The sequence below is a fragment of the Vibrio sp. 10N.222.55.C7 genome (assembly GCF_041473335.1).
In the GTDB taxonomy this organism is placed as follows: Bacteria; Pseudomonadota; Gammaproteobacteria; order Enterobacterales; family Vibrionaceae; genus Vibrio; species Vibrio crassostreae_C.
Genome location: NZ_JBFRSC010000027.1, coordinates 1 through 57,671 on the forward strand (window position 1 = coordinate 1; position 57,671 = coordinate 57,671).

Annotated in this window: 49 protein-coding genes and 3 pseudogenes (1 of these 52 running past the window's edge); 26 read left to right on the forward strand and 26 right to left on the reverse strand. The window is 45.3% G+C overall.

Annotated elements, in window-relative coordinates; all coding sequences use genetic code 11:
* Positions 1-355: 355 nt before the first annotated feature.
* Positions 356-1,063 (reverse strand): murein tripeptide amidase MpaA, encoded by a 708-nt coding sequence (gene mpaA / locus AB4482_RS09850; RefSeq protein ID WP_372180869.1) that lies wholly within the window; start codon positions 1,061-1,063, stop codon positions 356-358.
* 173 nt (positions 1,064-1,236) lie between these two features.
* Here mpaA and AB4482_RS09855 point away from each other — a divergent pair, with 173 nt between their 5' ends.
* The 4 genes and pseudogenes from AB4482_RS09855 to AB4482_RS09870 all read left to right on the forward strand — a co-directional run bounded on the left by AB4482_RS09855 (position 1,237) and on the right by AB4482_RS09870 (position 5,455).
* Positions 1,237-2,862: an ABC transporter substrate-binding protein gene (locus tag AB4482_RS09855; RefSeq protein WP_372180871.1), complete on the forward strand. Its 1,626-nt coding sequence runs from the start codon at positions 1,237-1,239 to the stop codon at positions 2,860-2,862.
* Positions 2,863-3,021: 159 nt separating this feature from the next.
* Positions 3,022-3,507: pseudogene (locus tag AB4482_RS09860) on the forward strand (LysR family transcriptional regulator); the annotation flags it as partial.
* Between the two features lie 10 nt (positions 3,508-3,517).
* Positions 3,518-3,741 (forward strand): annotated as a pseudogene (locus AB4482_RS09865) (GGDEF domain-containing protein); the annotation flags it as partial.
* Between the two features lie 208 nt (positions 3,742-3,949).
* The gene (locus tag AB4482_RS09870) at positions 3,950-5,455 is read left to right on the forward strand and encodes a bifunctional diguanylate cyclase/phosphodiesterase (RefSeq protein ID WP_102393945.1); all 1,506 of its coding nucleotides are present in this window, start codon (positions 3,950-3,952) and stop codon (positions 5,453-5,455) included.
* Positions 5,456-5,612: 157 nt separating this feature from the next.
* On the opposite strand, the gene AB4482_RS09875 is transcribed toward AB4482_RS09870, so the two are convergent.
* The 4 genes from AB4482_RS09875 to AB4482_RS09890 form a co-directional block, all read right to left on the reverse strand.
* Positions 5,613-7,025, reverse strand: a complete 1,413-nt coding sequence (locus AB4482_RS09875; protein WP_137001684.1) for a fructose-specific PTS transporter subunit EIIC — start codon at positions 7,023-7,025, stop codon at positions 5,613-5,615.
* 13 nt (positions 7,026-7,038) lie between these two features.
* On the reverse strand, positions 7,039-7,479 hold the full coding sequence (locus AB4482_RS09880) for a PTS sugar transporter subunit IIA (RefSeq protein WP_017071406.1): 441 nt from the start codon (positions 7,477-7,479) through the stop codon (positions 7,039-7,041).
* Between the two features lie 247 nt (positions 7,480-7,726).
* Positions 7,727-8,944 carry a mannose-6-phosphate isomerase, class I gene (gene manA, locus AB4482_RS09885; protein ID WP_372180872.1) on the reverse strand — a complete coding sequence of 406 codons (1,218 nt, stop codon included), beginning with the start codon at positions 8,942-8,944 and terminating at the stop codon, positions 7,727-7,729.
* A gap of 94 nt (positions 8,945-9,038) precedes the next feature.
* Positions 9,039-10,943: a fructose-specific PTS transporter subunit EIIC gene (locus tag AB4482_RS09890; protein WP_372180874.1), complete on the reverse strand. Its 1,905-nt coding sequence runs from the start codon at positions 10,941-10,943 to the stop codon at positions 9,039-9,041.
* A 378-nt stretch (positions 10,944-11,321) separates the two neighbouring features.
* On the opposite strand from AB4482_RS09890, the gene AB4482_RS09895 reads away from it, so the two are divergent.
* Positions 11,322-12,161: a helix-turn-helix transcriptional regulator gene (locus tag AB4482_RS09895; protein ID WP_009846231.1), complete on the forward strand. Its 840-nt coding sequence runs from the start codon at positions 11,322-11,324 to the stop codon at positions 12,159-12,161.
* Between the two features lie 564 nt (positions 12,162-12,725).
* Positions 12,726-14,504 (forward strand): sodium:solute symporter family transporter, encoded by a 1,779-nt coding sequence (locus AB4482_RS09900; protein ID WP_029236500.1) that lies wholly within the window; start codon positions 12,726-12,728, stop codon positions 14,502-14,504.
* A 155-nt stretch (positions 14,505-14,659) separates the two neighbouring features.
* On the opposite strand, the gene AB4482_RS09905 is transcribed toward AB4482_RS09900, so the two are convergent.
* Positions 14,660-15,433 carry a PTS sugar transporter subunit IIA gene (locus AB4482_RS09905; protein ID WP_017064943.1) on the reverse strand — a complete coding sequence of 258 codons (774 nt, stop codon included), beginning with the start codon at positions 15,431-15,433 and terminating at the stop codon, positions 14,660-14,662.
* Between the two features lie 7 nt (positions 15,434-15,440).
* Complete coding sequence (locus tag AB4482_RS09910; RefSeq protein ID WP_017064942.1) at positions 15,441-15,743, reverse strand: PTS fructose transporter subunit IIB; 303 nt, start codon at positions 15,741-15,743, stop codon at positions 15,441-15,443.
* Between the two features lie 338 nt (positions 15,744-16,081).
* Between AB4482_RS09910 and AB4482_RS09915 the strand changes: the two genes are divergently transcribed.
* Positions 16,082-17,947, forward strand: coding sequence for a fructose-specific PTS transporter subunit EIIC (locus tag AB4482_RS09915; protein ID WP_372180875.1), 1,866 nt, complete (start codon positions 16,082-16,084; stop codon positions 17,945-17,947).
* Positions 17,948-18,069: 122 nt separating this feature from the next.
* Here the strand turns inward: AB4482_RS09915 and AB4482_RS09920 are convergent, their stop codons facing one another.
* Together AB4482_RS09920 and AB4482_RS09925 are read right to left on the reverse strand one after the other, a co-directional pair.
* Positions 18,070-18,654 carry a TetR/AcrR family transcriptional regulator gene (locus AB4482_RS09920; protein WP_372180877.1) on the reverse strand — a complete coding sequence of 195 codons (585 nt, stop codon included), beginning with the start codon at positions 18,652-18,654 and terminating at the stop codon, positions 18,070-18,072.
* Between the two features lie 139 nt (positions 18,655-18,793).
* Positions 18,794-18,967: a hypothetical protein gene (locus tag AB4482_RS09925; RefSeq protein ID WP_017061661.1), complete on the reverse strand. Its 174-nt coding sequence runs from the start codon at positions 18,965-18,967 to the stop codon at positions 18,794-18,796.
* Positions 18,968-19,461: 494 nt separating this feature from the next.
* Between AB4482_RS09925 and AB4482_RS09930 the strand changes: the two genes are divergently transcribed.
* Positions 19,462-21,441, forward strand: a complete 1,980-nt coding sequence (locus AB4482_RS09930; protein WP_372180879.1) for a methyl-accepting chemotaxis protein — start codon at positions 19,462-19,464, stop codon at positions 21,439-21,441.
* Between the two features lie 89 nt (positions 21,442-21,530).
* On the opposite strand, the gene AB4482_RS09935 is transcribed toward AB4482_RS09930, so the two are convergent.
* The 6 genes from AB4482_RS09935 to AB4482_RS09960 form a co-directional block, all read right to left on the reverse strand.
* Positions 21,531-22,274: a GntR family transcriptional regulator gene (locus AB4482_RS09935; protein WP_048611702.1), complete on the reverse strand. Its 744-nt coding sequence runs from the start codon at positions 22,272-22,274 to the stop codon at positions 21,531-21,533.
* A gap of 119 nt (positions 22,275-22,393) precedes the next feature.
* A complete protein-coding gene (locus tag AB4482_RS09940; RefSeq protein ID WP_372128394.1) occupies positions 22,394-23,680 on the reverse strand; it encodes an OFA family MFS transporter in 1,287 nt (428 codons plus the stop codon).
* Positions 23,681-23,774: 94 nt separating this feature from the next.
* On the reverse strand, positions 23,775-24,728 hold the full coding sequence (locus AB4482_RS09945) for a PfkB family carbohydrate kinase (protein WP_372180880.1): 954 nt from the start codon (positions 24,726-24,728) through the stop codon (positions 23,775-23,777).
* The gene (locus tag AB4482_RS09950) at positions 24,718-25,740 is read right to left on the reverse strand and encodes an ADP-ribosylglycohydrolase family protein (protein WP_372128396.1); all 1,023 of its coding nucleotides are present in this window, start codon (positions 25,738-25,740) and stop codon (positions 24,718-24,720) included. Before AB4482_RS09950 ends, AB4482_RS09945 begins: the two co-directional genes overlap by 11 nt.
* Before the next feature lie 74 nt (positions 25,741-25,814).
* Positions 25,815-27,113 (reverse strand): nucleoside permease, encoded by a 1,299-nt coding sequence (locus AB4482_RS09955; protein ID WP_372128397.1) that lies wholly within the window; start codon positions 27,111-27,113, stop codon positions 25,815-25,817.
* 341 nt (positions 27,114-27,454) lie between these two features.
* Positions 27,455-28,618: an amino acid permease gene (locus AB4482_RS09960; protein ID WP_017061663.1), complete on the reverse strand. Its 1,164-nt coding sequence runs from the start codon at positions 28,616-28,618 to the stop codon at positions 27,455-27,457.
* A gap of 490 nt (positions 28,619-29,108) precedes the next feature.
* Here AB4482_RS09960 and AB4482_RS09965 point away from each other — a divergent pair, with 490 nt between their 5' ends.
* The 3 genes from AB4482_RS09965 to AB4482_RS09975 all read left to right on the forward strand — a co-directional run bounded on the left by AB4482_RS09965 (position 29,109) and on the right by AB4482_RS09975 (position 31,699).
* A complete protein-coding gene (locus tag AB4482_RS09965; RefSeq protein WP_372180881.1) occupies positions 29,109-30,344 on the forward strand; it encodes a MerR family transcriptional regulator in 1,236 nt (411 codons plus the stop codon).
* Positions 30,345-30,914, forward strand: coding sequence for a GNAT family N-acetyltransferase (locus AB4482_RS09970; protein WP_372128399.1), 570 nt, complete (start codon positions 30,345-30,347; stop codon positions 30,912-30,914). It begins immediately after the preceding gene.
* Between the two features lie 236 nt (positions 30,915-31,150).
* Complete coding sequence (locus AB4482_RS09975; RefSeq protein ID WP_017069794.1) at positions 31,151-31,699, forward strand: carboxymuconolactone decarboxylase family protein; 549 nt, start codon at positions 31,151-31,153, stop codon at positions 31,697-31,699.
* A gap of 114 nt (positions 31,700-31,813) precedes the next feature.
* Here AB4482_RS09975 and AB4482_RS09980 read toward each other — a convergent pair whose 3' ends face one another.
* Entirely contained in the window at positions 31,814-33,241 is a 1,428-nt protein-coding gene (locus AB4482_RS09980; RefSeq protein ID WP_372180882.1) for a PLP-dependent aminotransferase family protein, read from the reverse strand.
* Positions 33,242-33,365: 124 nt separating this feature from the next.
* Here AB4482_RS09980 and AB4482_RS09985 point away from each other — a divergent pair, with 124 nt between their 5' ends.
* Positions 33,366-34,265 carry a DMT family transporter gene (locus tag AB4482_RS09985; protein ID WP_372180883.1) on the forward strand — a complete coding sequence of 300 codons (900 nt, stop codon included), beginning with the start codon at positions 33,366-33,368 and terminating at the stop codon, positions 34,263-34,265.
* Between the two features lie 105 nt (positions 34,266-34,370).
* Here the strand turns inward: AB4482_RS09985 and AB4482_RS09990 are convergent, their stop codons facing one another.
* Positions 34,371-34,796 carry a DUF3010 family protein gene (locus AB4482_RS09990; protein WP_017071370.1) on the reverse strand — a complete coding sequence of 142 codons (426 nt, stop codon included), beginning with the start codon at positions 34,794-34,796 and terminating at the stop codon, positions 34,371-34,373.
* Positions 34,797-35,055: 259 nt separating this feature from the next.
* On the opposite strand from AB4482_RS09990, the gene AB4482_RS09995 reads away from it, so the two are divergent.
* A complete protein-coding gene (locus AB4482_RS09995; protein ID WP_372137552.1) occupies positions 35,056-36,693 on the forward strand; it encodes a methyl-accepting chemotaxis protein in 1,638 nt (545 codons plus the stop codon).
* 174 nt (positions 36,694-36,867) lie between these two features.
* On the opposite strand, the gene AB4482_RS10000 is transcribed toward AB4482_RS09995, so the two are convergent.
* On the reverse strand, positions 36,868-37,215 hold the full coding sequence (locus AB4482_RS10000) for a DUF3316 domain-containing protein (protein WP_017069799.1): 348 nt from the start codon (positions 37,213-37,215) through the stop codon (positions 36,868-36,870).
* A 209-nt stretch (positions 37,216-37,424) separates the two neighbouring features.
* Here AB4482_RS10000 and AB4482_RS10005 point away from each other — a divergent pair, with 209 nt between their 5' ends.
* Positions 37,425-38,294 (forward strand): LysR family transcriptional regulator, encoded by an 870-nt coding sequence (locus tag AB4482_RS10005; RefSeq protein ID WP_017064933.1) that lies wholly within the window; start codon positions 37,425-37,427, stop codon positions 38,292-38,294.
* Between the two features lie 114 nt (positions 38,295-38,408).
* On the opposite strand, the gene AB4482_RS10010 is transcribed toward AB4482_RS10005, so the two are convergent.
* Positions 38,409-40,070, reverse strand: coding sequence for a methyl-accepting chemotaxis protein (locus AB4482_RS10010; RefSeq protein WP_372180885.1), 1,662 nt, complete (start codon positions 40,068-40,070; stop codon positions 38,409-38,411).
* A 275-nt stretch (positions 40,071-40,345) separates the two neighbouring features.
* Here AB4482_RS10010 and AB4482_RS10015 point away from each other — a divergent pair, with 275 nt between their 5' ends.
* From AB4482_RS10015 to dgcA, 5 genes are all read left to right on the forward strand, one after another.
* Complete coding sequence (locus AB4482_RS10015; protein WP_371713949.1) at positions 40,346-40,858, forward strand: RNA methyltransferase; 513 nt, start codon at positions 40,346-40,348, stop codon at positions 40,856-40,858.
* A gap of 110 nt (positions 40,859-40,968) precedes the next feature.
* Positions 40,969-41,805, forward strand: a complete 837-nt coding sequence (locus AB4482_RS10020; RefSeq protein ID WP_372180887.1) for an SGNH/GDSL hydrolase family protein — start codon at positions 40,969-40,971, stop codon at positions 41,803-41,805.
* 95 nt (positions 41,806-41,900) lie between these two features.
* Entirely contained in the window at positions 41,901-42,791 is an 891-nt protein-coding gene (locus AB4482_RS10025) for a LysR family transcriptional regulator (RefSeq protein ID WP_017066887.1), read from the forward strand.
* A gap of 91 nt (positions 42,792-42,882) precedes the next feature.
* Entirely contained in the window at positions 42,883-43,890 is a 1,008-nt protein-coding gene (gene dgcN / locus AB4482_RS10030) for an N-acetyltransferase DgcN (RefSeq protein WP_017061677.1), read from the forward strand.
* A 57-nt stretch (positions 43,891-43,947) separates the two neighbouring features.
* On the forward strand, positions 43,948-44,934 hold the full coding sequence (gene dgcA / locus AB4482_RS10035) for an N-acetyl-D-Glu racemase DgcA (protein ID WP_372180888.1): 987 nt from the start codon (positions 43,948-43,950) through the stop codon (positions 44,932-44,934).
* A gap of 94 nt (positions 44,935-45,028) precedes the next feature.
* Here dgcA and AB4482_RS10040 read toward each other — a convergent pair whose 3' ends face one another.
* The 4 genes from AB4482_RS10040 to AB4482_RS10055 form a co-directional block, all read right to left on the reverse strand.
* On the reverse strand, positions 45,029-45,817 hold the full coding sequence (locus tag AB4482_RS10040; protein ID WP_102393449.1) for an HAD-IIB family hydrolase: 789 nt from the start codon (positions 45,815-45,817) through the stop codon (positions 45,029-45,031).
* A 78-nt stretch (positions 45,818-45,895) separates the two neighbouring features.
* Positions 45,896-46,051 (reverse strand): DUF3012 domain-containing protein, encoded by a 156-nt coding sequence (locus AB4482_RS10045; protein WP_017061679.1) that lies wholly within the window; start codon positions 46,049-46,051, stop codon positions 45,896-45,898.
* A 240-nt stretch (positions 46,052-46,291) separates the two neighbouring features.
* Complete coding sequence (gene hpf / locus AB4482_RS10050) at positions 46,292-46,648, reverse strand: ribosome hibernation-promoting factor, HPF/YfiA family (protein WP_017061680.1); 357 nt, start codon at positions 46,646-46,648, stop codon at positions 46,292-46,294.
* 337 nt (positions 46,649-46,985) lie between these two features.
* Positions 46,986-47,243: a hypothetical protein gene (locus AB4482_RS10055; protein ID WP_229648214.1), complete on the reverse strand. Its 258-nt coding sequence runs from the start codon at positions 47,241-47,243 to the stop codon at positions 46,986-46,988.
* A gap of 57 nt (positions 47,244-47,300) precedes the next feature.
* On the opposite strand from AB4482_RS10055, the pseudogene AB4482_RS10060 reads away from it, so the two are divergent.
* A pseudogene (locus AB4482_RS10060) lies at positions 47,301-47,528 on the forward strand (hypothetical protein); the annotation flags it as partial.
* A 413-nt stretch (positions 47,529-47,941) separates the two neighbouring features.
* Complete coding sequence (locus AB4482_RS10065; protein WP_017066892.1) at positions 47,942-49,372, forward strand: YfcC family protein; 1,431 nt, start codon at positions 47,942-47,944, stop codon at positions 49,370-49,372.
* 121 nt (positions 49,373-49,493) lie between these two features.
* Here the strand turns inward: AB4482_RS10065 and glgC are convergent, their stop codons facing one another.
* A complete protein-coding gene (gene glgC / locus AB4482_RS10070; protein ID WP_017069804.1) occupies positions 49,494-50,714 on the reverse strand; it encodes a glucose-1-phosphate adenylyltransferase in 1,221 nt (406 codons plus the stop codon).
* Between the two features lie 402 nt (positions 50,715-51,116).
* Here glgC and ompW point away from each other — a divergent pair, with 402 nt between their 5' ends.
* Both ompW and AB4482_RS10080 read left to right on the forward strand, forming a co-directional pair.
* Positions 51,117-51,758: an outer membrane protein OmpW gene (gene ompW, locus AB4482_RS10075; RefSeq protein ID WP_372180889.1), complete on the forward strand. Its 642-nt coding sequence runs from the start codon at positions 51,117-51,119 to the stop codon at positions 51,756-51,758.
* A 200-nt stretch (positions 51,759-51,958) separates the two neighbouring features.
* Positions 51,959-53,770 (forward strand): choice-of-anchor I family protein, encoded by a 1,812-nt coding sequence (locus AB4482_RS10080; protein ID WP_372180890.1) that lies wholly within the window; start codon positions 51,959-51,961, stop codon positions 53,768-53,770.
* 107 nt (positions 53,771-53,877) lie between these two features.
* Here the strand turns inward: AB4482_RS10080 and AB4482_RS10085 are convergent, their stop codons facing one another.
* Positions 53,878-54,597, reverse strand: a complete 720-nt coding sequence (locus AB4482_RS10085; protein WP_004733012.1) for an SDR family oxidoreductase — start codon at positions 54,595-54,597, stop codon at positions 53,878-53,880.
* A gap of 210 nt (positions 54,598-54,807) precedes the next feature.
* On the opposite strand from AB4482_RS10085, the gene AB4482_RS10090 reads away from it, so the two are divergent.
* Positions 54,808-55,713: a LysR family transcriptional regulator gene (locus AB4482_RS10090; RefSeq protein ID WP_136974130.1), complete on the forward strand. Its 906-nt coding sequence runs from the start codon at positions 54,808-54,810 to the stop codon at positions 55,711-55,713.
* 47 nt (positions 55,714-55,760) lie between these two features.
* Here the strand turns inward: AB4482_RS10090 and AB4482_RS10095 are convergent, their stop codons facing one another.
* A complete protein-coding gene (locus AB4482_RS10095) occupies positions 55,761-56,099 on the reverse strand; it encodes a helix-turn-helix domain-containing protein (protein ID WP_004741127.1) in 339 nt (112 codons plus the stop codon).
* A 105-nt stretch (positions 56,100-56,204) separates the two neighbouring features.
* Between AB4482_RS10095 and AB4482_RS10100 the strand changes: the two genes are divergently transcribed.
* Both AB4482_RS10100 and AB4482_RS10105 read left to right on the forward strand, forming a co-directional pair.
* Positions 56,205-56,972 (forward strand): SDR family NAD(P)-dependent oxidoreductase, encoded by a 768-nt coding sequence (locus AB4482_RS10100; RefSeq protein ID WP_065584096.1) that lies wholly within the window; start codon positions 56,205-56,207, stop codon positions 56,970-56,972.
* A 135-nt stretch (positions 56,973-57,107) separates the two neighbouring features.
* On the forward strand, positions 57,108-57,671 hold the 5' portion of the coding sequence (locus AB4482_RS10105) for a cupin domain-containing protein (RefSeq protein WP_372180891.1). The gene runs 90 nt beyond the window's last position; the window shows 564 of its 654 coding nt (coding positions 1-564); the start codon lies at positions 57,108-57,110; its stop codon lies off the right edge, out of view.

Here is a 57,671-nt window from a genome sequence, read left to right on the forward strand (position 1 = left end):
CAAAGTGCGATCCCGCCCTGGTGTAAACCCCAATCGCCATCACCTCTAACGATAAATATTAATTTAGAAATAGTGCTGTTTTAGGATCATTTTCTTGGAACGTTTTTGTCCAGACACTTGTCATGATTTTTTATAACGAGTTAGATTCATAGCGACGAGCCCCGAAGTTCATTGATAGTGAAGTTTTCATCGCGCTAATCATGTCGATTGCCTTTCTCTAAAGATAAGTTGAAATGATGCAAAGGAAGAATTCGGCATAGATTATGAATGGGATTGATTCAGTAGACGGAATATATGATTCACTAGTAATTAGGATGAATTACTGTTCGCATGTGTATATGTAGCCTACTCCAGACTAATTTCCCTCACACCCCAACACCGCCACAAATGCATCCAAATACTGCTCTATCGTCAGATCAGCAGAAACGGGCGGTAGCTCTACGGTAATACACGGTAGGTTTCTTTCTTGGCACCATGTGCCGAATGAGCCTGGGGTTTCGTAATCGACGTCTTCGACGAGTGGTAGGTTGAACTGCTTGCCTAGCCAAGAGGTGAGTTCTGATTGGGTTGGGTCGTCGACCATAGCGAGTGGTTCGTGGAAAGAGATGACGAACTTGGGTTTGCGTTGCTCAATGAGGTTGATGAGCGACTGCACTTCAGGTTCAAGCTGGTCGGCTTGCCCCGTTTTTACTTTTACATCTCTGACTGGGGTGTGAGAACTCCAGCGATAGACAGTGCCGTTTTCTGTCCAGTTTTGAGTTGGGAAGGCGCGGTTTAGATCGACTTGGTTTGCGTTGGCACGAGTACCCAATTGATTGCCGTCTGGGTTCATCGACAGAATCACATCGTGTCGTAAGTTGGCCGCTGGCAAGCTTCTTAGGGCGCAAGACAAACCTGCGATTGAAGCGGTTTCATCGCCGTGTGTGCCTGCTAAAATCAGCCCGCGAGATTCGCTTTCTACTTGTGCGGGGAAATAGAGCAAAGGGGCACCCAACACCGATTTTCCATATGACAGCGGCTTTATCGAAAACGCAGCTCTTTCCGTTCTTGGAATTAAACTCACCTTAATCTCCTGATTGATCAAGTACTATCAAGTATTCACTATTGGCTATATTAATCGTTAACTAAGTCCATTAGATGAACCCCTTTAAATAAACCATAGCGTCAAAACTCGTCAACCGTCGCATTGTTAATTTTATTACTTGCTTCAAAGATAGGCTAGGAGAGCAAACAAACATGGATTTTAAAAAACATTCAACGGCTTTACTCATTTCATTTTTATTGACCCCTTTTATATCAGTGACTGCCGTTGCTGAAACCTTACCTGCTGGTGTTTCGCTGGCAAAAGACCAACATTTAGTTCGTGCTAACGATGCAGAAGCGGCGACGCTTGACCCTGCGAAAGCAGAAGGCCTGCCAGAAATGCACATTCTACGTGACCTATTTGAAGGTTTAGTGATTCAAGATCGCGATGGCAATATCACCCCAGGTGTTGCACAGTCTTGGGAAACCGAAGACAACCAGACGTTTGTATTCCACCTACGTAAAGACGCGAAATGGTCGAATGGCGATCCAGTGACGGCCGATGATTTCGTGTATGCGATAAGACGCGCGGTCGATCCGAAACTCGCGTCTCCAAACGTGTGGTACCTCAAGCTCACCAAAATCAACAACATTGCTGACGTAGCAGAAGGTAAGAAGCCAGTTGAAGAACTCGGTATTTCCGCTGTCGACAAGCACACGGTGAAGTTCGAACTTGATAGCAAAGTGCCATACTTTGTTGCGATGACGGGCCACACATCCATGATGCCCGTTCATAAGGCAACGCTAGAAAATAGCGATAAGCCGTGGAGTGACCCTAAGCAGTTTGTCGGTAATGGCGCGTTTGTTTTAGACGAATGGGTGGTTAACGAGCGCATTGAACTGAAGAAGAACCCGAAATATTGGGACAACGCAGATACGCACTTAACTGAAGTGACTTACATTCCGTTCGAGAACCAGAATGCGTCGATCAACCGTTATGCGGTGGGCGAGGTCGATATCACTTCTGATGTGCCGACACACATGGCGCAGCAGCTTAAAACCAAATACCAAGATGCGTTTACCGCAGTGCCTTTGCTGTGTACTTACTACTACGCGTTCAATACCACGCGTCCTCCGTTTGATGACGCGAGAGTGCGTAAAGCGGTGTCGTACTCCATGATGCGTGACGTTATCACCAATGGTGTCACTCAGGTGGGTAACTTACCGGCTTATACCTTTGCCCATGAGTACACGGCAGGCTTTGATGCGACTCAGCCTGAATACAGCACATGGACTCAAAAGGAGCGCGACCAAAAGGCCAAAGAACTGCTGAAAGAAGCGGGCTACGATGAGTCTAACCCGTTGGATTTCAAATTGCTCTACAACACCAGTGAGTCGAACAAGTCCATAGCAGTGGCGATTGCATCAATGCTGAAAGGCAACTTAGGCGCACAAGTTGAGCTTGAAAACCAAGAGTGGAAGTCTTACTTGGTGTCTCGTCGCCAAGGTGATTTTGATGTGATGCGCGCCTCTTGGTGTGGGGATTACAACGAAGCATCAACCTTCTTGAGCCTGTTACGTTCTGGTTCTTCGGGTAACTTTGCTCGCTATAGCAATGACAAGTACGACGCAGCAATGGACAGCGCCTTAGCCGCAACCAGCGAACAAGACCGCCAAGGTTTCTATGACCAAGCAGAGCAGTTACTGGCAGAAGACATGCCGATCGCACCAATCTACTACTACATGCAGGCCCGTCTAGTGCGACCAAGTGTCGGTGGTTTTGCTAAGAACAATGTAGAAGGGCGTATCTACTCTAAAGATCTCTACATCAAAGAGTAATTGATCTTCTGACATATCAAAAAAACCTGAAATAGAGAAAAGGGACGTTGATCATAAATATCTGATCAACGTCCCTTCGTCATTAATCTGTAACGGTAAGCGCAAAAAACTGAAACCTGATTGAAGTATTTTTCACTTTTATTTCAATCAGGTGAAGCCATGTTACCCCCTCTACGTGCCCTTGTTGCGTTCGAAGCTGTTGCCCGCCTCGGTTCTATTGGCGCTGCCGCGCGAGAGCTTTGTGTTACACAAGCTGCGGTGAGTCAGCAGCTTAAAAGTTTAGAAATCTTTCTCGATACCACACTGTTTGAACGCAGTTCTAAAGGCGTAAAGCTGACGTCAGCTGCCCAGCACTATCAACCGATTGTTGCGGGTTCATTAGCACACCTGAAATTACAGACTCAAATCCTCTTCGGGGAAAAAGAAACCGACGTGCTCAGCTTGCGCGTAAACCACACCTTTTGTCATAACTGGCTGTTACCTCGCCTGCCATCTTTTTATCAAAAATACCCTTTTATCAGGCTCGATATTCAGCTGGTGGACTGGCCATCAACCAACCCTTGTCAGAATGTCGATATCGAGCTGACCAACGGCAAGGTCGAAAGCGAAGACACCCATTGCGAGCGACTGTTTCAGGAGCATAGGTAACTGGTGTGCAGCCCTTTCAGAGAAATTACGCTCAGCAATTCAGAAGATCAAACTTGAGCAACAACCAACTCTAACAATTAAGTCTAGTTTTGGTATTAGCTTGCTATCAGAAAAGGAAAAGTGGAAAGACTGTGCGATCGCGCGCTTTATCAAGCAAAGCTAAAAGGACGAAATACAATTGTGATTGAAGAGTCATACCCGGCATCAACAAAAGCGATCGGCAGCTCTTAGTTTGACTAAGAGCCAACATCCACACAAATTATTTTTGGCATGTTTAGCCCTAAAAGGCTTTCGTCGTGCAAAGTGATGACGAAAATCGGTAAATAAAAGTCAAAAATAAAAACGCGAGCGGTAGATTGCGATTTATGTTGGTGCTACGTTATGAGCAATTTATAACATATAAGTCATGACACATTAGACTGAGAGATAGCAGCTAACGATGAACAAGACAAAAAGATATCCGGCCAGCATAGTATTCAGCTACCTAATACTTTCATCTTTATGGGTTTTATTTTCTGATCTCGCGGTTGAATCATTATCAAATGACTTGCGTGAACATGCCTTAGCACAGACAGTCAAAGGTCTGGTATTTATCATTCTAACGTCTGCTCTGTTATGGGTAATGGTTCGGAAAAATAATCGCGATTTAGAGAGCGCCAACGATCTTGATAGTGTCACCGGACTTCATAGCCCTTCAGTCTTTTATCGATATTTAAATAAAAGACTGAAAAATTCTCAAGCCAGTGACCATTATGTCCTCTTCTTATTAGACATTGATAACTTCAAATCTGTCGCTGACCAGATCGGATTCGAGAATACTAATTCATTTTTAAAAGATATCGCACGATCTATTGAACTTCCTATAGAGCATCAACCGCTTTCATCACGAGTGCACTCAGATGGCTTCGCGTGCTTGGTTAAACTCAACCACACGGAGCATATTGAATCCTACATTGCCCTCGTACATCGTAGATTTAACCAGTGTGCTTATCGTTATGATATCCACGCCACTTGTTGTATTGGCGCTGCTCTATTCCCCTCGGATGGGAATAATGCCAAGCAACTCATGGCATCTGCTACCCACGCCTTAACTGAAGCAAAGAAAAGCAAGGACACGATTGAATTTCATGACCCAAAACTCACTGAGCTTGAACGTCAACGTCAAGAAATGGTGCAAGAATTACGTAAAGCGATTGATGACAAAGCGATTGATATTGTGTTTCAGCCTAAATTCAACATTGAAAGTAGACTCGTCGCAGGTGTGGAGGTGTTGTCTCGTTGGACGCATGAGCGCTATGGTGTCGTTTCACCGGATATCTTTGTCGCGCTAGCAGAAGAGAATTATTTTTGTCGTGATTTGACTACGTTAGTTCTAGAGAAGACTGCGTCACAACTTAGGGCTAATGGCTTGCTAGGGAATGAGCTTAATAGTGTCTCGGTCAATATTTCAGCGGTAGAGCTAAATAGCGTTGATGACATGAACCATCTGGACGAATATCTACGAAAGGATCCCGAGTTTGCTCGCTTACTTTGTCTGGAAATCACTGAAACCGCTATTTTGAAAGATATAGATCAGTGTGCAATCGCTGTTCAGAAGTTAAAAAAACAAGGGGTGTCCTTTTCGATAGATGATTTTGGTGTTGGCTACACGTCTTTTGGTATATTTAGCAAATTGGATGTAGATGAAATCAAAGTCGATCGCAGTTACATCAGTGGGTTAGAAGATGATTATCGTTCTAGAGCTATAACGTCTGGTATCATTGATATAGCGCGAGGGTTTGGCATTAGTGTTGTGGCTGAAGGGGTTGAAAATGCTCAACAACTGTCAATTTTGAAAACGTTAAATTGCGAACAAGCCCAAGGTTATTATCTGGGCTACCCGATGCCATATAAGCAGTTGAAAGAAAGTCTCACCTCTGAAATAGAACCATGTTCAACAACATAACTTAATACTTTTTCATCTAGGCTACAGAGATACAGATGACTTGTATCGAGAAGGATGCTGTTGGCCTAACTATAAGAAATCCCCATTCGCTGACAAAACGAATGGGGATTTTAGTTACTAGGGGGTAGTAATTTTATCTTCTAACTTGTTTCAGGTTTTAAATAGCCACCATAGTCGCGGCTTTCTTCATTGCTTCTTTGGTTGAACACTCAATCACGTTCGCGTTAGCAAAGCGGTGAGCGTCTTTCACTTGAATATCGTGAGCCAAGATAACCAGCTTCGCGTTCGCCACATCTAGGTCGGTGATGCGGTTCTGAATACCGTTTTGACCTTGAGTTTCTACTTTGATTTTCAGACCCGCTGCCGCACCTGCTTTTTCTAGTGCTTTGGCTGCCATGAAGGTGTGTGCAACACCAGAAGGGCAACATGTTACTGCTACGATGTCGTACTCGCCTTCGCCTGCTACAGGAGCTGCTTGAGCTTGTACTGGTGCTTCAACCATGTCTTCTTCTGTTTCTACCGCTACCGGTTTCCAGAAGCCTACGATAACGGCTGTGGTTAGCGAGCCAAGCGCAATACCGACGACGTACATTGGAATGTTGCTTGATACTGGCGCCGTGATTAGACCGCCCCACGGTGCGTGCAGTAGAACGTCTGTCATGAAGCCGAATACACAGCCCACGATACCACCGGCAACGATTGAAGGAAGTACGCGCATTGGGTCATTCGCTGCAAATGGGATAGCCCCTTCAGAGATACCGATAGAGCCCATGATTGCTGCTGCTTTACCTGCTTCTTGCTCTTGTTTAGAGAACTTGTTTTTGAATAGGAAAGTTGCCAACGCCATGCCTAGAGGTGGAGTACAAATCGCGATGCCAACGCCGCCCATTAGCCAAGGTTGTGTGTCTACTTGAGTTTGAGCAAATAGGGTCGCGACTTTGTTGATAGGGCCGCCCATATCAAACGCCGTCATACCACCAAGGATTGTGCCCAGAACCATCTTAGATGCACCAGCCATTGAAGCTAGGAACTCGTTCATTGAATACATGAACAGTTTGATTGGCTCACCGATGCCCCACAGTACGATACCTGCAGAGATTAACGTACCTAGAAGCGGGTAGATGAAGTACGCACCTAGAGCCGTCATGTTCGCAGAAAGTGGGATCTTCTTAAGTTGGAACACCACGCCACCGGCGATAAAGCCTGCCACGATACAGCCAAGGAAGCCGCCGCCCATGTCAGCCATGATGCCAGAAGAGATCATCGCAGGTGCTAGTGCTGGTTTATCTGCAATTGAGTAACCAATAAAGCCGCCAAGAATGATTGGGAAAAGAACAAGGCCTTTGATACCGATATTAGAGATGTCTGCCAGCAAGCCGTCTGCTGGTACGGCACCTTTGCCTGATGCCATTACCGCTAACGCCAACAGAACACCACCGGCTACGATGAAAGGCAGCATGTGTGAGGTTCCGAAAAGCAGGTGGCCTTTCATGGTACTAAGGAGTTTTTTAAAGTCGCTACTACTGTTTTTATTATTAGTATTCGTAGCTTGAGTTGTTAGGGTGCTCATAATTTTCTATGCCTTATGAATTAATTAAAATATTAAGGATCTGTTGTTCGTCTTTTGCGTTATGGATATCTTGAATAAATTCATCGCTGAATTTTCCAAATAGTTCTTGTAATACATAAATATGATGGTCAGCACCGTTGTCTGGTGAAGCAATCATAAAAAATACGGTTGGATTAATGCCGTCTTCATCGCCATATTCGATGCCTTCGCACTTTACACCGACAGCGATTGCCGGCTCAGTGACCGCCTTGCTTTTTGAGTGTGGGTAAGCGATGCCGTCCATCGAGGTAATGCTTTGAGATTCACGAATTTCGATGTCTGCCAAGAAGGCTTCTTTATTACTGATTCGGTTGTTCTCAAATAACATGCTTGCCAATTCTTCAAACAGTTCTTTTTTATTATTCGCTTGAAGGTTGTTATTAATTAAGTTGACGTTAGTTAGCTGTGTGATCATTTATTAACTCATTCACTATTGAAGTTCTTGAATTAAAATTAATGGATTAACCCGATTCGCGAAATAGCAAATAAAAGCCCTTCACTGTACATTTGTACCAAGCAAAATTAAGTGTGATTTGCATCATTCATCCAGTGTGAGATGAGTCATATTTAATGGTGTACTTCGGTGTTGAAATAACTTTCTGTAGGAAGAAAAATGCCCCGCAAAGCAGGGCATGATCAGTGTTTGTATCTACTCGGGAGAGCTAACTGTAAGCACGCGCCACGCGTCCAACGCAATCGAGTTTGTAACTCTCAGCGTAAGCGGGAATGAACACCGATTGGCCTTTCTCTATTACGCAGGTTTCACCACATTGATGGGTTAGCACCATGGATTCATCGAGTGGCAGTAGGATCTCGGCACCTTCGGTAGTGATCTTCCTCTGATGTGAGTTTTGCACGATAGAGAACTTAAAATCTTCGACTGGAATTTGATATTCCATCACATCACCTTGCTCAATCGGGCTGAGCAGTAATCTATCCGCAGGCTTTTCATTGAATTGAGTACAAGAGACTAATTCATTGATATCCATGTACTTAGGCGTCAACCCTGCGCGGAGTACATTGTCTGAATTCGCCATCACTTCTAAGCCCGTACCTTTAATGTAAGCGTGAGGTGTCTCGGCATCCAGATACATGGCTTGTCCGGGCTTTAAGGTGAGCACGTTCAATAGCAGCGGAGCAAACAGGCCGACATCCCCTGGATACTGCTGTTCTAATTCTGAAATCAACTGGAACACGGGTGCATCAGAAAGCTTGGCCTTCATCAGCAACATGGTCAGCGCCATGCCTTTTTGTTCTCCTTGCAAAGACAATAAGCTCGCGAAGAAGCTGGCTAATCCATTGGGCGTTTGGTCGCCCGCGAGATCGTTAACCATCGAATGAAGCTCTGCAATGTCGAGATAATGGAAGTGTTCAAGGATCTCGTTGATCGACCTAAAGCCATTCATCGCGGTGTAGTCGGTTAATGCATACACCAGCTCCGGCTTGTGGTTGGGATCCTTGTAGTTGCGGTTGCCAGCCGTCATCGGAATGCCTTGCTGCTCTTCAAGAGCATAGCCAGATTCGGCTTGCTGCTTGTTCGGGTGAACTTGAACAGAGAGCGCTTTCTCAGCCGCTAATACCTTAAACAGATACGGAAGTTCACCAAAACGACTTGCGACTTTCTCACTTAGAAACAGGTTTAGGTTCTTGGAAATAAGGTTCGACAACGTGGTTTGCTGACCATTGTCAGTGACCATCGAACAACCATTAGGGTGAGCACCCATCCAGATCTCCGCTTGCGGCTCACCAGACTGGTTATCAGTACCAAACAGTTGGGTGAACGAAGAAGGGCTACCCCATGCGTAGTTCTGAATCACGTTAGTCATAGGGTAGAAAAAACGTTGGACGAACGAATCGTTCGCTAAAGAAAAATCAGACATCGAAATCACCATGAAGGGAAACATGGCTTGAGCTCTACTCGGCTTAATGAAATGCGAGACTAGAGTGGGCTCAAGCCATTGGAGTTGAAATGGCTTAAGCCGCTGCTGTTGCTAGCTTGGCTTTGCGTAGATTTTTAAGTGCGATACAAGTAACCGCAGTTACGCCTGCACCAGACGCCATGCACAACAGTGCTAGCAGTGGGTAGTTCATTGCGCCAAGTAGAGCGACCACTGGACCACCGTGAGCAACACTGTTGGTGATACCAAACGAGAACGCCATTACCGCAGCAGTCATTGAGCCAAGCACGTTGGCTGGGATAACTGACATTGGATCTTGAGCCGCGAATGGAATCGCACCTTCAGAGATACCCACCAAGCCCATCGCGCCTGCTGCTTTACCTGCTTCAATCTCAGAAGATTCGAATAGGTCGAACTTACGGCCAAGTCTGGTTGCGATAGCCATACCAAGGGGAGCGACAGGGATTGCACACGCCATTGCACCCATGAACTGAGTTTGACCGCTGGCAATCATGCCGACTGAGAATAGGAACGCCACCTTGTTGAACGGGCCGCCCATATCAAAGCCGGCCATGCCACCAAGGACAATACCAAGCAGAACCACGTTGCCTGTACTCATGCTGGTTAGCAGTGCAGTAAGAGCATCCATCAGCCCAGCGATAGGTGCGCCAATAACAAAAATGAACAAACCTGCGATGAACAAAGAGCCAGTGATCGGAGCGATCATGATAGGCACAAGCGGTTGAACGAATTTGTGGTAGTTAAACGAGGTGATCCATTTAACGAAGTAACCCACTAATAAGCCTGCGATGATTGCGCCAATGAAGCCAGTACCAGCGTCAGCGCCATAGAAAGAGCCGTTGTTAGCAATCCAACCACCGATAAGGCCAGGGGTTAGGGCAGGGCGGTCAGCAATCGCATAAGCAATGTAGCCAGCCAAGATTGGGATCATCAATGTGAAGGCAACCACGCCCACTTCTAGGATTTGGTTCCACATGCTGCCAGCAGGAATCGCCATGCCAGATTCACTTGGCTCGCCGCCAATCGCCAGTGCAAGGGCAATCAAAAGACCGCCCGTCACCACGAATGGGATCATGTGAGATACGCCATTCATCAAGTAACGGTAAAGGTCTGAACGTGCTTGCGAGGCTTTCTCTGCAACAGATTGGTTGGTCGGTGCTTGTTCTGCTTGGTAGCTTGGCGCGTTGAGTGCTTGCTTAATCAAGCCTTGCGCATCTTTGATTGGTGCTTTTACGTTGGTGCTGATAACGCGTTTTCCGGCAAAGCGAGCCATGTCGACCTGTTTGTCACAAGCGACGACAATCGCATCTGCGCGTTCGATCTCTTCTTGAGTCGGGCTGTTCTTTACACCAATAGAACCGTTGGTTTCGACCTTGATGTCGTAACCAAGAGCCGCCGCGCCTTTCTCTAGCGCTTCGGCGGCTAAATAAGTGTGTGCAACGCCAGCTGGGCAGCCTGTCACACCAATGATGAAGCCTTGTTTCTCAACGTTGTTTTCCGTTTCTGAAGGTTCAGGTTTGGTAAGCAGTAGTTCCAATGCGGCTTGTTGAGATTCAGCATTCATGAAGCTTTCGATAAAGCCTTCTTCGATCAGTTTTGAAGAAAGTTCTGCCAGTACTTCGATGTGGTGATTGTCGCCGCCATCAGGAGAGGCAATCATGAAAAATAGCTTTGATGGCTGACCATCATCTGCGCCGTACTCGATACCCTGTTGATGGACACCGATAACAACCGCGGGTTTGATCACCGCGCTGCTTTTGGCGTGAGGCAGAGCAATACCTTCTTCAAACCCGGTATTACCTTGTTCTTCACGAGCCTTAATGTCGGCAAGAAACTGTGCTTTGTCTGAGATTCTGCCTTGTGCGTAAAGCACGTCTATCAGCTCTTTAAATACGTCTTCTTTTGAATTAGCGCTAAGCGAAAGCTTAATCAAATCTTGATTGATCAATGTCGTGATCATAATGAACCCCTAATCTGTTTTTATTTTGTTAGGGGTATTCTGGAATCTACGGCTTGCCTTCTGTAGTGAAGAAAAAACGCATTTACTGGATGATTGTTGCGTTATAAGTGGAGTGTGATTTTGATCGGTCGAGTGGCCGTTTTTAGGGCGGTGTTGACAGAGTTTAAGATGTGTTGAGGCTTTTATTTATAAGGGCTGTAGCGTATTTGTTTATCAGGTCAGAAACGTGCTGGGTCAGTTTCGTTACTGGAAATTTATTTCCGTGACTGGATTTTTGTAACCTAGATCTCAAATTGTGATTTTGCTCAATAGCGCTATGTTTCACTAAGGGGTATATCTATTCCCGTAGCCTTATTGCTGCCCACTAGAGTTCGAATAATGATATTTCATGACTTAATCTCGTCTGTATTAAATGAGCGAGAACCGTTTCATAACATCTGGTTTGCTGGAGATTTTCACACGCCTTCCGCATGCAGTTATCAGGTGAACTTTCCACGTTTAGAGTTGGTGTTAGACGGAGAGTACATTAATGAAATGGAGAGTCATGATCGCAAGATCACTAACGTTATTGCCAAAGCCGGAGACGCTATTTTCATCCCACCCAACTGCTGGAATAAACCCAATTGGGATACTGACTGCTCAGTGTTGAGTATGTTGTTTGGTCGTCGTCAGCTTGGTTTAAGTTTGGTGAGTAAGCGCAAAGGGGAAGAGAGCTTTTACGATATCCAAAAGCACAGTATTCAGACTCGCTCTGGGTTTGCGATTGATAACATTCTGGAGGCGCTCAGCTCGTTAGCGAGAGAGAGTAACAAGCAGCCGATGGATGAGTTATTGCTGCAAGCTCTACTGCAATACAGTAAAACCATGCTGGAAGCGCCCGTAGAAAAATCTCATAGCCGAGTACAGGATGTGTATCAGGGGATTTGTATCTACATTCAAGAGAACTTCCACCGTCAGATTACCCGAGACAGCATTGCCTCGCGCTTTAGCATTTCATCCAATCACTTGTCGCGAATGTTCCGTCAGCAAGGCCACATGACGCTAGCAGAATACATCACCCGCGTGCGGGTCGATCGCGCTAAGTTTATGCTTAAGAAGTACAACTTCAAACTCAATGAAGTGGCACTACGTTGTGGCTTTAAAGATGTGAACTACTTCTGTCGAGTGTTTAAGAATCGCACCGGTAGAACGCCGACTGAATATCGTGGATCAATCTAATCCTCCTTCAAATGACCTTTTCTGATCAGAGCTTGTACGACTGAAATTTGTATGACTAGATCATCACTGCTGGCTCTAAGCTGTGGTGGTCAACTTGCTTTGTTTTTTCCTCTACCGTTTATTTCTATACCTTATTTCCAAACCTATCTTTAGGCACGTTCTCTATTTATCCCGTTTCACTAAATAAACCCAATTAATAACATTAAGGCTTCGCTTTGCGAGTTGCTTATTGTTTTTCGTTGCCTATTTATTGAATTAAACGTGTGAGAGTTGATGTATTAACGCGATGCATTTAATGGATGATAAGTAAATTAAAAACCACTTATCGAGACGATAAAATCTTGTTGTTGTTGTCCGGCTTACTGATTTAAATGTTTTTAAGTTATTGATTTTAAATGCTTACTTCGCTTCGGCTTATTCTTTGTTTACTAACGTGTAATTCATGTCTCGAAATCAAATATTCAGGTTTATACGCCCCATCACAACCTTGACTTATAATACTACAAATTAAAAATTCTATAGATAATATGATCTTCAGATATTCATCATAAAGAAGACTTATACATGGAACTCAATACTCTGATCGTAGGAATTTATTTCCTTTTCCTTATAGCAATAGGTTGGATGTTTAGAACGTTCACCAGTACAACCAGTGATTATTTCCGCGGGGGCGGTAACATGCTTTGGTGGATGGTTGGCGCGACTGCGTTTATGACACAGTTCAGTGCTTGGACCTTCACTGGCGCAGCGGGTAAAGCGTATGCCGATGGTATGGCTGTCGCGGTTATCTTCTTAGCGAACGCATTTGGTTACCTGATGAACTACCTGTACTTCGCTCCGAAATTCCGTCAACTGCGTGTGGTAACGCCAATTGACGCGATTCGTATGCGTTTTGGTAGCTTCAACGAACAAGTATTTACTTGGTCTGGCATGCCGAACAGTATTGTTTCTGCAGGTATCTGGCTGAACGGTTTGGCGATCATCGCATCGGGCATCTTTGGCTTCGACATGACGACAACCATCGTTCTGACTGGTCTTGTTGTACTTGTTATGTCGGTGACAGGCGGCTCTTGGGCGGTTATCGCGTCTGACTTCATGCAGATGGTTATTATCATGGCGGTAACCGTAACGTGTGCTGCAGTGGCTATCGTACAAGGTGGTGGCGTTACTGAAATCATCAACGATTTCCCTGTAGCAGAAGGCGCATCATTCGTTTCTGGTAACAATCTGAACTACGTAAGCATCTTCGGAATTTGGGCATTCTTCATCTTCTTCAAACAGTTCAGTATCACCAACAACATGTTGAACTCTTACCGTTACCTAGCGGCAAAAGACTCAAAGAACGCGAAGAAAGCGGCACTGTTGGCATGTATTCTGATGACCATCGGTCCAATCATTTGGTTCATGCCACCTTGGTTCGTTGCAGGACAAGGCGTTGACCTTGCAGCGCATTACCCAGACGCAGGCTCTAAAGCAGGCGACTTCGCTTACCTTTACTTCGTAGAGCAATACATGCCAGCGGGTATGGTGGGGCTTCTAATCGCAGCGATGTTTGCGGCAACTATGTCTTCTATGGACTCAGGCTTAAACCGTAACTCTGGTATCTTTGTAATCAACTTCTATCAACCGATTCTTCGTCCAAACGCGACAGAGAAAGAGCTAATGATTGTGTCTAAGTTGATGTCTACCTTCTTCGGTCTAGCTATCATCCTTATCGCGCTGTTTATCAATTCGCTAAAAGGCTTGAGCTTGTTCGACACCATGATGTACGTGGGTGCACTTATTGGCTTCCCAATGACCATTCCAGCATTCTGTGGCTTCTTCCTTAAGAAGACTCCGGACTGGGCAGGTTGGGGTACGCTAGTGGTCGGTGCGATTGTGTCTTACATCGTTGGTTTCGTGATTACCGCTGAAATGCTACAAAACTTGTTCAACCTAGAGCCTCTAACAGGCCGCGAATGGTCTGACTTGAAAGTTGCAGTAGGTCTGATTGCGCACCTAGTGTTTACTGGCGGCTTCTTTGTTCTTTCGACATTGTTCTACAAACCACTAGAAGCGTCTCGTCAGAAAGATGTTGATACCTTCTTCAACAACCTTGCGACACCATTGGTTTCTGAATCAACAGCACAGAAGAAACTGGACAACAAACAACGTCACATGCTGGGCTCACTGATCGCAGTGTCTGGTGTGGCAGTGATGGCGATGTTTGCTCTACCGAACCCATTCTGGGGAAGAATGATGTTCGTACTGTGTGGCGGTATCGTATTCGTAGTTGGTTTGCTGTTGGTGAAAGCTGTAGACGACTCGGTTGAGGATGCGAAACAAGCGAAAAAAACAGCTTAAGTTAGCTAACCAGTTAAACAAGTAATTAAACATAAAACGGCTGAGCTCTAATGCTCAGCCGTTTTTTATTGTATGAGAAAATGAGCTTATAACGATTGGATAGGTGTCACAACAGGGGATTAATGGATGCTTTGAGTTTGACCAGAAGAGATGAATTAGATAAGGCGTGACGAGATGTACATCAACAAGGCTTGTAGGTCGACACTGCTTCGAGTCTTTTGCAGACGTTCATTGACCTGATCGTGAAGCAGGTTTCGAGTTAGGTTGGTCGCCGCGACAATGTGCTCACGCTGTGGCTTGGTTGGCAGAACAAGAGCAATGGCCACATGCACTTCGCCGATACGTGATGCCCAGTCAATTGGGTCGTCACTGACGATAACCGCAATCGAGAGATCTTGAGTCGATTCAAACATCACATGCGGCAGTGCGATACCTGGTGACACGCAGGTTGAAGAGCGTTCCTCCCGCTTAATAAATGCCAGAATCAGTTCATCTGGATCTTCTGGATAAACAAGGTGAGCGAGCCCTTTTAAGCACTCAAATTTGGTCAGTTGGGTTTGCGCCTTAGCGTGGTGCCATTTGATATCACAAGGTGGGCATATTTGTGGCATTCGCTGAATTAGATCGCTAGAGAACTCATGGCTCACCTGTGAGCCAACCATGTCGTAATGCTCTGCAATTATGTCTTTGAGAACGAAACAGGCAAGCTCCGCATCAATACCGACCGCGGTTATCTGGCACAAATCACCACGAAGTAAACCTACTTGCAGCATCGCGACGGATTTGGAGAGATCAGCGGTTCGATTTTGAGTGATGTTGATAATGCGGATGTTGCTTTTGAATTTCTTCGCTAAGCGAGTCAGCGGCTGCGCGACATGTGAGTTCGCGGCAGGATCGTTAACGAAGAAGGTGATCTGGTATTCGTTCATGAAAAGTTTAAGTTCGACAATGCTTAATAAAGACTTTATCGATACTCAACAATACCTCTTCCATGGGAATGAATAAGGTTTTAGCTGGGTCAAATCGGTTTGGTTGTTCGATGTCGATATCAGAGACGATCAACACTTTGTCTGCGAGGGTAATATCTTGGGCGGTCAGTAAGTTTTCAATACCCATAGCGCCTTGCGTCTCAACCTTGATTGAAACGTTGAACTTAGGGGCTGTTTTATTTAGAGCATCAGCTGCCATATAGGTGTGCGCAATGCCTGTAGGGCACGCAGTTACCGCTACAATTCTCATTATTATTCTCGGCTTAATCTCGTCTCTGTTACGTTACATAAGCTACCTTTCACAAGCTACCTTGCAAAAGCTATCTTGTATGGGAACTTCAGTATAGAAAGCTCGCATAGAGGAGGGACGATATGTTTATGGGTTCTGGGGATTTTATGGATTGCCGTTTTTTATTCCAAGGTGAAAGTCACACTCTGAGCTCTTGGTTACAATAATCCAGTTAATGCACCTTTCGTCCTATATATTGAGTGCCTTCACACCGTTAATCTTTTCATCTTATTAACCTTATTCCTAGGTTAACAGACACTAATTACTTCAGTCTGAATGCAGGCGAGGCAGAGCAACATATGGATATCACCAATATTATCGAGCCCGAGATTATCTGCTTGGAACTACAAGCAGACTCTAAACAGGCGGTATTTGAAGAGCTTGTCGAACTGCTCGACCGTGCCGGTAAGCTCTCTAATAAACGTGAATTCCTTGACGACATCTGGAAGCGTGAAGCCATCGGTAATACTGGCTTTGACGATGGCATCGCCATTCCACACGCGAAAAGTGCTGCCGTAGCTAAACCTGCGGTGGCGGTAGGTATCAGCCGTTCTGGCATCGATTATGGCGCAGACGGCGGCGAGCTGTCGGATGTGTTCTTTATGCTCGCTTCACCAGACAACAACGACGACCACCATATCGAGGTACTGGCTCAGATTTCGACCAGGCTTATCGAAGATGGCTTTGTTACAAAATTAAAGGCGGTGGAGTCTGTCGAGGAAGCTCAAGAGCTGTTTCTCGAAGCCAATTTTGAACCGTTCGATAGTTACGCCTCTAGCTATCATGAAGTGTATGTCGAGCCACTCAGCCCTTGGGCACAATCTCTTAATCGCCTCAAAGAACACTTGTTATACGGCACCTCACACATGATTCCTTTCGTGGTTGCAGGTGGTGTGCTTTTGTCTTTGTCGGTGATGATGTCGGGTCATGGCGCGGTTCCTGAAAGTGGCGTGTTAGCAGATATCGCACAGATGGGCATCGCGGGGTTAACCCTGTTTACCGCCGTGCTCGGTGGTTACATCGCGTATTCAATGGCCGACAAACCGGGTTTAGCGCCCGGAATGATCGGTTCTTGGGTTGCGGTCAATCAATACAACACAGGTTTCCTCGGTGCGATTGTGGTCGGCTTCTTTGCTGGTTTTGTGGTGAACCTACTTAAGAAGATCAAACTGCCAGACAGCATGATCTCGCTGAGCTCTATCTTCATCTATCCACTAGTCGGCACCTTTGTTACCTGTGGTGCGGTGATGTGGGTGATTGGTTCTCCTATTGCCCAAGTGATGCTAGAGATGAACCAAATGCTGACTGGCATGGCAGGCTCAGGAAAAGTGGTGTTGGGTAGCATTTTGGGTGCGATGACGGCCTTTGATATGGGTGGCCCGATCAATAAAGTAGCAACGCTGTTTGCCCAAACGCAGGTGAATACCCAGCCATGGTTGATGGGCGGCGTCGGTATTGCGATTTGTACGCCTCCATTAGGCATGGCTCTTGCCACTTTTATATCACCTAAGAAATTCAAACGAGACGAACGCGAAGCCGGAAAAGCCGCGGGTATCATGGGAATGATTGGCATCAGCGAAGGTGCGATCCCATTTGCAGCCGCTGATCCTGCGCGAGTGCTGCCTGCTGTGGTTGCTGGTGGCATTGTCGGTAATGTGGTTGGTTTTATGTTCCATGTGGTCAACCATGCACCATGGGGCGGCTGGATTGTATTGCCAGTGGTTGATGGCAAGGTTGGCTATATCGTCGGCACACTAGCAGGTGCTCTAACGACGGCTCTGATCGTGATACTGCTGAAAAAGAACGTGGTCGAAGGCGAAGCGAATTCGAATCAGTTCACGGGAGGCTCGGTAACGGAAGAAGGGCAAGCGGAGGTATTGGCGATCACTTCTTGTCCATCTGGCGTTGCCCACACTTTCTTAGCAGCGAAATCCTTACAAAAGGCGGCGCATCATCTTGGGGTTCGGATTAAAGTCGAAACGCAGGGTGCCAACGGAATAGGCAATCGCATTACCCAGAAAGACATTGAAAGGGCGAGATTGGTGATCTTTGCTCACGACGTGGCGATTAAAGAAGTAGAACGCTTTGCGAACGTGAAAACCTTAGATGTCAGTACTAAGGAAGCGATGCTTAATGCGCAAGCGTTGATCATGAGAAAGGTGTAATCCTTAAACCGCAAAGTTTATCATCTATAAAGTTAACTAGATCAAAACTAAAAAGACTCCGCTCAGACCTGTTAAGGCGAAAGTGGAGTCTTTTTGCATGGCTTCTAAAACAAGTTCAGCTTTTAAAAAGGATGATACTTAAATACGTCTTCGACCATTGAGTTGAGTAAATCGATATCGTCACAGGTTTTGGCGTAGGTACGCAGGCCTGCGATTTGGACCTGAACATGACGAGCAAGTTGAGTCGGATCGCGCTCTTTGCTGATCTCACCCAATTCTTGTGATTCTGCAATCAGCTTGGCGAACTCGCCTTCCATGATTTTGAGTGATTTCTTTGCTTCTTCTAATAATTCGGCGTGTTCATCAGTCAGTTCTGCTACCGTTTTTGCCAGCATACACATGCCATTTGGCGAACTTTGTTTTGATTCGACCACAGCACGTTTGACGAAGCTTTCGAGCGCTTTGATTGGAGAGTCTGTTTCACTGCGGAAGCGGTTCAGATTCAGGATGCCAAGTTCGGTATAGCGAGCAAGCGTCTCTTTAAACAAACCTTCTTTGCTGCCGAACGTCGCGTAGATGCTGCCCGGACGCATATCAATCACGTCTTGCAGGTTGCGCATAGAAGTCGCATGAAAGCCCTTTTCCCAATACAGGTTCGTTGCTTTATCTACTACGTCTTGTCTATCGAACTTAGCGGTCTTAGCCATAACATCTACTTCATTAATCTGAACATATGTTCAATATTTTATGCTGAACGCCCGTTCTAGTAAAGGTGTGTTTAGCTGCTTTGCGCAGGCTTAGAACATCAAAGAGTTAATAAAACATCCAGATCATCAGGAAATAATCTTAATCATCAATAACTTCTACGGTCTTGTGCTGAGCGCCGTAGTAGGTGCCTTCATCGATGGTGTACATCAATGTTGCTTCGCACTCTGGACAATCGAATTCCTCATTGGGTTCAATAGCCGCTTCTTCTACCCATTCCCAACCGATATGTTCTTCGCAAGCGGGACAATCCATAAAATATCTCTCAGTTATTGTCGCATATTTATTGCGAATCTCTACTTTAATAATTCGGCATTATACATATTTAGTTAACGAGGAATAGACAGTTAATCAGCGCAGAATAGGGAGTTGATTAGTTGTGAATCAATCGCTGGTGAGCGTTGAATCTATAGTTAGTTCTGAATAGATTGTTTTCTCTGAGCACATAATTGGTGCAGGCCTACCCCTTTTGGGTAGTTAAAGTGTGTCAGATTTCAGTCGCTTACGTCAATAAAATGTTGTCGCATGTGTTTTGGGTATCGTTAGGTCGCTTAGCTAACAGTTTTATCGGTAAATCAATGAATTTTGTAAGGTTAAATGTTACCTTCATCGCATCGCGATCTGTGTGGCACGGTAATTGATGCACATTGATCAAGTTGAATAATTATACAGTCACAATTGAGGCGCATCTTATTAAGGGTGTGCGAGTTAAATGACTGAAAAGATTTGTTAGCTGCTAGGAAATGAAAATGAAATTAACCGATATGTCTTTTAAGCAAAAAATCATCGCTTTGCTTATTTTACCGATCTTGGGATTTCTATGGCTTAGCGTTTCTGCGATTTCAAAAGGCGTAGAAACCACCAGTGAATTGTCTTCATTAAACCAACTTACCCGTTTGTCGGTTGTGTACAGTGAACTTGTGCATGAGTTACAAAAAGAGCGTGGAATGACGGCTGGGTTTATCGGCTCACAGGGCACTAAGTTTGTCAGTGAACTACGTGCACAAAGAGCCAGTGCAGATAATAGACGTAATCTGAAAACCGAATACTGGCAATCTGCTGAAATCGATTTACCGCAGATCACTCGGCTGAACACTGAAATAAGCCAAAGCCTAAATCAAATTACTTCTATTCGAAATCGAGTGGATTCTCAATCGATTCCTCTGTCTGAAGCTTTGGGTTACTACACCAAACTGAATGCAAAGCTGCTGAGCGTATCGGCGTTAATTGCTGAGCTTAGCTCTGATGCTGCCATCACCACTGAAACCATCGCTTACTACAACTTTTTACAAGGTAAAGAGCGAGCGGGTATCGAGCGTGCTGTCCTAAATAATACCTTCTCTAAAAATGAATTTGGCCCAGGCATGTTGGTTAAATTCATCTCTTTGGTGACTGAGCAAAATACCTATTTCTCAAACTTTGAGGTATTGAGTAACCCAGCTAACGTTCGTTTCTTTGAACAGCAATTGAATGATCGTTCGGTGACAGAAGTAGAAAAGCTTCGTGGTTTGGCTGAATCTAAGATGAGCGGTTTTGATGTTGATCCTGTGTACTGGTTCTCGCAATCTACCGCTCGTATTGTTCAGCTAAAGAAAACAGAAAACCGCCTAGCAGAGTCGCTTATCGCACTGACAGAGAAAAAAATGTCAGAGGCGCAGTCTGCGATGATGATGAGTATTGGTCTGTTTGCTTTGATAACCTTGTTCGCGACCTTCGTGAGCTATAAGGCGATCAGCGACCTGACGATGAGAGTAAAAGATCTTACAGTGATGTTGTCTAAGGTTCGTAATGACAACGACTTAACAGTTCGCGCTAAGTTCGTTGGCAACAGCGAGCTTGGACAGATCTCTTCGGCACTCAACGAAACGCTAGAGAAGTTTTCAAACGTTATCGACAACCTGTCTCAGTCGAGTCTGACCTTAGCTTCAGCCGCTGAAGAAACCTCACAAACCTGTCACTACAATTCGAACACGCTAGTGCAACAACAAGACCAAATTGGCTTGGTTGCGACGGCGACAGAAGAGTTATCAGCAACGGTAAATGAGGTGGCGGCTAAAACTCAGCAGACAGCAAGTTCCGCTAAACTGGTCGATGAGCAGTCTCAAGAAGGTTTGAGTACGGTTCAAAACTCTTACCACTCTATCGAAAAACTGGCATCTGAAATTAATGATCTAGCGGAAAAGATCACGCACTTACACGAGAGCAGTAATAACATCAACAGTGTGATTGATGTGATTAAGTCCGTCGCTGAACAGACTAACTTGTTAGCATTGAACGCGGCAATTGAAGCGGCAAGAGCGGGTGAGCAAGGTCGTGGATTTGCGGTAGTGGCTGATGAAGTTCGCACGTTAGCACAGCGTACTCAGCAGTCGACAGCTGAAATTGAAGGTTTCATCAGCTCGTTACAGTCTGATGTGCAAACCGCGTTTAATGTGATTGATAACAGTCAGAAGATGTCGTCTAAAGCGGTTGAGGATTCAAAAGAGGTGGAACACACCTTACAAGGTATCTCAGCATCGGTGAGCGAGATCTTTAGCATGACTGAGCAGATCGCAACCGCTACCGAAGAGCAAGCGGTAGTGACTCAAGATATTGCTCAAAACGTCATGGCAGTAGAGCAGAAGTCGACAGAATCTACGACAGGTGCAACGCAAATAGCTGCAACAGCCAAAGAACAAGCTCAGTTAGCAGCTTCATTGAAAGATATTGCGAGTACGTTTAAGAGCTAGCCAGAAGCGTTCAAATAAATCTGATTAGCAAAACTAAAAAGCCCGTGAATCTCTGGATTCACGGGCTTTCTTATGGAAGGTATCTTGAGTTAGTCTTCACTCACAAACACATACATATCACCACGACAGCGGTTGATGCTGTATTCAATCGGAACGCCTTTCTTATCGTAAGCGGTTTGTTCGATGAGCAGTACAGGTACAGTTTCGTCGATGTTAAGCTTTTCTAGAAACTCTTCAGTTGGCATCTTAGCGGAAACTCGGCTCTGAGTTTTTGTCGGCGAGATATCTTGGCTGCGGAAGTAATCGTAAAGAGACAGCTGAATTTCATCTGGATCGTGGATCAGGTGAGCAGGGACGTAAGACTCTTCGATAGAGACAGCTTGCTCGTCGATGTAACGAACGCGCTTTAATAGAAAGACTTGATCGTTCTCTGCAATTTTAAGCATCTTGGCGATTTCTGAAGAGCAAGGAACCACATCTTTCTTTATCCACAATGTGTCGGGTTTTTTGCCTTTTAGAACTACTTGCTGAGAGAAGCCTGTCGCCTCTTTACTTGAGTATTCAACAGTCTCGCTGATCATAGTGCCCAAACCACGAGAGCGAACTATCACACCTTCCTTATCTAGAATATCCAATGCTTTGCGGACCGTAATTCGAGATACACCAAGCTTGTCGCTGAATTCACGTTCCGTTGGGATAAAGTCACCGCCCTTCAACATTTGTTGCTCAGTCGCGAGCTTTACTGAATCGGCAATCTTCAGATACAGAGGTGATTTATCTTTCTGGTCGATTCGTTCCTGAATCAAGGTAAGCAGTGGTTGATAAGCGCTCATAAAGGTCTGTTTTAGCTTTTATATTTAACCGAAGTATACCCGAAGTCTGAGTCCACACTTAATAGAAATGTGAAATCTGAGGGCGAAACAAAGATTCCACCACTCAGGGAGTTATTGAGTTAGCTTGAACGTCCCAACTGGTAACTGGAGGCGCCCCCATTTTCGCTGCATGGTTCTGTAGAAATAGGTTTGACACGGAAGGTCAGTACCGTAGCCATGCTCACCAATACAGCACAGATCAAATAGGCGATCGAGTAACTGCCGTACCAATCCACCGATATTGCCGCCAGGATAGGGCCGATAAAGCCGCCAATCCCCCAAGCGGTATAAAGCACACCGTAGTTGGCACCAAAGTTTTTCAGGCCGTATAAGTCCGCCATAATTGAAGGGAATACCGCTAATAAAGTGCCGTACCCAATGCCCGCTAACGCAGCACCAACCATTAGTGCTGAGCTAGAAACAAACTGGCTGAACAGCAGCATATTGATGGTTTGCAGGCTCAGTGCGATCGCTAACGTTTTCAATGCGCCAATCTTGTCGCTCAGAAGTCCAGAAATCAATCGGCCTGCCGAATTGAATATCGATAAAGTCACGATCAAATACGCGCCTTCTAAGATATTGGCTTGCTCAGCAGCGATAGAGGTGATGTTGGCGATGATCATTAAACCTGCGGCCGCGCCGAATGCGTAAGTGAACCACAATAAATAGAACTGTTTGGTGGCGAGCATTTCTTTCCACATGTAATTGCGGCTGGCCGTTGATGCAGGGGTTAATGCGTCAGGCTGTGATGAGCTGACTTTAGGCTCATAGCCCTTTGGCGGATTCTTGATAGAACAGGCCAGTGGAAAGGCGATAAGAATCAAACCTGCCCCAAGTATTTGAAGGCTTTGCTCTAGACCGAATTCTGAGATTAGATAGCTAGTAAGAGGTGCCAAGTAAATAGCAGCCAGCCCGAATGCAGTGGCGAGTAACCCATTGACCATACCTTTTTGAGAAGAGTGAAACCACTTCATCGCGGTTGGATTCAAACACGCATAAGCGAATCCAATACCGGCACCAGTGACTAGACCAAAGCTCACATTAAGGTTCCAAGGCGTTAGGGAGAGGCTCGCCAAGATCATTCCCGCGCCAGCCATAAAAGAACCCACCATTAATACTTTTTGTGGGCCGATTTTATCTTGAATACGACCAGCAATGAGTAGTGCCAATGAAAGGGTGATTATAGTGATGGTGTAGGGCATCGAGGCTTGAGTGTTGTTCCAACCGAGTTCTAGTAGCGAGTTCTTAAAAACGCTCCAGGTATAGAGCACGCCGATACAAAGGTTGATCCCACAGCTCGCAAGCAGAATCCTCGTTGCTTTGTTATTTGCATTGGAAAAACGGTTCATAACAGAAGAATGATTCATATTAGAAAGGCCAAAAAAGCTAGATAGAAGAAAGACAGGCATAACAAAAAGGCCCAGTAATACTGAGCCTTGTGTCTACATGACTTAACAGGAATTAGTATTGGTTAAGGTAGTGAGTTATCTCGTCAACGCTTGGTGCGCAGTCGCCGCCCACATGACTCACCACATAAGACGCAACCGCATTGCCAAGTAAGATCGCGTCAGGCAGTTCCCAGCCAGAAGCCAAGCCCGCTAACACGCCACCCGCATGGGTATCACCTGCGCCAATAGTATCTACCACGGTCGCTTTAAATGGTGCAACGTTCCCGTAGCCATCTTGAGTAGCGAACAGAGCACCATCACTGTCGATACGCAGAATCAGTGGGCAGCCATACTGGTTATGCCATTGTTCTACAAACGCGTTTATCTCTTGCATACCGAGCACTTCGGCTTCTTGGCGATTTAAAGATATGGTCGGTTTCAGCTTGATTAGGCGATCAAATAATGGTTTTGGAATGTCTCCAATACGAGGACCGAAATCGATGAATAGTTCAATACCGCTTGGCAGTGTTTCAAGCCAAGTAACGATTTGTTCTCCACAAGCTGAAGACAACTGGTATCCCGAAAGGTAGATGATCGCATTGTCTTGAAGCTTGAGTTGTTCAAGCGCTTGTTGATTCCAGTTGTTCTCAACGCCACTGACGGACAGGAAAGTACGTTCGCCATCGGGTTCAACTAACGCTAAGCACCAACCATTGTCGCCACTTGGATCTTGCAGGCTACTTGTTAGGCCTTTCTCTGCCATCGCGGCAGTGATGATGTCCGCCCATTTACCTTGGCCAATCGGTAGAGCATTAATAGATTCAACGCCGAGCTTTTTTAAAGCAATCGCGATGTTGAGAGCGCAACCGCCGACATGAATGCCTTTCTCTGTGAGCTCGACATCAGTGCCACGTTTCGGTAGCGCAGGTGTCTCTGTCACGATATCGACCACGGCAGCGCCGATTAGGCACAACTGTCGCTTGTTTTGTAGAGTTGGAATCAGCTGAACTAAAGAACTATGAGGCATACCCTTGCTCCTTAATCTCTCTTAAGCGTAGGAAGGTTTCAGCGTAACCGGTAAAGTCGAGTTGGTTTTCGTCATCGAGCTGTTTTTTCAGTTCGATATCGATAGCTTGAATACCATTCAATGCGCCACAAATTGCAGTTGCCATTGCACCAATTGTATCGGTATCACCGCCTAAGTTGGCACATAGAATTGCACAGCGGTTTGGATCGGTTTGTGCTAGCTCAACCATTGCGATGGCAGCCGGAACTGACTCAATCGTGCTTACACCTGCACCGACTAAGTTGTAGATCTTTTCCATGCGTTCTTCAATGCCGCTGTTTTCTGATGCCACCATAAGTGCAAGCTCAATACGAGCGCCCATTGAAGCACTGAACGTGGTGATGTTCTTGGTTTGTGCTGCGTTAGCAATCGCAGGTAGTTGGTCTTTAATTGCGCTCCAGCTGTGCCCTTCAATCGCTTTAGATACAGACCAAGCAATGGCAACCGCACCCGCAATCGCTACGTCTGATTTATGTGTTGGGCTTGAAGCCAGAGCGACTTGGTCGATAAAAGTATCAAGGCTGGTGGTTGGTATAAGGCAGCCCATTGGCGATACACGCATTGCTGCGCCATTAGTTACACCGTTGTTTTCAAGCTCATCAATTGAAGTGCCTTCTTTAATCGCGCGCATCGCAGCTTTCGAGCTTGGGCCGAAAATATTTTTATTGAATGCATCAAAGCCTTCAGCCCAACTTAATACGTTACGAGCAATGATCTCTGGTGAGATTTCGCCATCGCATTCAATGATAGCGTCTGCAAGAGCCAGCGCCATTGAGGTGTCATCCGTGAACTGGCAAGCATCGAAGTAACAAGCGGCGTTGTTTTCTGCAGGCCCCGGCAGGAATGAGTCAATCCAACCAAAATGCGCTTTTACTCGGCTTCTTGGCCAAAGCTCTGATGGCATTCCCATCGAATCACCCAGTGCTTGACCATAAAATGTGCCTAAAATTCTGTCTTGTTTTGAAATGTTCATCTTACTTCACCAAAAATAGGTTATCTAAAAGCTGCTCAGTCAGAAGCTAGGAGAGAGACCGAGCAGGTATAAAGTTACGCTTGAGCTTTTTCTACTGGAGTTTGCTCTGATGGGGTTCCATCTGATTTGTTGTCGATATTAATCTCTTTGATCTCGCCGTTTGGTTCACGGAAGAAGTACATAAAGATGACTAGGATGATGGCGATCATGATGGCTCCGAAGCCCCACATACCAGCCCAATCAAATGTCAGGCCATTCTGTGGTTCGTCGTAAGCAAACATCTTCTCCATCAACACGCCACCTAAGCGGTAACCGAGCAAGCTACCAATACCTTGGCAACCTAATGTGATAAGGCCTTGCGCAGCGGTACGCATGTGAGCCGGTGCTTTTTTGTCGACATAGATGTAAGCCGTTACGAAGTAGAAGTCGTAGCTCACACCGTGCAATAGGATGCCTGCGAACAGCAGTGAGTAGAGGTACCAAGTGTCTGCGCTACCGTAAACGAAGAATCCATAACGAACCGCGGCAGTAAATAGACCAAGAAGTAATACCTTCTTAATACCAAATCGTTTTGTGAAGAATGGTAGTGCCAGCATAAAGAAGATTTCAGAGAACTGACCCAGCGTCATCCAACCTGTCGCATTACTCATTCCTACTTCAGTTAAGTAGCCATTAGCGAAGATGTAGTAGAACGCTAGAGGCATGCTGAACATGAAAGAACAAACGAAGAATGCTAGGAAGTTTTTGTCTTTTAGCAGCACGATAGCGTCTAGGCCAAGCATCACTTTAAGGCTGAGTTTACCGGTACTTTTCGGTGGTGTATCTGGCAGTGTTAGCGCGAAGATACCCAGAGCCAAAGATGCTAAAGCGGTCAGAATAAGTGGGATATTGCTTGATGAAATATCACCATAGCCTAACCAACCTGGTAGGAAGCCGATAGCGATACCTGACGCAATCCAACCGATCGTACCCATAACACGAATGCGCGGGAAGTCACGTTCTACGTCTTCAACGTTAGAGAAAGCAATGCTGTTGGTCAGTGCAATCGTCGGCATGTAGGTCAGTGAGTAAAGCAAAAGTAGTGGGAAGAAGGTGGCGAACTCGGTTTGCTGAGCCGCTAAGTACATCAAACCTGCACCTGCTATCAACATCACAGAAAGTACTTTCTGTGCAGCGAAGAATCGGTCGGTGATTGAACCAACTAAGATCGGTGAAATGATCGCGGCGATCGCGGTACATGCGTAAGACCATGCGATCTCAGTTGGTGTGAATCCATTGGTATTGAGTATTTGCCATAGGGGAACAAACCATGCTCCCCAGATAAACCATTCAATGAACATCATTGAAGACAGTTTGAAGTTATTCGATTTCATTATTATGTCCTTTAGTACTGTAGGGTACGCGAATGATGGTATTCCAAAATATAATACCAATACAATACCATTGGGGTTGTTTTGTGATCTAATTATCAGATGTATCAGCAACGCAGTTACTTTATATGATCATAGAACATGGTGTTTTGAGCTGGTGCTGAGATCTAAATATGACGAGTTGTTTATCTAAATTATTGTTTCTAAATACGTTGTTTGAATGTCTCTGACGATGTGTGTCGATAAGGAGGAAGGAATAACGTGGGTAGGGAAATTAGGCATAAAAAAGAGCAGCCAACGCTGCTCTTTCTGGTCTTAGTTTGGGTATATTACTCAGTGAATAGTTAACCCATAAACCAAGACACGAAAATCAACGCACCAAAACCAAATGTCGCCATTAATGCCGTGTCGCCACCGGCTGCTGTGTAGCTGCCTTCGGTTTGTAGGTGAGGGAAGTCAGGTCTGCGAACCTTAACTACCATTGCGAGTGGGCCCCAGATAGCTAGGAACACCAGGACCATGCCTGCATAGTCCAGCATGCTTACAAACTGGCTAGCGAACAGCTCAGCTAATACCAAAGGTAAGATGAAGGTTAGCGCATAAGCCAACGCTTTGTTGTTGGTCACCGCATCTTTGTTTTGGTCGTAAAGCGCCATCGACACGCCGAGGAAAGAAGTCACCAAGGCCAGAGCAGAGAACAGAGCGATCACCACTTTCAACCAAGCAGATTGGCCGCTGAACGCAGAGATCAACTCAGAGATATTGTGGAACTGGCTTATCGCGTCTGTGCCAAGGTTGCCGATAATCGCGAATAACCAAGTTAGGTAGCAAATTAATGGAATCACTGAGCCTAGCAGAATCATATTGCGGATCTGCTTTTGAGTTGCTTCACGGTTGTAGATAACCAGTGACGGGATCACCACCATAGAGGCAAAGCTAGTAAAGATAACTGCGCTGTATTGCACCACGTCGTTGGCCGTGTATTGGCTGGTTTGAGTTAGGTAATCAAGGCGAATGTTGCTAAATAATGACGCGATAACGATAAACAGCATCACGACCATCAAGATGAATAGCCCGCGATTCAGTTTGTCGATATAAGACTTGCCCGAGACGACGATAGCACCCATCAATAGGCTGAAAATGGTATACGCAACGGATGCTGATACATCGACACCAACGTCGAGCAGTAGCTTATGAATGATGTCACCGACACCCAAGATATAAGCGATCAACATGCATACTAGCAACAGGTAAAAGAGTGCATTGATAAAGTGTTTACCTTTGCTGCCCAGAGTGAGATAAGCAACACTGCTCATGCCACTGTTGTCTTTAGTTTTAGTGCATGCTTCTGCCAGGAGGAGTGCAGAGTATGTGGTGCCGATAAAGATAAGTAGCATCAGCACTGAGCTGATCATGAAGCCAAATTGGGCCAACACCATGGGAATAGCGAGCATGCCAGCCCCTAATGCAGTTCCTGACAGAATCAAAGAACTGCCGAATAATTTCATATTCAAGAAAAACAACCTCAAGCGATCCAATTAAATTTTGTTTGGATTGTAAATAATTGTTTCCAAGACTAACAAAATACTCAGTAAAGTTAGGGGGTAATTTCTAATAAATTTTGAATTTTTCTAAAAAATTTAAGCAGGAATTTCTGGTGTATATGTGTGGTTGATTTAAGTATTCACTCGGTGAGTTTATTTATCGTTTAGTTAACGTTCGTCCATTATTGAATGATTTAGAAATTGGCAAAATTCAGTTAAAAAGAAGTATGTTTATGAGCTAATTGTTTTCAATTCATCAAGTTTAATACTTCTCCTTTCCTGAATCCCTTTCAGGCAATGTCGATGACTAACCGTTCTATGGGTAAAAGACACGCTCAGATCGCTTTATCAATTTGAAGGTAAATAGGTAAAGAACGAGAAAAGTGTCGAAAATTCTGTTGACCTGATTACAACTTCATAGTTTATCTTTACTACTGAAATGAGGGAGAAGTGGATGTATCGCATATCTGAATTAGCGGAGCTCGTTGGCCTGAGCCGTTCAACGCTTTTGTACTATGGAAAGTTGGGTTTGATAGAAGCTCAACGCACCAGTAATGGTTATCGAAGTTATTCCGAACGCGACTTGCAGCGTGTGAAATTGTTGCAGCAGTTACAAGCGGGTGGACTGACGTTGAAAGAGTGTCAGGCGTGTTTGGATGCCAAGGTTGACCGCTCCTTGTTACAAAACCGACTCGAACAATTGGACGAAGAGATCGCTCAGAAACAGCGTTCGAGAGATCTTTTATCGGCCTTGTTAGGCGAGAGTGGTTTGCAAGATTGGCATGAATCGATGGACAAGGTGGCGCCTGATGCGCATCTCGATTGGCTCATTAAGCAAGGCTTTGATGAGAAGCAAGCACTGCGACTGAAATGGCTTTCAAAAGACATGAACGATCATGACCAGTACATGGCGGATTTTGAGGTGATCTTTGAGGGTTTACAGCGTTTAGGGCCAGGAACAGCGGAAGATACTTTAGCGGCGTTGGTACACGTTTCGGTTTCTCCTAAACGTGTGCTTGAGATCGGTTGTGGTAAAGGTATTGCCACCTCTGTGTTAGCGAAAGCCTTAGTAGAACATCAAGTGGATGTGCAAATAACGGCGGTAGATAATGATCAACCGAGTTTAGATGTTCTGACTCAGCAAGCACAGGTTCTTGGCTTAGAAAGCAACGTCAAAACCGTATGCGCGAGCATGATGGATCTGCCGTTTGAAGCTAAGTCGTTTGACCTAATTTGGTCGGAAGGCAGCGCTTACATCATGGGTGTTGAAAAGGCGCTAAAGCAGTGGCGAAATTTACTCAGTGATGACGGCATATTGGTCGTTAATGATTTGGTGTGGAATACCGAACAACCTAACGAATCGAGCAAAGCGTTCTGGCAAAAAGAGTATCCAGACATGACGACGGTATCCGAGCGAATTAAACAGGCACAAGCTGCGGGTTATGAAGTCTTGGAGCACTTTGCACTGAGCGATGCTGGTTGGCTTGCGTATTACCAGCCCTTTCAAAAGCGAGTAGAAGCGCTTAAAGCAACGATGCCGAACTCAAAAGCGCTCGTAGATTGCGACAATGAAGTTAAACAATTTTTCGATAGCAACACATCAAAGAACGGCTTGGATCAACAGCCTTCGAAAGGTTCTGAACAACGTGATTTTGATTATCAGTTCTTTGTGCTCAAGAAATTAAAGTAAGTGAGTAACACCATGAAATTTAGACAATATAATTCAAGCGAAATCGAAACGATCACTCAAGTTTTCACTCAAACCTTTACGGATTCAGAAGGTGAGAACGAAGGTAAAACCGTGGGTATGCTTGCCAACGACCTTTTAACGACTACAGCCCCGACAGAGCTACTTTGCTTTGTCGCTGAAGACGATTCTAGTGAGTCGGATGCGGATAGCACGATTGTGGGTGCGATTATCTTTACGCCGCTTTCATTTGATGATGAAACCAAGGCATATTTGCTTTCGCCAGTGGCGGTGAGCACTCAGATGCAAAAGCGTGGTATTGGTCAGCGCCTGATTAACTTCGGTTTGCAGTTTCTAAAAGAGCAGGGTATTGAGCTTGCAGTGACGTACGGTGATCCTGACTACTATTCAAAAGTGGGCTTTGGGCAAATTACCGTTGAGCAGGTCCCAGCGCCCTTTGAATTGAGTTTCCCTCACGGTTGGTTGGCTCAATTGTTAACTGGTGGTGAAATCAAAGTAACAAGTGGCAAGTCGAGTTGTGTTAAAGGCTTGGCTCACGCAGAATATTGGTAGCCGCTTGCAAAAAATTGAGAAAAAGAGAAAGCCCATCAGGTGTTGCCTGTTGGGCTTTCTCGTTATGAACAAAAGATATCCGTCAGGCTTCAATGTACAGTTTGAACGAGTGTTCAACATAACACTTGAACGATCGTTCTTGTTTGATCTATATTGTTTTCACACCAACGGAGAACATTCATTAATTGCTCCGTGATTGAATAACTTTAGAACCGAAAATTGATAGGGATAGAGCAATGAGCAACTTCAAAATTCACTCAGTAGAATCCGCGCCAGAGCAAAGCCAACCTATTCTTGAGGGCGCTAAAAAGCAGATGGGCAGAGTGCCGGGCTTGTTTGGTGTATTGGCTGAATCTCCAAACACACTTAAGGCTTACACTCAGCTTCATCAGGCGTTTAGTGACTCATCTTTCGATGCTGAAGAGCTAACGGTTGTTTGGCAAACCATCAACGTTGAACACGAATGCCACTACTGCGTTCCTGCACACACTGGCATTGCACATTCAATGAAGGTCGATCCTGCAATCACCGAAGCACTGCGTAATCGCACAGATTTACCCACTGAAAAGCTGCAAGCCCTGCATGATTTTACGCTGAGCATGGTACGTAACCGCGGCAATGTGCCTGAAAGTGAAATGGCAGCATTTTTCGAAGCGGGCTACGGTCAGCAACAAGTGCTAGAAGTGATTCTTGGCCTGTCTCAGAAAGTGATCAGTAATTACGTAAACCACGTTGCTAAAACGCCAGTCGACAAAGTTTTTGAACAGTTCGCTTGGCAAGGGTAATCGTATTTAACTAACCATCGTATTTAAGCAACTCAAGATATGATAATGATGAAAGCCCCATTCAGTTGAATGGGGCTTTGTTGTTTTGGTCTAAATGGTAATTAGAAAGGTAACCTAACGTACGTGCTCAGCGATTATCTTGGCTAGTGTCACAACCCCTTCTTTCCACTCTTTGCTCTCTTCAATATTGGCAACAGTAAAGCGCAAGCAGTGTTTATATTGGCCGTTGGTGCCAAATACTGTTCCGGGTAAGATCCCGAGTTTATGCTTCAAACAATCTTGATAGACCGCGTAGCTATCGACCGATTCAGGCAGTGTTATCCAGTTTAAAAAAGAGCCTTCCGGTTTTGATAGGTGGTATTGCCCGACAAGGTGAGGATAGCTATCTAGTGCTTGTATTAACAGGCTTTGAAATTGCTTTTGATTGGTTTGGTAGAGCCGTTTCATTTTGGATAAATGACTGCGGTATTTTCCAGTAGTGAGGAATTGCCCCACAGCGGATTGCATCAGATTTGAGCTGCCCATGTTGTCGCATAAAAGGTACTTTTCGACCAAAGGTTGGTAGCGACCCGATAGTAACCAACCGATTCGCAAGCGTGAGTCTAAGGTTTTAGACAATGAATTGACGTAGATGACTCTATCTTGGTCATCAAGCTCTTTGAGGCTAGCGATTGGTGTATCGAATGCCAAGCTACCGAACACATCGTCTTCGATAATTGGTAAAGATCCGGTGATCTCCAGTAATGCTTTTCGATTCGCCAATGGCATCCGTGAACCCGTTGGATTGGTAAAGTTTGGCGTTAGCAGTAAGGTTTTCACTTCCCATTGAACCAGTGCACTTTGTAGCGAAGGAATGTCGATTCCGTGGCTGACGCTGCTTGGTATTTCAAGGGCTTGCAAGCCAAGTGATTCAAGTAAAAGTAGATTACCGAAATAACAGGGCGACTCGACCGCCACAATGTCGCCGGGCTTGGTGAGCGCACGCAGTGCCAAACTGATCGCCTGTTGAGCACCATGAGTAATCGCAATCTCTTTCGATCCCGCAGGCACACCAAGATCATGGGTGATCTTTAACAATTGCTTTACTAATTGCTCGTCGCCGGGGGGGAGTTGGTAATAACCGGGAAGCTGAGTTTGTAATCGACTGTGGCGACCGATTTCGGCATACAAGCTACGAATCGCAGGGTTGTTGATATTCGGGTGGGCCGAGCCTGCCAACAATTTCAGACGACCTTTTGGACGAGAGAGTACCGATTTGGTGACAGACAACAGATCGACTTTTTGAGGTTGGCTTGATGCATCCCAGCTAGTGGTGTTCGGCGCTTTCACGCGATAGCCAGATTTAGGTACAGAATAAACCCAGCCTGTCGCTTCCAATTCTTGGTAGGCGCGAATAACGGTATTTTTGCTCACGCCAAGCTGTTCACTCAATTGACGAATTGAGGGAAGGCGATCGTCTGGATGAAAGAGTCCTTTATCGATCTGAGCCTTAATATGTTGTTCGGTAGCAAGGTATTTATTGCCGCTGAGTTCTGCTTCCACGTTTTTCTCCCTCGTTGCTCACTCTCAATCTGTAACCATTTAAAGTGTTATATCTGTATCTTTATTAGTTATCTGTACCCAACTAAGGTAACAGCATTGATGAAGAGTTGACCAGAGGTTTGTAATGCTGATTAAAATGATTCCGTTTGTGTTTGTAATATTGTGGTCGTCAGGCTTTGTTGGCGCACGTCTTGGTGTGGAATACGCGGAACCCGCAACATTACTTTCATTGAGGATGGTAGCCAACGTGGCGCTGTTCTTGGTTTTGATTGCAATCCTTAAGCGTCGTATTCCTCGTGGTCGAGCATTCTTCCACGCTAGTGTGGTCGGCATCTTGATTCATGGTTTCTACCTTGGTGGCACCTATCTGGCGATTGATATGGGTATGCCTGCCGGGTTGAGTTCTTTACTGGTTGGCTTGCAACCGATTCTTACCGCCTTGATTATGATCAGCTGTACTCCACAGCGTTTTAATTTCGCGCAGTGGCTGGGCTTAGCGCTTGGTTTTGCGGGTATCAGTTTGGTGTTGATGGGCAATATTGAATGGCAGTCAGACGACCAAAAAGGCTTGGCAACGTTATTGTGTTTAGTTTCTTTGGTGGGCATTACCTGCGGCACTCTGTATCAGAAGCGCTTCTGTCAGGGGACCGATATGGTCGGCGGTGCGATGGTGCAATACTTGGCTTCTGCAGCGCTGTTTCTGCCGTTCGCAATGCGTTACGAAACGATGCAAGTGAACTGGACTGTAGAATTCACGCTGACTCTAATCTGGCTGGTGGTTGTTCTGTCTTGTGTTGCTATCCTCTTGCTGCTTTACATGGTAGAACACGGTGCATCTTCAAGTGTGGCCTCAGTGTTTTACTTAGTTCCACCAACGACAGCAATCCAAGCTTGGCTTATTTTCGGTGAGTCGTTCGACATCTATGGTGCAATGGGCTTCGCCCTGTCTGCTGCTGCGGTTTATTTGGTGGTGAGGAAGCCAGAATGGATTAAGTCTCGCAGACGAACAGTGTTACAGCGGTAGTTTGTATACCAAAACTCACTCTACTTAAAGTCGATGACTAGAAACCAAAAAGAGCCTGACAATGCAGGCTCTTTTTTTACTCATTTTTTCGCTAGCGATTGATGACTAGCGTTTCATCAAACAAGCGTAAGCCGTTGTAAACGGTGCTTCTTGGTATTGCTTAAGGCCAGTTTCTTTGAACTTCATCATTAGAGGGTTACGCTTAAGGCTCTCTTTGATGTCAGCAGGAGATACAACGGTTACGTCTAGGCCGTCGATCAGTTGAATCGCTGCTTCTAGTTTGAAACCAAAGCCACCGCCAGCAAATTTGCCTTTAGTCTGACGTTGGCGAATTACAACTTTTTCTACTTGGTAATCTTCCATTAACTTTGCAAAAGAGAATTGAAAGTCTTTCATATTCTGTGTGTCGTTTGCGTCGCTAATCGCAACCTTAGAAACTCGGCAATCAGGAATGTTAAATACGCCGTCTGACAGAGAAAGAAGACAGATGACTGCATCGTTACCTTTGATTTCAACACCACAAATTTTCATGTTCTTACCTACTTATTTTAGAGCCCTACATTATGGTGTTATTTCTAACACTTCTCCAGTATTTGCGCGTATCAGCAGCAAATAAGTCTAAATCAGAGAGTATTTTAGTCGCCGAAAGTTAACCTTTGATTGAAAAAACATCACACGAATTTACGGTATCGTTTGCTATGAGATGAAGCTCACAAAAGCTTAGCGGGATTTTATATGTGTGCTGTATATTGCGCGCGCATCCCTATTTGAAGTGTGGTTATTAATCCCAATGAATATCAATAATCTTTCGATTAAGAGTAAAATCGCGATCCCGCTGTTGGTGATTGTGATTGTTTTTTCTACCGTTACTGTGCTCAACGTTATCAGATCAAATGCTCAAGCTGCGATTAATAATGAGCTCAATAATGTGGTTCAGCCCGTGTTAGACAATTTGGAAGATGGGTATCGTGACATTTATCAAGTTATCGCTTCTGCTCAAGGTCTATTACTCTCGAAAGACCAAGCGGCGATTGAGTACCAAAAGTTTGAATTTAAAGACAATGCTTACAAAGCGGTTCCTCGTTTTCAAAGTGTCGAAACCTTGTATCAAGCGGGCGTGTTGGACCCATCTTCACGTGGCGAGTTAGCAAAGCTTGTTAACGCGATGAGCAAGTGGGTGGCACTGCACGAGCCAATGTTCGCTGATCCAGCAAACGCAGACCAATACAATATTGATTACTCGCCAGCGCTTGACGCAGAGTTTGCGATCATTCGTACTCAACTGCGCGATATCCGAACTCTGATCGAATTGAAACAGAAAGAGCTTCGCCAGCAAGCCGATGACTCTATTGAATCGAGTAAGTTGATCATTGAAGTGGGTATGGCCGTTGCTGTTTTCGCTGCACTTTTCGCTATGTGGTTATCCAATCGCTTTATCGTTCAGCCAATCCAGAACGTAGAGAAAGCGATGAATGAGATCGCATCGGGTGACGGTAACTTGTCTCAACGTATGAAGGTCGAAGGTAATGATGAGATCGCTCGTTTAAGTTCTGCTTTCAACCAGTTTGTTGGCAAGATCCATGTCACCGTCGAACAAGTTATTTTTACATCGAATGCGGTACGCGCTGAGATGGAAAACATTAAATCGTTAACGCAAAGTGTTGCTGAATTTTCATCGAACCAACAGCGTGAAAGTGAAGTAGTCGCGGCGGCGGTTCATGAGATGCAAGCAACCAGTGAAGTGGTGAGTGGTAATGCATTAGATGCGGCAACCGCCAGTAATGTTGCCAATCATGAAGTGGAATCGGCAGACACCACGCTTGGCTTGACCGTGACTTCGATTGAACGCCTTGCGCAAGATATCGAGAACGCGGGCGGTGTTGTTCAAGAGCTGGACACAGACGTGAAGAACATTGCCTCTATTTTGGGAGTTATCAAAGGCATTGCAGAGCAAACCAACCTACTTGCTTTGAATGCGGCAATTGAAGCGGCACGAGCGGGTAAACAAGGTCGTGGCTTTGCGGTTGTGGCTGATGAAGTTCGAGCGCTTGCGAGTAAAACTCAAGACAGCACTGGCGAAATCCAATCAATGATTGAACGCTTAGAAGTGGGGGCTAAACACGCGGTTGGCGTGATGACTGAAAGCAAAGTGAGTGGCGAGAAAACCATTGTTCAAGCAGGAACTGCAGCATCTTCATTGAGTGAGATTCGTAACTCAATTGGCAAGATGAATGACATGAACACACAAATTGCTACGGCGGCTTCGCAACAGTCTCAAGTGTCTGAAGAAGTGAATAAGAATGTTCAACGCATCGCTGAAAGCACCATGCAAATGGTTGAGATGGCAAGCAGCGCAGAAAATGCATGTATGGCATTGGCTGAACAGTGTGAAGCGCTAGATAGCCTTGTGTCTCAGTTTGAAGTGTAATTTTCAAAATTAGACAGACGAATATGAGCTGATAATGGTTGCTCGTATTGAGTCCCATTAATCAGCGGTGAACGACAAAAAGCCCGCACTCTATGAGTGCGGGCTTTCTTTTTGACTAGGTGATCAGTCTTTTGACTAGGTGATCAGTTTTTAGACCTGATCAATCACTCAGTGTTAGCTGCTAAGACCGTCTTTGTATGTGTAACGGTAGTCCACTTTTACGTTCGCTTGGTAGTGGATGTCGCCGTTCATGTTAGTGATCTTTTTCACTTCCATATTTGCATCATCAATCTTGAACGAATCGTATTTGGTTGTCTGTTGGAACTGTGGCAGTTCTCTTGAAAGCTCAAAAGGTGTTTTTGCGCTTAACTCATCCATAAGGTTGGTGCCTGCATCGTATGCTTCCGCTTCAGTAACAAATGTATCAGATTTTAGCGTTGTTTCTTGAATTGTTGTTTTAGTTGCTGCAAACGCAGTGGTGCTGAGTACAAGAGTTGATGCAAGTATGATTAACTTCTTCAAAGGGATACCTTACTTTGTTGTACCAGTGTTTTAGAGATTCTCACCCTAGCAATAGGGGATGAGGTTAATGTTAGGACAAAAATATGGTTCTGTAAGGGAATGACTATAGGTGCCGAAGATTAATGCACAGCGCATATCAAGCAAGGTGACACTGATATCTAACTTCAATACACTGTATGGGTAACCAAAGTTCAGCATAAGGTAAAGGCATGGCCAATTGGGAAGGGGTAAGTGAGTTTGTTGCAGTGGCAGAGCGTGAAAGCTTTACTGGTGCGGCGCAGAAGCTCGCTACGTCGGTGGCTCAAATCAGTCGTAGAGTAGCAAACCTCGAAGAACGACTCGCAGTGAAACTGCTCAATCGAACGACTCGAAAGGTGTCTCTTACAGAGGCTGGGCAACTCTATTACCAACAATGTAAGTTGTTGGTCGAAGGTTTAGAAATTGCTGAGCTTGCGGTCACGCAGATGCAATCAACACCCAAAGGCTTACTGAAAGTCACCGCGCCTGTGACTTATGGTGAGCGCCAACTCGCCCCAATACTGCATCAATTCTTAAAGCTTCACCCGCAAGTAGAGCTTGAGCTGATGCTGACCAATCAAAAGCTCGATCTTATCGATTCGGGTGTTGATGTTGCGATTCGTCTTGGCCGCTTGGAAGACTCAAGCCTTGTGGCAAAGAGGCTGTCTCAACGCCAACTTTATGTATGTGCAAGCCCTGAATATATTGAACGTTATGGCGAGCCGCATACATTATCAGAATTAAATAATCACCAATGTTTAGTCGGTGGATTTGAACATTGGCGTTTCAAAGAAAATAGACGCCCTCGCTCAGTTCGTGTTAACGGACGCATTAAGTGCAACAGTGGTTTAGCCTTGTTAGACGCAGCTAAGCAGAGCATTGGCTTGGTGCAGTTGCCTGAATACTATGTGAGTGAAGACCTTGATTCTGGTGAGTTGGTTGAGGTGCTGTCCGATTATCGAGATGACAAAGAAGGGATCTGGGCGCTTTATCCTCAGAACCGCAACTTATCTTCAAAGGTTCGCCTGCTGGTGGACTTCCTTTCTGAGCAATTGGATTAGTGTATGGCTTAAAACCTCCACCGATAAAAACGGGCTTCAGAATAGAGATTCTGAAGCCCGGCGTGTTTTAGGATTAATTATCGTTTGATTACGGCTTACTAGACCGAAAATGTATTAGACGGTGAAGCGATCCACCAAGTGATACAGCTCATTTGCACGACTGTTGAGGTTTTGGCTACCTGTACGGTTTTGATTCGCGAGTTCTGCCGATTGTGAGCTTTGGTCAGAAATTACGACGATGCGTTGAGATATCTCTTGGCCGACAATATTTTGCTGTTCAGTGGCTGTCGCAATAAGCGAGTTCATGTCCATGATGGTATCAATCGACGCTTGGATCTTCGCCAGTGCTTCGGCTGCGGCATTCGCTTCTTCCACGGTTTGCGCACTTCGGTTTTGACTTGAATCCATCGCTTTCACAGCAGCATCTGAGGCAGCTTTAAGTTGCTCTATCATCTTGTGAATGTCGCCGGTGCTCTCTTGAGTTCGGCTTGCTAGTTTACGAACCTCATCGGCAACTACAGCAAACCCACGCCCTTGTTCGCCTGCACGCGCAGCTTCAATCGCGGCATTCAACGCGAGTAGGTTAGTTTGCTCGGCAATGTCTTGGATGACCGCTAACGAAGAGGAGATGTTTTGTACATCGCCTTCTAAACGAGACACCACGGTGTTGGCTTCTGATACTTCGCTAGCTAGGCCTGCTACCGAATCTGCAGCTGCGTTTACGATCTGTTGTGCTTCTTTGGCATTGCCCTCTGCAAGCTTTGCGGAATCCGCCGCTTGGCTAGCGTTGCTAGAGATTTCTTGAGCCGTTGTGGTCATCTCAGTCATCGCTGTTGCAACTTGTTCTGTCTCTTCACGTTGCCCTGTAGCAATCACGTCGACCTGCGCAGCGCGAGAAGACATGCTAGATGTCTCGGCTACGACTTGCTGACCGACATCACTTACGCTGCGAATGATGGTTTGCAGGCTTGCCACAAAGGCATTGAAGTTCTCGCTGAGCTTAGTGAACTCTGGCGCTTTGAAGGTTTCCATTCGAGCGGTTAAGTCAGCTTCGCCACTCGCGAATGCGCTGATTGAACGGTCAAACTGCTCAAGTGGCTTCATAATTGTTCGGTTAACTGCTACTGCAAACACGGCAACCACAAGGGCGATTAATCCACAGAAAATAGCGATGGCAGTCAGTGAGCTTTGTAGTGCAGCGTTCGAGCTCTCTTTCATTTCTGCAATGACCGCATCGATGTCGTCAGTATAAAACCCCGTACCAAGCATTAAGTCCCACTGCGGAATGAATATCGAGTAGCTGAGTTTTGGTAGGGCTTCAGATTGACCAAGTTTAGGAAAGTAGTAGGTGGTGAATTCGCCAAGCTTCGAGTTCTTGATTAGGTCGCGAATCAGGTAATTGCCTTTTTTGTCTTGTAGGTCGTAATAGTTTTTACCAATGCCATCGTTATTTTGTCCAACAACCACTCGAACGCCTTTAGAGTCGTAGCCAAAGATGTAGCCAGACTCGCCATATTCGAGTGTTCTTAATGTCGGTAAGGCTTCTTCTAATGTTGCACCTCTTTCCAAGAACGGGCTGATAGAAGATTGAGCCATTTGCAGATACGCTTTGAGTTCCTTTTCTTTCATCGCCATCATATTGCTACGCGTCGATTCTACTTGTTGTGCGGTTAGCTCGGTACTCTTCATATACGTCACGCTCATCATCCCGATTGCCATCAATAGCAGTGGAATGAAAGAGAGAATATAAAGGCGGTTTTTGATGGTTAGGGTCATGTCACGCTTCCTGTGTGATTGTCTCATGCAATTTTCAACACATTATTAATGTGGTTTCAAAATGTAAATGGGCTTGTTGTTTAATTGTTACCCTAGCGTGTTTTTGTTTTATAAATATGATGACGGTTAGATTTTTTTGGTGAGAAGCCTTGCAACTAGAGGCTTAAGGGCGAAAAAGTGAGTTTGTATCGATGCTTTTGAATTCGACTCTGCTTTGTTAGAATGCGACGCTTTGTAGCACCCTGCTATGTCTATTCGTTAAGTGAGAAAGATTCATGAACAAAAGCCATGTGACTATTGGTTTAACTAACCCAAAGAGCCCGACAAACGTTGGTGCTGTTATGCGCGCGGCTGGTTGTTACCAAGTCGACGAAGTTAAATACACAGGGCAACGCTACGAAAAAGCCGCTAAATTTCACACCGATACCAAGAGTGCTGCGCGAACCATCCCGTTGACCGGTGTTGAGTCGTTTTTAGACAATCTTGATCCTGAAACTAAGATCATTTGTGTGGAACTAGCAGAAGGTGCAACACCACTGCCGCGTTTTAAACACCCAGAAAACGCTATCTATATCTTTGGCCCTGAAGATGGTTCTATTTCTCAAGATGTTGCCGATAGAGCGGATCACGTGGTGTACGTACCAACAGTTGGTTGCATGAACTTGGCTGCGACGGTGAACGTGTTGCTTTATGATCGCCTTGCGAAATCCGATGAAATGGATGAGAGCAACGAGCTGATTAAGAAAAGCCGTGATAATCGTAATCATCTGCTAATCAAAGAAAAGTAACTATTTACTTCTAGTAAAAGTAACGATCTGCTTCTAGTGTTATCTATCCCGTACGCAATCGGATATTATCTTGAGTTCATCACTAGATAATTGAAGGGTTAGATAACACCATGGAAGACAAGCAATTACTTGCCGCGTTGCAGCAACACCCTGTCCTCGATCTATATCAGTTATTTCAAGAAGTTGGTCAAAACAGCTCTCTGTACGTATTACTAGAGAGGTTATCTTCCCTTAAAGAACACCATCAGCTGAGTACTCGTCTTAGCCCTTTAAAGCCACATATCGAAGGGTTGCTAGCTCAATTCGATAGCACTACACCAGATAGCGAGATCCTCAAGGCAGTCGCTCTTCAGTCTGAGATTCAGCAACGAGGCCACAGTATGAGTCGTTACATCATGACATCAGACAACCACCGCCATTTTTCCCCAAATGCAGACTTAGTGATGTTTGGTGATTCGATCACCGAGTGGGCACCGTGGGCGGATATTTTCCGTGATATCTCGATGGTCAATCGCGGTCTCGCGGGTGATACCACGACGGGCATGTTACGCCGTATTGATACCACGTTAAATGTGAAGCCAAAGCTGGTGTGTTTTATGGCCGGGATAAACGATTTAGCTCAGGGTTATGATGTCGACCATATCTACCAGAACTACATTGATATGCTTAAGGTGTGGCAAGAAAATGAGATTCGCATATTGGTGCAATCAACGCTTTATGTTGGCTCTAAACTGCAAGGTTTAAATCCGTCGGTTGAACTGCTCAATAGCAAGCTAAGCGAGTACTGTACACAGCAAGGCATTGCGTTCTTAGATGTGAATTCAGTATTGTCGCCTAATAAGCTGTTGTCGAACAAGTACTCGTGTGATGATCTGCATTTGAATGCGAAGGCTTATCAAACTTGGGCTGAGATACTTCAACCTACGATAGCTGAGCTACTAAAATAGACTCACGCAAAACGCTAGCTAGACCGATAAACAGCTTAGCTAATACAAGAAAAGCCAAACCCTAGATTTGTTTCGCGAACCATAAGGACATCAATGTGAACCTAAGACAATTGGAAGTCTTTTACGCCATTATGCAGACCGGAACCGTATCTGGAGCCGCGCGCAGCTTGCATGTGTCGCAACCAAACGTGACCCGTATTTTGGCGCACACGGAGCAACAACTTGGGTTTGGCTTATTCGAACGAGTTAAAGGGCGGTTGGTGCCAACGGTTGAGGCAAAAACCTTACTGCCAGAAGCGGAAAAGGTGTATCAGCAATTGGGGCAATTTCGATCTCTGACCAACAAAGTGAAGCAAGGCCATCAGCATTTACGCATTGGTGCGCCGCCGATACTGGCGACTAAATTACTAACTCAGGTAATAGCCCAAATGTCTCGGGAACAAGAGCTCTCTTTTGAGTTGCTGACTGCAAACCGTGATGAGCTGTGTGCTGGGTTATTAAAGCATGAGCTTGATATTGCTATCGCGTTTGGCGATGAAGCACCGCCTGCGATATTAAGTGAAACGCTATTAACCGAATCACTAAAGGTTTTGGTTCCTTCCAATACGGTTGATCATTTCCCCGCGGAATTAACGTTAGATGATCTGATCAATTATCCGCTGCCAATCATCGGGCTCGATAGCCGCGATCCATTAGGCCTCCTGTTACATCAACGCCTTATTGCACGTGAGCAGCATTATCACCACCCGATATCTGTACGTGGGTATAGCGCCGCTGCGGAACTGGTCAAGCACCAAGCGGGGTTTGCGATTGTTGATCCGTGGACGGCAGAGCAATATCAAAATGACGATGCGGTCTGTGTGTTGCCGCTTCAACCAGACATCCAATTTTCGGTATCGATGCTTTGCGCTGAGCACACCCCTCAGTCGATTTCCGTTAAGCAATTTATCGCTTCATTGAAAATCCATACTCACCCTATAACTTAAGGTTATAGGCTCGCCATAAATAGGCATTCGGCAGCTTCGAAGTTCTTAATTAAAGTAAACCCATACAAGGGCTTATTAATTAGGAATACTCATGTCGATCGCTCAACCTTACCTTCTTTTTCTTGGGGATGTTACTGACCCACTCGCTGCAAAAACAGCTCGCGGTATTCATCAATGGCGACCAGAAATCTGCCTAGGTCAACTGCGTTTAACGGGTGATACCGTTTCACTGGGCTTAACGGATATGACCCTGCAAGAGGCGCAAGCGCAGGGCGCGAAGACGCTAGTGATTGGTACCGCAAATCCGGGTGGTGTTATTCCTGATTCTTGGCAGTCAACCATTATGGCCGCTGCAGAAATGGGATATGAGATTGCATCTGGCATGCACCAACGATTGAGTGAATTTTCACCGCTTGCTGACATGCAGCAACAAGGATTGACTAAGCTTCATGATGTGCGCCATTTTGACGGTGTTCTTAATGTTGGTAACGGTAAGCTTCGTCAAGGTAAGCGCCTGCTTACTGTCGGAACTGATTGCTCAGTAGGCAAAATGTTCTCGGCATTAGCGATTGAAAAGTCGCTTAAACAAGCGGGAACATCCGCTCAGTTTAAAGCGACAGGGCAGACAGGTATTTTGATTGAAGGCAGCGGTATTTCGATTGATGCGGTGGTTGCGGATTTTATTTCTGGCGCAGTTGAAGCGATTAGCCCTGATTTTACCGACCACGATTGGGACATCATTGAAGGGCAAGGCTCTTTGTTCAACCCTTCGTTTGCAGGCGTGAGTTTGGGTCTTTTACATGGCGCACAAGCTGATGCCTTAGTGCTGTGTCATGAAGTTGGGCGACCACATATTCGTAACCTTCCTCATGCTAAATTACCAAGCATAGAACAGACGATTGAAGCCAACTTGCAAGCGGCGCGACTGACTAATCCAGACGCGAAGCTGGTGGGTATCTGCTTGAACACGTCGGCGATTAGCATTGAAGAGGCTGAGACATTGTGCCAAGAATGGACCACACTCTATCAAGTGCCAGTGACGGACCCAGTGCGCTTTGGTGTACAACACATTACTGATCATTTGCGACATTCACTTTAACGACTTCATCATTTCTACGTTTCCATTTGTTAAAGTGAACATCAACCGAGTGAAATTATGAAGATTACAGCTGAACCCATTATTATCGCGATGCAAACGCCTTTTCGCATCTCTCGTGGCAGTCGAACTGAGTGTCACGTTGTTCGTGTTTACATTGAACATGGTGGCAAACGAGCTCAGGGCGAATGCACGCCTTACCCACGATACGGCGAGTCATCGGAGTCTGTGTTAGCGCAAATCCAACAAGCGTCTAGCGCACTTGAAGCTATGTTTGAACGAGGCGTTACTGATCCGGCAGAGCTAAGAGATCATCTTCAGTCTTTATTGACCGGAGGGGCAGCGCGCAATGCGGTCGATTGTGCGCTTTGGGATTTTGAAGCTCAGCAGAACGACCAGACGTTTCCGAATAGCTTGTTTGAGTTGCCTGCTCAAATCGTGACTGCAATGACAGTCTCGATTGGCACGCCAGAAGCCATGGCGACTCAGGCTCGAGACTATGTCGCGAATGGTGCGAAACTTCTGAAAGTGAAGCTTGACGGCGAGCAGGTGGTAGAGCGTGTTCGCGCGGTACGAGAAGCTGCGGCAGATATTCAGATTGTACTGGATGCCAATGAAGCGTGGACGGGCCTGAATCTCGAAGAGTTGTTTAATCAACTAACAGAGTTTGATATTGCGATGATCGAACAACCTCTTCCACAGCAGCACGATGCGTCACTGGCACACATCAATCACCCGATCCCACTGTGTGCTGATGAAAGCTGTCATACTACTTCACAGCTCTCATCGCTGTTGGGTAAGTATGAAATGGTCAACATCAAACTCGATAAAACGGGCGGTTTGACTGAAGCATTGGTTCTTGCAGAAGAAGCCAAAAGGCTAGGATTTACGCTGATGTCTGGTTGTATGCTTGGTACATCATTAGCGATGCGTGCAGCTCTGCCTATCGCCGTTCAATCTGAAATCGTCGACCTTGATGGCCCGGTCTTACTTGGTCAAGACGTTTCTCCTGCTCTGACTTATCGAGATGGGATGATTATTCTCTAAGTTCGTTGAGCCCGTTTAATCGATGGACATGACATGAATGAAATCGTATGAGTGAAAACTTGTGCGATTTTTGCTTCAAAGTCTGAGCGATTATCTAAATTACTTCACTTTTAAGCCTCAGCAGCGCATCCACAAATTCTGCAAACCCATAGCCACCAGGCTGCGACATGACCCTGCTTGGATGATGCTCTAGCTTATCCCAATAATGTTGAATGTTTGCCACGCCAACGGTAAGTGGAAGTGATTCGAACATCTGCTGATCATTCATTGAATCGCCGACATAGCAGGCTTGATTGTGGATTTGCTCAAGCGATAAGCCTTTATTAGCCAGGAAACGGTGCACGGCGTTTTTCTTTGAGTGTTCGCCGTACCAAGCGTTGATATGAATCGAACTTGCCGTCGCGTGTGCGCCTAAAGCGTGTATTCTTTCGAGTACCGCTTGAACAGTTTCAGGATCAACAGGCTTACGGTTTTGGCCGATATCAATCGCGACCTCACACAAGCGGTAAGATTGATCCAAAGTTAGCGATAGGTCGGGGTAACTCAACAAGATCGCTTCAACTTCTTGTTTTAGCTTAGCTTGGTTCTTACGCACTTGTTCTAGCGGTGTTTCAGATGAGAGTTGTAATGCATCATCTTGCTTCTCTAGTAAGAAGGCGCCGTTTTCTCCAAGCACGGCATCGACAGGCCAGAGCTGCGCAATATGGTCACACCAACCAGCACAGGCTCCCGTTACAGCGACCACTTTGATTCCATTGTCTCTCAGCTTTTGTAACACAATCAGGGTTTCTGGAGGGAGTGAACCTTGCCAAGTGAGCGTGTCATCGACGTCGGTTAATACCCATTCGATGTGCTTCCAGTTGTTGTCTAGTTGGTGTTCCATTAAAACTCACTTATTCCATGGATTGTTTTACACAGAGCGTATTAATTCAGCCCAATGTAGAATTAGAAGCTAACGTGATTAGAAAATACAGTGTTTAGCAAAATCGCCCGCTTCATTAGCCGTCCAGTCACCTTTAGGCTTTTCTTTCATATCCGCACACCAAGCTTCACTGCCAACCTCGGTACAAGCCATTAATTGAGTAGCAAGGAAAAGTATCAACGCGATTTTCTTCATAATAAACATTCCGTTGTGGTCTAAATTTCTGCTTATAACTGTATCAAATCCCACAAGTGATTGTTATAGCTGCTAAGAACTTAAGGGCGTTAATAATGATGTGGGGTTGAGCTGAATTCGAGGGACGGTAAAGAAGCGAAGGTTTGCTTGGCTTTAAGATCGAAAAAGCCAGCAACGTATGCTGGCTTTGAAATTCTTAATAAGTTTCTATTCGTTATTTCGCTTTAACTACTTATCGATTTATACCAATTTCATCTCTTGGATGATGTCCGAAGCAATCTCTGGCTTCGTGCTTGTTGGTTTCTCGTGTAGGTCGGCTTTCAATTGTCCCTTACGGTTACTTAGGCCCGCTTCAAGTTTCTTAAGTGCTGCAGCGATAGCTGGGTACATAACATCGTCTGTCGATTTTGCTGTTACTCGTACACCTTCGTAGTTGGTGAATACTTCAACCTGATGTTGACCGTGTTCTTTAGTAATGATGATGTCGCAACTGATCAGTGATGGGAAATGGTTAGATATCTTCTCGAATTTACCTTCGATGTCTTTGCGTGACTCGTCGTTAATTGATACATGATGTGTTTGAACATTTATTTTCATAAATCATACCTTTCCAATGACTGTGTCATTTAAACGTAGCAAACATCGCATAGATTAACCAACTGAGAATTAGCACATGTGTGATTGACTTCAGTGTTATCAAATATTCTCTTGTTACTCCCTTGAAAGTCCGATGAACTGATCGCATATTATGTTTCGTGTTTTAAAGACATGTTCAAAAAAACTCCATCCTTGATAATTTGCGCTAACCTACAGCGAATTCCCAGTGAATCTCTCTTTATCGGTTTTATAATTCCGAACTTGTCACTCCATTGATTTTCTTTCCAGCTCACTCACTTTTTCTTCTTTGATTAAAAACTCAGCTTAAGTTACTAATTTATAGACACTCAACTGCCCACTCCATATTGAAGTGAAACTCTCCTGCTGTGAGTTGAGACTCGGGTATGGTAATGCGTGCTCGAATATCGACTTCTTTATTGGATGCCAGTTGATCGACAGGAAATTCGACGCCCTGACGCCAATAATTAATGTCACCTTCATAGCGAACCGGCGTTTCGACTTTGAATCGCACAAGTTCTGAAATGCGAGACTCATCAATTGAGCCTAGATCAATATGTTGCAGTTTGAGCAACAATCGAGAATCTTTGCGATTGGACTCAAGCTTAAGCGTTATCGCTCGGCCATCGTATTCTCGGCCACTGAATTTAAGCCGTTTAAGCGTATTAAAACCATCAAAGCCATTAAGATTGATGCAGAAATGCTGGAGCTGTTAGGCAGTGAAGATGGCAACACGGCGATGATCAAAGTGAGCTGGGATGAGAAGGGAATGAAGGTCTATAAGGATGGCTACTTAGCGGATTATGAGTACGGGATTGCCCCTCATGAGATGCAAGAAAACTACGAATTAGCACCTAAGTAACTCGATTCGATTGCAGAAAAGCGCCTTACTTATTAGTGGGCGCTTTTCTTTTGCTCACCAAAGCATGACGAAACTCACACTTTTCTGACAATTAATGACTCGTTGTGCTAGTATGCGCCGCTTGTCTTTGTAATTGATAAAAAACGCATTACCAAAACAGACTTTTCTGTTTACCTGCTTGTAATGACCTCATTCAGTTTGGCCTGACTTGGCTGAACATCTGCATTTTGCTCGGACGCAAAGAGAGTAGTTCTCACTACTTCACTATGTACATTTGAGAGCACCATCTATCAAAGGCCTTTTTGAAACAACCTAAATTAGCGCGAACTTAGTTCAGCGTGAAGGGTTTCGTTTTTCCAAAAATCCCTCCGGCGGCTAAGTGAACCTTAGTTGCTGACAAATAAGGAGTCTATATGACGACTACGGTATCTACATCCGTACCTACATCTCAAGCTGCTAACGCAGCGCCCACAGAGAAAGAAGTAAACCACCCGTTTCTCTCTTTGGTTATCATGGTGATCGTTGCTGCAATTGCAACTTACTTCATCCCTGCTGGTGAATTCGAGCGAGTGGTCATGAATGGCCGCACGGTTATCGACCCAGACAGCTACACACAATTGACCAGCAACCCAACAACATTAGCCTCTTTTTTCGAATCATTTTTTAAAGGCTTCAAATCCGCTTCTGGCGTGATGGGCGTTGTGGTATTTGTGGGTGGTGCTTTTGGCATTATCAAACACATGGGTCTGTTAGACGCATCCGTTGTTGCACTAACTACTAAGCTAAAGAAGCAAGGCTTATACGTGATTGCGCCTGTGATCATGACGGCGATCTTCTTCAACGTTACCTTCACCGGTATGCGTGAACTTGATGTCATTTTCATCTCTTTGATGATCCCGATCTGTATCAAGCTTGGCTATGACGCTATAACGGCACTTGGCGTTGTTTTACTGGCAAGTTGTGCCGGTTTCGCAGCCGCTTTGGCTAACCCATTCTTTACGGGTATCGCACACACTATCGCTGAACTGCCTATGTATTCAGGCATGTGGTATCGCTTTATTGTTGGCATGTTCATGTTGCTAACAGGTGCTTGGTATGTACTTAACTACGCGCGCAAAGTTAAGCAAGACCCGACCAAAGGCTTGTTACACGGCACGGGTTACCACTATGAATCAAATGTTGAAGCGAAAACACTGACCACACGTGAAAAGCTTGCGGGCATCGCGTTCTTGGGCGTATTCGCATACATGATCTTCGGCACGTTGACGATGGGGTTCGGCTTCACCGAGATTGCGGGTGCATTCGTGGCGATGGCTATTATTCCGGGTTTGGTGGCGGGTTTATCTCCGAACAAGATCTGTGAGTATTGGACCAAAGGTGTTAGCGACGTATTGATCGCGGTACTGATCATCTTTTTTGCTCGTTCAGTGCTAACCATTATGGAAGACGCGAAGATTGTTGATTCTATTATCTTCTATCTTGCACAGATCATTTCTGGTAGCTCTAAACTTGTTGCAGCAGCAGGGATCTACTTCTCGCAGGCTGCGATCAACCTGTTCATTCCATCGGGCAGTGGCCAAGCGGTGATCACCATGCCAATCATTATTCCGTTGGCAGATATTGGTGAAGTGACTCGTCAAGTGGCGGCACTGGCTTCTCAATTGGGTGATGGTATTTCTAACTATATTTACCCAACCAATGGTGGCTTGTTGGCGGTATTGGCTATAGCAAAAGTACCTTACACCAAGTGGGTTCGTTTCTTCTTACCACTGTTCTTGTTCTGGTCGGTAGGCGCTTTGGTTTCTGTTGTGATTGCTCAAATGATTGAGTTAGGGCCTTTCTAAGGTTTCTGTTTAATCGAATACATGGACAGTTAAGGCTTAACTGAAGCTGTGTGAGTAAATAAGAAGGCAGCGAATTCGCTGCCTTTTTTCGTTTAAAGAAAAGCTATTCCAACGTTAAAGGTTACTCTTCAAATTGGTAAGAAGAGGGCACCACAATCACGCCTTGTTTTGATATGTGGAAGCGTTTCGCATCGGCAAGGCCATCAAGACCGATCTGGGTTCCGTCAGGCACCTTAACGTTCTTGTCGATGATGCAGTTTTGTATGTGGCAATTTTTTCCAATCTCAACATCTTCAAACAGAATACTATCAATCACAATCGCGGCATTGCTGACTTTCACTTTAGGGAAGAAGATAGAGTTTTGCGCCGAGCCGCCTTCAATTACAACGCCATTCGCTATCATCGAGTTGATGAATATTCCTTGGTTACCTTCAACCGAAGCAATGGTTCGTGCGGGTGGCAGCTGCGGTTCGTAAGTACGAATTGCCCAATCAGGTTGATATAAATCGATAGGCGAAGCTGGCTTTAACAGGTCCATATTCGATTGGTAATAAGAGTCGATAGTACCAACATCTCTCCAGTACGCATCTTGGGTCACTCGGCCTTCTTCATCCCCAAACTTGTATGCGTAAACACTGTTGTTGCCCACCAATTTCGGAATGATGTCTTTACCAAAATCGTGGCTTGAGTCTGGATCTTCTGCGTCTGCCAATAATGCCTGTGTCAGTACTTCTTTATCAAAGATGTAAATTCCCATTGAAGCCATGCTTCGAGTCGGCCTACCAGGTACACATGCAGGGTAACGTGGCTTCTCGGTAAAGTTATTGATCTCTAGAGACTCGTCTATCTCCATCACACCAAACTCTTTAGCTTCGTCAATCGAAACCTCCATGCACGCCACGGTTAGGTCGGCCTCGTTCTTTTTGTGCTGCTTGAGCATTGGCGCGTAATCCATGCGATAGATATGGTCGCCAGATAACACCACCACATGCTTGGCTTCACTGCGAGACAGCAGATACAAGTTTTGATAAATCGCATCGGCAGTACCGCTGTACCAGCTATCACCGGTTCGCATTTGTGGGGGAACATTGGTGATGTATTCGCCGAGCTCGGGGTTAAGCACCGACCAACCATCACGTAAGTGTTTTTGCAAAGAGTGAGACTTGTACTGAGTTAGCACCAGAATTTGGCGAAGTCCGGAGTGCAGGCAGTTCGCGAGTGTGAAATCGATGATTCGATATTTGCCACCAAAAGGTACCGCAGGTTTTGCACGGTTATCGGTGAGAGGGGAAAGCCGAGAGCCAACACCGCCGGCCAGAACGATTGTTAGAGTGTCTTGCATGATCAGAACCTCAATGTATTTATGATTATGAACATAGACTTGCAAGCACTAAGCCAAATGTAACTCATTGAATATTATACGAGGCGAGATTGATTCTTGTTGTTCTGCACCAAAATGATGCACATGAGATATTGGCTTGCTCTATTTTGATCCAAAAAAGATCCGAATAGAGTGAATTGATTGGATTAACAAAATGACGCACGGAAAAGCTGCATTACAAAACTGTCAATAAAATGAAGGAATAAAGTGATCGGGTCGATATAAATTTACATAAATAATCACAACTTTTCACAAATTGATTTCCATCAATAAAGTAGGGTTATTCTATGATACCTTGCACGCAAAATAAGAAATGATTACTCATTCACCAATAAAGATTAAGCCCCCCAAAAGGAAATTATAATGAAAAAGCCAGTATGTGGTATTGCGGTTATTGCGGCTCTTATGTCAACCAATGTTCTTGCTCATAAAGAAGGTGATTTCATCATCCGTGCAGGTGCAGCGATTGTATCTCCTAACGATAGCAGCGGTGACGTTCTAGGTAACTCATCTTTAGAATTCTCAGTAGACTCAAATACACAATTAGGCTTAACGTTTGGCTATATGTTTACTGATAACATCAGTTTGGAAGTTCTAGCAGCAACGCCATTTTCTCACAGTATCTCTGTAAACGGTGTTGGCGATATCGCTGACACAAAACACCTACCACCTACGCTGATGGTGCAGTACTACTTCGGTGAAGCAAACAGCAAATTCCGTCCTTACGTAGGCGCGGGTATCAACTACACCGTATTTTTCGATGAAGAACTTAATGGTACGGGCAAAGATGCTGGTTTGAGCGACTTGTCTCTTGATGACTCTTGGGGTCTTGCTGCAAACATCGGTATGGACTACATGATCAATGAAGATTGGTTCTTGAACGCATCGGTTTGGTACGCAGATATCGGTACTACAGCTAAATACAAAGCGGGTGGTGTTCAGTACTCAACAGACGTTGATATCGACCCATGGGTATTCATGATCGGTGGTGGTTACAACTTCTAACCTACGATTCAGTTTACTAAGGCGCTCAAGCACCAGCCAGCTTGTGCGCCTTTTTTTGTGTGCTTGTTAATGAAATGCTCATTCTAACCCTCTGTTGTTATGGGTAAAAGAAACCGATTGTCGTCACCTATTGTTAACAAAAGGGAAAGATAACTGTCATAAGCGGCCTCTATGATCGCGATTCAAATTATGGAGGATATATGAATCGTAAATTTAATAAGCTGACTTTATTACTACCTATCGCAGTGAGTTCCGCTCTGGCTGGATGTTCTCAGTCAACATCATCTACGGCGAATACGCTATCTCAAACCTCACTTGATGCTTTGAGCCTCCAGTGCCAATCCAGCCAACAGCCAATCGCAAGCGATGCTGAGGTCACCGTGCTTACTCTGGTTGGCAGTTCCATTGCTGACGCTCCGTTTGATACTTCTGCAGCCGAAATCGTCAGCTACGATTCATGTACCGATAAATTGTATGTCGTAAATGCTCAAGCAAAGAAAGTTGACGTGCTATCGATGAATACCGATAGCTCGCCAAGCTCTGAAGGCTCTATTGATCTTCAATCAGCGGCTGCAGCTTCTGGGATTGATATTGGTGCAGCGAACAGCGTGTCGACTCATCAAGGATTAGTTGCGGTCGCGATTGAGAATGCGGACAAGCAACAAAACGGCATCATTGCCCTTTATCTTTCAGACACGTTAGAGCTGATTACTACTTATACGGCTGGTGCGTTACCGGACATGGTGAGCTTCTCGAAAGATGGTCGCTACATTGCCTCTGCAAATGAAGGTGAGCCGAATGCGGATTACAGTATTGATCCTGAAGGTTCAGTAACGCTGGTGGATTTAACCAATGGTCCTTTGCAAGCGACAGTCACTCAGATTGATTTCAAGGCATTCAATCAAGGTCAGCCTCGCCATGCAGAGCTAACCGACAAGGTTCGAATCTCTGCGCCGAATGCAACGGTTGCTCAAGATCTTGAACCGGAATACCTAACATTTGCGGATAACGGAAAACTCTACGTTGCCCTCCAAGAGAACAACGCGTTGGCAGCGATTGATGTGGCGAGTGCACATGTGGATGCGATTCTTGGACTAGGCGGAAAGCCTTGGGATAACGCTAAGCTAGATGCGTCAAACAAAGACAAAAATATCGGTAATCTGCAAAGCTACGCGATGTTAGAAGGCCTCTACATGCCAGATAGCATCACTAGTTACAGTGTGGATGGCAACACCTACATCGTGACTGCGAACGAAGGTGATGGTCGTGAATATGGCATCAAGACTACGCAAGAAATGTGTGATGAGAAAGGTTTTGAGTGGGACGGTGACGATTATCAAGGCACCGAAAACTACACCATAGAAAAAGACTTTTGTATCGCTTATGTCGATGAAGTACGCGGCAAGAAGTTAGATATTGACGCTAACCACCCATTAGCTAGCGCATTAAAAGACAATAAGCAACTGGCTCGCCTTAAGGTGATTAAGCCACAAGAAACACTTGTTGCTGACCAAAAGGTTCAAGCATTCGGTAGTCGTTCTTTCTCTATTTGGGATGAGTCTGGCGAGTTAGTGTTTGATAGCGGTGATGATTTCGCTCGAATCGTTCTTGAGCAAGATCCTGCAAATTTCAACAGCACCAATGATAACAACCAAAGTGGTGACGATCGCAGCGATGACAAAGGGGTAGAGCCTGAAGCTATCGAAGTGGCTGAGATTAACGGTAAGCACTATGCCTTTATTGGTCTTGAGCGCCAAGGTGGCATCATGGTTTACGACGTAACACAGCCTGAAAACGCAAGTTTCATCAGTTACTTGAACAACCGAGACTTTACACAACCAGTGTGTACCAAAGTTGATGAAGACGGTGATTGCGACAACGATACTTACAACTCAAAAGCGGGTGACCTAGGCCCAGAGTCAATCAAGTATTTCACTCGCTCTGGTAACCACTTTATTGCGGTTGGCAACGAAGTAAGTGGTAGCACATCAGTTTACCGCGTTGAGTTCTAATCTCGCTTATTGCTAACAATTAGATTGAATCAAAACAAAAGCGCCACGACTTGTTAAGTCGTGGCGCTTTTTTAGTTCATCGCTGATTTAGTCGCGATAACAAAGGCCTATGGCTGTTGCTTAGTCGGCGCTAGAGCGATTTCACGGATACATACGTTCTGTGGTTGTTGGTAAGCGAATGATACAGCGCGAGCAATATCGTCAGCTGCCAATACGCCGCCCATGTCTTCTTTCCAAGAATCGTAACCGTCTTTGATCTCTTGAGATGTAGTGTGAGACAGAAGCTCAGTCTCAACAGCACCCGGTGCGATAGTAGTAACACGAACATTTGAAGCAGCAACTTCTTCACGAACGTTCTCAGAGATAGCGTGTACCGCGAACTTAGTACCACAGTAAGCAGCGTGACTTGGGAAAGTTTTCTTACCCGCGATTGAGCTGATGTTGATGATAGTACCTGTGTTGCGTTCCATCATCGGAGCAAGTACAGACTGCATGCCGTTTAGAAGACCAATTACGTTCACATCGAACATTGTCTTCCACTCTTGAGCATCTTGAGTATCGATTTGGCCAAGAAGCATTGCACCAGCATTGTTGATAAGTGCATCTACAGGACCAAATTTCTCTTCACCTTGTGCGATTGCCGCATCAAAAGACGCTTTGTCTGTTACGTCTACTTTTACAGATAGAGAGTTTGGTAGGTTAAGCGCTTCAAGGCGGTCAACACGACGAGCTAGAAGTAGCAGAGGGTGACCTTCATCGCTTAGACGACGAGCGATTGCTTCACCAATACCAGAGCTTGCACCTGTAATTACGATTAGTTTTTTCATTTTATTTCCTCTGTACTTTAATTGCGTCGGTTGGCTACGACGTATTGTTTAAGTGCATTCGAATCAAGTGCTTGTTGCCTTGCTTCGTTGCGATGGAGGTATATTAAGGAAAATAGCATTGTTGATATATAGCGCTTTACTTGAAACACTGTTGCTGTGGTGCAACAATAAAAGTGTCTATCTCATAACTCCATTAGTAAGCTGGCGACTATGCTTAATCAAATTAACCTGTCTGATATTCGTTCTTTCGTGCTGATCGCTCGTTTAGGTAATTTCACCAAAGCGGCGGAGGAGTTGGATGTGTCTCGTTCCCACGTATCACGCCAAGTGAGCAGCCTAGAAAAGCAGATGGGTGTGACACTGTTTATCCGCACCACTCGAACCTTAAGGTTGACTCACGCAGGGCAAGATCTGTACGCGAGATGTGAACAAGCCTTAGATAATATAGACCAAGCCTTGATTGCTGCTGTTGATGACGTCGAAGAAGTACGTGGCGACATAAAAGTAAACTGTGTTGGCGGTTATCTGGGCGAGGTGATCATCGCGGATCTGGTCAATGAGTTCATGCAACTCTACCCAGACATCAGCATCAGCCTTGATTTCAGTAGTAACCGAGTCGACTTGATTGAAGACGCGTTCGATATCGCATTTCGTATGGGAAGCCTTGAAGATGCGGGCTTTATCGCGAGAAAGCTTTTGGACATCGAGATGGGAACGCTCGCAAGCCCTGAATATTTTGCTCGCAAAGGAAAGCCAAACCATCCTAAAGATCTCATTCACCATGACTGCTTAACGGGGTCTGTGCGTAAGTGGAGCTTTCAAGCTTTGGATGACACCAAGAAAACAGTCGATGTTCATGTGACGGGTAGGCTGCAATGTAAGAATGGGCGAGTGTTAGTACAGGGCGCGAAATCGGGCAACGGAATTATTCGTGTACCAACCATCTATTGCTTGCAAGAGATCAATGATGGGCAATTGGAGCAGGTGTTTAATGAGTGGATAGTGCCGAAAGTGGACTTTTCAGCGATCTATCATCGAGACCGCTATCAACCGAGCCGAATTCGAACCTTCATTGATTTTGTGAAAGGCCGTTTTGAGCAAATGCCAGTCAGCTAAATAGTGCGTGCTGTCCATTATTTGGAATAGAGTGGATTTGCTTGGGCTTACATCTCGTCGATTTCGTTTTGTAGACTTTCCAGTTGATCCAGAATCAGTAAGAACTTCTCACCAAAGGGCGTCACTTGATATTCAACTCTTGGTGGGAGTTCGTTGAACATCTGCTTATCCAAAATCCCAAACTCAACATTTCGCTTCAAGCATTCATTCAATACTTTGGTCGATAACCCTTCGACCGAGCGCACCATTTCACCGGGGCGATTAATGCCATTTGCCAGTAATTGGTAAACCGTTAGCGACCATTTACAGCCGTAGATGGTTTCGACCATACGAGCGGAACGCTCTGGTGCCGATTTTCTTGAAAAAAAGTTTTCCTGATTTTTCATAAAGATGTACCAATAAGTACCTACCTAACCGATTTGTACTTACTATTCATAGTGTTAGTTCAAAGCCTAAGATTACCACGTTCACATGACTTAGGAGATAACAAAATGAACTTCACTAAAAATGGTATTGCAGTCGTAATTGGTGGCACAAGCGGCATGGGCTTTGAAACAGCGAAGCAGTTAGTCGCTCAAAACATCCATGTGTTGGTGGTCGGCAATAACCCAACTAAGTTAGATAAAGCGGTGTCAGAGCTGCAATCGCTCGGTCATGCTTCAGGCTGGCAAGCTAACCTTTATGATGATGCAAGTGTGTCTCGTCTTATTACGCATTTAGAGTCGCTCGAAGAAGGTATTGGTTACCTTGTGAATGCGGCTGGTTACTTCAACCCTAAAGCGTTTATTGAACACCAAGAATCTGATTACGAGCAATACATGCAGCTCAATAAAGCAACCTTCTTCATCACTCAAGCTGTCAGCAAGTTGATGATCAAAAACGGTGGCGGAAACGTGGTAAATGTAGGCTCTATGTGGGCCAAACAAGCTATTAGAGCGACACCATCCTCTGCGTATTCAATGGCAAAAGCTGGCTTGCACGCTTTAACACAGCACATGGCGATGGAGCTTGCGGACTACAACATTCGCGTGAATGCGGTGTCTCCAGCAGTAGTTAAAACGCCGATTTACGAATCTTTCATCAAACCTGAAGAAGTGGATCAAGCGCTAGAAGGCTTCAACGCGTTCCATCCTATTGGTCGAGTAGGTTTGCCGAAAGACATCGCTAATAGCATCTCTTTCCTACTGTCAGACAGTGCAGATTGGGTAACGGGTGCAATCTGGGATGTTGATGGCGGAGTGATTGCTGGCCGCAATTAATTAGGATTCTTTTTAGGTGGCTATCGCACAGGCAAAATAGCAGCGAGATAGCCTCCTTGATCAGTATTCGCGTAGAATAGAAACGAGAAAGACAACAATAATAATTAAAACGATAACAAGAGTAAGGTCGCCATTATGTTCAATATGGACTTTTCAAAGAGACTGGTTATAGAAACCGAGACATTAGATTGGGTCGCAAGCCCTGCTAAAGGGGTTTGGCGTAAGCCACTTGAAAGAGAAGAGAAAGAATCGGGCCACACGACCAGCGTGGTGAAGTACGATCCTGACTCTTCGTTTTCTGAGCACCCACATCCGCAAGGTGAAGAGATCTTCGTATTAGAGGGTGTGTTCTCTGATGAAACCGGAGATTTCCCAGCGGGCACTTATATCCGTAATCCGCCGGGCAGCGCGCATTCCCCATCCAGCAAAAATGGCTGTACGATCTTGGTTAAGCTCAACCAGTTTAACGCGAGAGACTTAACTCAAGTTCGTATTAATACTTTGGAAACAGAATGGCTTCAGGGTATTGGCGGCTTACAAGTGATGCCACTGCATGAGTTCGAACACGAGCATGTCGCGTTAGTGAAGTGGCCGGTTGGCGAACGTTTTCAGCCGCATCGCCACTTTGGCGGTGAAGAGATATTTGTACTTTCTGGCACCTTTAAAGACGAACATGGTGAGTATCCAAAACACACATGG

Excerpts from the sequence above, each read along its gene's own strand:
- AB4482_RS09920 (WP_372180877.1), bottom strand. The coding sequence starts at position 18,654 with ATGGCTAAGACCGCTAAGTTCGATAGACAAGACGTAGTAGATAAAGCA.
- AB4482_RS09895 (WP_009846231.1), top strand. The coding sequence starts at position 11,322 with ATGATATTTCATGACTTAATCTCGTCTGTATTAAATGAGCGAGAACCG.
- AB4482_RS10065 (WP_017066892.1), top strand. The coding sequence starts at position 47,942 with ATGACGACTACGGTATCTACATCCGTACCTACATCTCAAGCTGCTAAC.
- AB4482_RS10100 (WP_065584096.1), top strand. The coding sequence starts at position 56,205 with ATGAACTTCACTAAAAATGGTATTGCAGTCGTAATTGGTGGCACAAGC.
- AB4482_RS09870 (WP_102393945.1), top strand. The coding sequence starts at position 3,950 with ATGAACAAGACAAAAAGATATCCGGCCAGCATAGTATTCAGCTACCTA.
- dgcA (WP_372180888.1), top strand. The coding sequence starts at position 43,948 with ATGAAGATTACAGCTGAACCCATTATTATCGCGATGCAAACGCCTTTT.
- AB4482_RS09990 (WP_017071370.1), bottom strand. The coding sequence starts at position 34,796 with ATGAAAATTTGTGGTGTTGAAATCAAAGGTAACGATGCAGTCATCTGT.
- AB4482_RS09875 (WP_137001684.1), bottom strand. The coding sequence starts at position 7,025 with ATGAGCACCCTAACAACTCAAGCTACGAATACTAATAATAAAAACAGT.
- AB4482_RS09900 (WP_029236500.1), top strand. The coding sequence starts at position 12,726 with ATGGAACTCAATACTCTGATCGTAGGAATTTATTTCCTTTTCCTTATA.
- AB4482_RS09855 (WP_372180871.1), top strand. The coding sequence starts at position 1,237 with ATGGATTTTAAAAAACATTCAACGGCTTTACTCATTTCATTTTTATTG.
- AB4482_RS09950 (WP_372128396.1), bottom strand. The coding sequence starts at position 25,740 with ATGAACATTTCAAAACAAGACAGAATTTTAGGCACATTTTATGGTCAA.
- glgC (WP_017069804.1), bottom strand. The coding sequence starts at position 50,714 with ATGCAAGACACTCTAACAATCGTTCTGGCCGGCGGTGTTGGCTCTCGG.
- AB4482_RS10090 (WP_136974130.1), top strand. The coding sequence starts at position 54,808 with ATGCTTAATCAAATTAACCTGTCTGATATTCGTTCTTTCGTGCTGATC.
- AB4482_RS09975 (WP_017069794.1), top strand. The coding sequence starts at position 31,151 with ATGAGCAACTTCAAAATTCACTCAGTAGAATCCGCGCCAGAGCAAAGC.
- AB4482_RS09925 (WP_017061661.1), bottom strand. The coding sequence starts at position 18,967 with ATGGATTGTCCCGCTTGCGAAGAACATATCGGTTGGGAATGGGTAGAA.
- AB4482_RS09880 (WP_017071406.1), bottom strand. The coding sequence starts at position 7,479 with ATGATCACACAGCTAACTAACGTCAACTTAATTAATAACAACCTTCAA.
- ompW (WP_372180889.1), top strand. The coding sequence starts at position 51,117 with ATGAAAAAGCCAGTATGTGGTATTGCGGTTATTGCGGCTCTTATGTCA.
- AB4482_RS09955 (WP_372128397.1), bottom strand. The coding sequence starts at position 27,113 with ATGAAATCGAATAACTTCAAACTGTCTTCAATGATGTTCATTGAATGG.
- AB4482_RS10010 (WP_372180885.1), bottom strand. The coding sequence starts at position 40,070 with ATGACCCTAACCATCAAAAACCGCCTTTATATTCTCTCTTTCATTCCA.
- AB4482_RS10005 (WP_017064933.1), top strand. The coding sequence starts at position 37,425 with ATGGCCAATTGGGAAGGGGTAAGTGAGTTTGTTGCAGTGGCAGAGCGT.
- AB4482_RS10045 (WP_017061679.1), bottom strand. The coding sequence starts at position 46,051 with ATGAAGAAAATCGCGTTGATACTTTTCCTTGCTACTCAATTAATGGCT.
- AB4482_RS09985 (WP_372180883.1), top strand. The coding sequence starts at position 33,366 with ATGCTGATTAAAATGATTCCGTTTGTGTTTGTAATATTGTGGTCGTCA.
- AB4482_RS09960 (WP_017061663.1), bottom strand. The coding sequence starts at position 28,618 with ATGAAATTATTCGGCAGTTCTTTGATTCTGTCAGGAACTGCATTAGGG.
- AB4482_RS09890 (WP_372180874.1), bottom strand. The coding sequence starts at position 10,943 with ATGATCACGACATTGATCAATCAAGATTTGATTAAGCTTTCGCTTAGC.
- dgcN (WP_017061677.1), top strand. The coding sequence starts at position 42,883 with ATGTCGATCGCTCAACCTTACCTTCTTTTTCTTGGGGATGTTACTGAC.
- AB4482_RS09965 (WP_372180881.1), top strand. The coding sequence starts at position 29,109 with ATGTATCGCATATCTGAATTAGCGGAGCTCGTTGGCCTGAGCCGTTCA.
- AB4482_RS09935 (WP_048611702.1), bottom strand. The coding sequence starts at position 22,274 with ATGAGCGCTTATCAACCACTGCTTACCTTGATTCAGGAACGAATCGAC.
- AB4482_RS10020 (WP_372180887.1), top strand. The coding sequence starts at position 40,969 with ATGGAAGACAAGCAATTACTTGCCGCGTTGCAGCAACACCCTGTCCTC.
- AB4482_RS09915 (WP_372180875.1), top strand. The coding sequence starts at position 16,082 with ATGGATATCACCAATATTATCGAGCCCGAGATTATCTGCTTGGAACTA.
- AB4482_RS10080 (WP_372180890.1), top strand. The coding sequence starts at position 51,959 with ATGAATCGTAAATTTAATAAGCTGACTTTATTACTACCTATCGCAGTG.
- hpf (WP_017061680.1), bottom strand. The coding sequence starts at position 46,648 with ATGAAAATAAATGTTCAAACACATCATGTATCAATTAACGACGAGTCA.
- AB4482_RS09945 (WP_372180880.1), bottom strand. The coding sequence starts at position 24,728 with ATGCCTCATAGTTCTTTAGTTCAGCTGATTCCAACTCTACAAAACAAG.
- AB4482_RS10085 (WP_004733012.1), bottom strand. The coding sequence starts at position 54,597 with ATGAAAAAACTAATCGTAATTACAGGTGCAAGCTCTGGTATTGGTGAA.
- AB4482_RS09930 (WP_372180879.1), top strand. The coding sequence starts at position 19,462 with ATGAAATTAACCGATATGTCTTTTAAGCAAAAAATCATCGCTTTGCTT.
- AB4482_RS09995 (WP_372137552.1), top strand. The coding sequence starts at position 35,056 with ATGAATATCAATAATCTTTCGATTAAGAGTAAAATCGCGATCCCGCTG.
- AB4482_RS10040 (WP_102393449.1), bottom strand. The coding sequence starts at position 45,817 with ATGGAACACCAACTAGACAACAACTGGAAGCACATCGAATGGGTATTA.
- AB4482_RS09940 (WP_372128394.1), bottom strand. The coding sequence starts at position 23,680 with ATGAATCATTCTTCTGTTATGAACCGTTTTTCCAATGCAAATAACAAA.
- manA (WP_372180872.1), bottom strand. The coding sequence starts at position 8,944 with ATGTCTGATTTTTCTTTAGCGAACGATTCGTTCGTCCAACGTTTTTTC.
- AB4482_RS09910 (WP_017064942.1), bottom strand. The coding sequence starts at position 15,743 with ATGAGAATTGTAGCGGTAACTGCGTGCCCTACAGGCATTGCGCACACC.
- AB4482_RS10015 (WP_371713949.1), top strand. The coding sequence starts at position 40,346 with ATGAACAAAAGCCATGTGACTATTGGTTTAACTAACCCAAAGAGCCCG.
- AB4482_RS09905 (WP_017064943.1), bottom strand. The coding sequence starts at position 15,433 with ATGAACGAATACCAGATCACCTTCTTCGTTAACGATCCTGCCGCGAAC.
- AB4482_RS10095 (WP_004741127.1), bottom strand. The coding sequence starts at position 56,099 with ATGAAAAATCAGGAAAACTTTTTTTCAAGAAAATCGGCACCAGAGCGT.